Consider the following 57671-nt stretch of genomic DNA (forward strand, 5'->3'; position numbering starts at 1 on the left):
TTCGGAGATTCAAAAAGCTCATGCTTATCAGCTAGCTCAACTATTCTTCCCAAGTACATAACACCGATGCGATCACTAATATGCTTTACAACGCTTAAATCATGGGCAATGAACAAATACGTCAACTGGAATTGTTCCTGCAAATCTTGAAGCAGATTAATCACCTGAGATTGAATCGAAACATCCAGGGCAGATACCGGCTCATCGGCGACGATCAGCTTCGGGTTTAGCGCCAATGCACGAGCAATTCCGATTCTCTGGCGTTGTCCACCGCTGAATTCGTGAGCATACCTTTTGGCATGGTAGCTGCTTAAGCCGACGACATTCAGCAGCTCCTCCACACGACGGTCTTTTTCTTTTCCATGAGCAAGACCATGAATGTTTAGCGGTTCGGCTATAATTTCACCAACGGTTAAACGTGGATCTAGGGAGGCATAAGGGTCCTGAAATACGATTTGCAAATCTTTGCGCAGCTTCCTTAATTCGCCTGGATTCATGCCAACGAGATTTTTCCCCTCGTACAGCACCTCTCCTTCCGTAGGCTGAAGCAATTGCAGAATTGTTCTTCCCGTCGTCGATTTACCGCATCCGCTTTCTCCTACCAATCCAAGCGTTTCCCCTTTAAAAATCGTGAAATCCAGTCCGTCTACAGCTTTCACATGACTAACAGTTCGGCCAAAGATTCCTTTTTTAATCGGAAAATATTTTTTTAAGTTTTTCACTTCAACCAACGGTTGCTTCATCTTGAATCCCCCCTTGCTTGGTTGAATGGAGCCAGCAGCGGCTGAAGTGACCGGCTTCGACTTCTTCCAGCTGCGGCACTTTTTGTTTGCAGACAGCCATGGCAAACTCGCATCGAGGAGCAAAGCTGCAACCTTCTCGCAAGCTGCCTGGAATCGGTACGTTTCCTTTAATGGAATACAATCGTTTCTCATTCGAATCTAAGCTAGGAATCGATTTCATTAACCCTTGCGTGTACGGATGCATAGGGTTAGTGAAAAGTGAGATCACATCCCCCTCTTCAACCACTTTCCCACTGTACATGACAACAACGCGATCACACATTTCTGCTACAACACCCAGATCGTGGGTAATCATCATAATGGCCGTATTATGCTTTGCCTTAAGCTCCTTCATCAAATCCAAAATCTGCGCCTGGATCGTTACGTCGAGCGCCGTAGTCGGTTCGTCGGCAATTAAGAGCTTCGGATTGCAAGCCATCGCCATCGCGATCATGACCCGCTGTCTCATTCCTCCTGACAATTGATGCGGATACTCATCCACAAGTTGCTCCGGCCGGGGAATGCCTACAAGCTTAAGCATCTCAATCGCGCGCGCTCTCGCCTGCTTATTGTTATATTTCATATGAATTTGGACCGCTTCCCCGATCTGATTTCCAATTGTAAATACAGGATTCAGCGACGTCATCGGTTCCTGAAAAATCATGGCCATTTCATTCCCTCGAATAGCTCTGATTTCATTGTCTGAAAGCGCCAACAAATCTTTCCCGTTAAACTCAATCGAACCATCAACTACTTTCCCGGGGGTCAGTCTCATTGCAGTTAATGAAGTCACGCTCTTTCCGCATCCGGACTCTCCGACAATACCCACCGTTTCTCCCTCATGAATAACGATGTCTACTCCGTCCACTGCCGGCACAACGCCTTCATCGGAATAAAAATAAGTCTTGAGACCTTTGATCTCCAGTAGTTTTTTCATGATTGTATGTTCCTCCTGTCACAGCTTCATCTTCGGGTCCAAAGCGTCGCGCAAGCCGTCGCCCAGCATATTGAAAGCCAAAACCATAAACATGATAGCAAGTCCCGGGATGGTGCTAACATGAGGAGCCGATCTTAAATACTCCCTACCTGTGCTAAGCATAGCTCCCCATTCCGGCGTCGGCGGCTGAGCTCCCATGCCCAGAAAGCTGAGTCCGGAGGCAGTCAAGATAGCCGTTGCTATACGCATGGTAGACAGAACAATGATCGGCGCGATACTGTTTGGAATGACATGATTAAAAATTATAAATGCATGAGTGCCTCCCATCGCTTTGGCGGCCTCAATATATTCCTTGTTCTTCACGGCAATTACGGAGCTGCGTGAAATACGGGCAAACGTCGGAACCGAAAAAATGCCGATTGCAATCATGACGTTGATCATACCAGGACCTAACACGCTTACGATGGCTAATGCAAGCAAAAAGCTCGGAAATGCCATGAATATATCCATGACCCGGCTGATCAACATATCGATCTTTCCGCCAAAATAACCGGAGATTGTTCCTAAAGCGACGCCGAAAATGACGGATATCAGCACCCCCACAACACCGATCATCAAAGATATTTGCGCACCGTAAATAATTCTTGATAGAATATCCCGTCCGAACTCATCTGTGCCGAACGGATGGCTTAAGCTAGGTGATTCCAGCATCACCTGCATGTTTTGAGCAAAAGGATCATAGGGAGCAATCCAGCGCGCCAAGAGCGCGACGATGACAAAGATGCCAGCCATCCAAAGTCCAACCATTGCCCGCTTATTCTTTTTAAAACGGCTCACCATCATACTCCACGGCGAACGAGGGGCATAAACCTGCTGGGTCGAATGTTTCTGTAATTCTTGTCCAGCTGTTGCTTCTGACTGACTCATAAAGACGCTCCTTTTTTACTCGTATTTCACCCGAGGGTCTACTAAGCTGTAACAAAGGTCAACGACCAAATTCACTAAGACAAAGATCGTCGCAATAAACAGAACGCAGCCCTGAATCGCCGGATAGTCTCTAAACTGAATGGATTGAATCACAAAACGTCCCAGTCCGTTCATGGAGAATACCGTCTCCGCAAGAACCGCTCCCCCCAATAAATGACCGAATTCCAATCCAATGATCGTAATAATCGGAATTAATGCATTTTTCAACGTATGCTTATAGATTACTAGCTTTTCCTTAACGCCTTTCGCTCGCGCGGTACGAACAAAATCTTGATGAATGACTTCCAATATGCTGGAACGTGTCAGACGGGCCAGGATAGCCGAAGAAGATAAACCGATAGCGATCGAGGGAAGAATAAAATATTTAAAGCTATCATTTCCCCCGGAAGGAAGTATCTGCAAGTAATACGAAAAGATAAGAATCAGCATAAGTCCCAACCAGAATACAGGCATGGAAATTCCGAACAATGAGAACATCATCGAAGCGTTATCTCTGAAACTGTTCGGCTTTGTCGCTGAGAGAATACCGGCAAATAGTCCGACCAAAATCATAATGATAATAGCCATGACAGTAAGCATGATCGTCGTAGGGAAGCGTGTGAGGATTTCTTCTAGAATAGGCCGATCGGAGCGCAATGAAGTTCCAAGGTCACCTTTCACTAGATTAATCACATAGTTTCCATATTGTATATACAGTGGTTTATCTAAACCTAACCGCTCCCTAAGCAGCTGCACATCCTGTTCGCTGGCTTCATTACCGGCCTTCAACCGGGCCGGATCGCCTGGAACGGAGTGAATCAGAATAAACACAAGAATGGATACACCTATCAAGGTGGGGATGATCTGCAGTACACGCTTTATGATATAGCTTAACAATCTTGTGCCTCCTTGTAAAAATCGAGGGATGTGAATTTACATCCCCCGATTTTCCAAATTCTTATATTTTTTTTATTTCTTCACAGCCTCACGCAAAATAAGTCGTTCATTCGTCCAAGTATAGACGCCTTCCACATTTTTGCGAACTCCAGTAAGCTGCTTATTATCCAATACGAAAATCCATGGAGCTTGTTCTTTAATGATTTTCAAAGCGTCGTTATAGGTCTTCTTACGTTCATCTGGATTTGTAGTTTTCATACCTTTGTCAAGCAAAGCATCCGCTTCTGCATTCGAGAATCCGGAAAGGTTGCTGCTGCCTGTTGTTGTGAAAAGCGGTCTCGCTGCCCAATCCGCATCACCTGTAGAAGCACCCCAGCTATCCATGATGATATCGTAATTGTCTTTCTTAGGGTTCGTCGTAATGGTTTTATACGTTCCCCACTCATATTTCTTAAAATCTACCGATAATCCAACAGCTTGCAGATTGCCTTGAACAAACTCGGCGATTTGACGGTCCATCAAGTAACGGCCTTCCGGCGTCCAAAGCTGAATTTTTGTTCCTGGCGCCACACCCGCTTCGGCAAGCAGCTTCTTTGCTTTTTCAGGATCGTACGAATAAGCACCAACAGAGGAATATCCCCAAACCGACTCGGAGAATGCAGCTTCAGACACTTTGCCGTATCCGGACAGGATTTTTTTCACGATCGTTTCTTTATCGATGGCATAGTTCAAAGCTTGACGCACTTTCACATCGTTGAAAGGCGCCTTTGTTGTATTCATTACGAACTCAAGATTTCTAGAGCTCGGAGAGACAAGTACATTCACTTTGTCGTTCCCTTTTAGACGGTCTACATCGGTTGGAATTACTGGTGAAATCACATCGGCTTCACCTGTTTCCAGCATGATGGATCGTGCCGAATTTTCAGGTACCGGCTTAAATGTAATCGACTTTACTTTCGGCTTGCCTCCCCAGTAATTGGGATTGGGTTCAAATACAAGCTTCGTACCCGGAGTCCATTCTTTAAGAATAAAAGGACCTGCGCCAACCGGTGCTTTGCCGACTCCTTTACCTTTTTCCTGCAAACTTTTCGGACTATGAATAGCGCCGGCCGCTTGTGCTAAACAAGTTAAAGCCGGACCGAATGGGAACTTTAGATCAAAGCTGACTTGAAGCTCGCTGTCCACATTCACTTTATCGATGAACTCGGAGAAGAACGAATAGCGATTCAGCTTATTGTCTTTGTTCAGAACTCGGTCAAAGGTGATTTTAACAGCTTCCGCATTGAATGGAGTATCGTCTTGGAACTTAACTCCTTCACGAAGATTAAACGTTATTTTCTTTCCATCCGCGGATGTAGTCCACTCTTTAGCCAATTGAGGCACGATTTTACCCTCTTTATCCAAAGTGACCAGTTTGTCAAATACGAGTTCAGTCGCATTATTAGATAGCGCATCGCTGCTATCCTGCGGATCTAAAACGGTAGGCTCTGCGCCTAGGGCAACAACAAGATCTTTCGGCTCTACTGCAGCTTGAGTGTTGGTTCCGGAAGAATTCGTCGAGCTGCCGCAAGCGGAAAGAAACAACATGGTACACATAAACACAATAAATGAAATTTTCTTCAGAATAATTACCCCCTATTGTTTCGTTATTAATAGTTAACTTCATTACCTGATTTCCATTTTTCAAACTCATCGCGAACCTGGCGGAGCAAATTAGGGTCAGCACATAAATCGTAAGCGGTCATGGCCAGAGCTTTGGTAGCTTGGTTCAATCCCAGCATCCCCCCCTCTGAGCCGGCAGCATCGCGAAATTCAGGGGTATGTGGTCTGACGTCGCCAATCCTGAAGTAAGGATGTATGGTGGCAGTCACTTGTCCTACATTGCCTATATCTGAGGAACCTATTCCTCCATATTCTGGAGGGTTAGTTACCTCGAGACCCATTGAAATTAAGTTGTCTTTAAATAATCCGGATAAAAATTTATTATTGTTTCTCTCGGCATAGATGAGTCCTTCTTCTACTTCTAATCTTGCCCCGACAGCTTCCGTACAATGACGCACTGCCGAATAAATTTTATCTCTTACTACCTCCAACTCTTTTACCGTAGAAGCTCTAAACATAAATTTGGCTTCGCAATATTCAGGCACAATATTAGGGGCCTCTCCCCCTTTAGTTATAATTCCATGAATTCTAACATCCTGTTTAAAAAACTGACGCAAAGAGTTAATGGTAACATAAGAGTTTACTAATGCCTCTAATGCACTGATCCCTTTATCCGGCTCTGACGAGGCATGAGCTTGTTTTCCATAAAATTTTAAAGTTGTATCCACACACGCCAGTCCGCCGCGCATCACCATATTGCTTTGACGCGGATGACAAAGCATGACCGCATCCACGTGATCGAAGATGCCATGGTTAGTCATAATGATTTTACCGCCGCCGTCTTCCTCTGCTGGAGTTCCATAGACCTCAATTCTCCCCGGTAAATCCGGGAAAGCATCCTTTAAAGCTAAAGCAGCGCCAACAGCTGTCGTGCCAATAAGGTTATGGCCGCAGGCATGCCCGATCTCAGGCAAAGCATCGTATTCTGCGAGTAGGGCAATGGTTGGTCCATCCTTGCTACCCATCCACGAGGCTCTGAAAGCGGTTCCCAAACCGGCAATACCAATTTCCACCTCGAAACCTGCTTCCCTTAAAGGCTCCGTTAACCATTGAACGGCTTTATACTCGTTGAACGCTAGTTCCGGATTGGAATGAATTTTAAGAGCTAATTCTCGCAATTCATTGTCACGGACATCAACAGCTTGCTGAATTTGATTTTTAGCTAGTACTAACTCTTGGAACACTTTCTATCATCGCCTTTCGTTCATAACGCCTTATCTAGGGTTAAGTTTATTTTAAAGCACCTCTACCTTATAAGTAAAATTAATATTTTTTGAGTCTTGACCAAAAAAAATTTTATGACAAATTAAAAGGAACCAAACTGAACTGGTTCCCCGTAATTTTTTAAGTTAAATTTTTAATATAGGAGACGAAACGATTCACAACCGTATATTGCAAGGATGTTTCCCTGTACAACATCCAGGTGTCTCTCTTAATCGGTTCGCAGTTATTTCTCACTAAATGGATCTGATGCAAGCCATCCTCCGGTTTAACAAACATACTAGGAATAATGGCGTACCCCAATCCGTTCTTCACCATTTCCTTGCAGGTCTCGTAGGTATCTACTTGCATGGTTATATACGGAGGCACTTTAAATTTCTCATACCACCAATCCTCTATCGTGCGGCTCAAGGAAGAGTGCGATTGAATATAGCTTGAGGACGATTTTCCGGTAAGTTTTTGAACCTTATAATTAATTCTAGGTAGTTCAGGCAACTTATCCAACTCGATTTTCTCTTGAGAAATCACGCTAATGTACCCTTCATTGATCAGGTATTTTGCGTCAAACCAATGGAATTCTCCTCTAACAATCGCCAAGTGGATATCTTCAAGCTGCAGCAATTCAAATATTTCATTACTCAAACCTGTATGAACATTGATTTGCACATTAGGATTGGCATTAAGAAAGCTTCTTAATAGTGGAGGAAGATTATGAAGGCCAAAATAGCTGAAAACTCCGATTCTAAGATTCCCTGTTACCTCATTTCGCATGTTGACGAGATAATCTTTCGTATTTCTTAAATCTATAAGATTTTTTTTAGCGTAAGTGACTAAGTATTCACCTTCCGGTGTCAGCTTAACACCTTTTGCACTTTTCGTAATAATGGGGACCCCGAAATCTTTTTCTAGTTGCTGTAGTCGATAAGTAAGCGCCGGTTGCGTTATAAAAAGACGTTCCGCTGCTTTTGTCAAACTCTGCTCTTCCGATATGAATTGGAGCATCAAACAGTCTTTCTCGTTCATTTCTATTTTTCACCTCATTCATAATTGTTGAGCATTATCTCATAATTATAACCTACTATCAGTCGTGTTGTCCCGCGGCAACGTCATTCCATGACCTATAGACTTTGGTGCTACGTTAAATGTTCCTAGCTTTACCGCTACAAGGATACCTTCTGTATTATGTTTTGACGTTTCGTATGATTATTGTAAGATGAATTGTCGCAAAACGGTGTTTTTCTGCACAAAAAAACACGATACCAAGTTGGTTCGTGTTTAAATTTTCAACAATGTGATCCAAAGATGCCATTAAATTGTATACTACACTTCTTTTATAAATTGTTTTGTAATTTTCGAGCATGGGTTGAAACGGAACTATACATAAATACAATCATCAACAAACCCTTATGTGGCAAGGGCTTCACCCCCAAACAAAAAAAAGGAACCCAGCCAACGGGGCAGGTTCCTCTGTTTTTATATATGTTTCCGCGAATATCCTTAGATGCAAACAAAGCTCCTGACACCCTATAAAACAAGGCTTTTTGCAGCTGTTTCATTCTTTGCATCAAACTTCGAGTCACCCTTGATATCCTTACATTATTAATCGTTGCCGACCAAAAACCGACCAAAATAATTGATAAGTATCCTCGTTACTCACCGTTCGGAATTATAAGTCGCTTACTCTCTTTTGAATAAACTCAATTGCATAGTTTTAATTATTTTTCCTTAAATAATTCTTTCAAAATATTTTTCGCCTTAGATAAAGAGAGACTCTCCTGCTTCAATAGCAATTCTAAAATTTCCTTTGCTTCCTTCTCTCCTTCAGTCAGTTGCTCTAATTGGAAAGCGTAACTAAAAAACTGGTGAACTCCTACATTCAATGCATTTGCTATCTTTTCAAGGTTTTCGAGAGATATATTTTTTTCACCGCGTTCAATCCTACCTAAATATGTGTAATGAAAGCCTGCTTTTTCAGCTAAACTCTCTTGTGAAAATCCTTTTCCTTTTCGGATCTCCCTAATACGGTTCCCCACAAGTTTTTTTACATCGGTCATAGTTTCTACACCTCTTATGACGAGTGTAGATAATAGAGGATATTCAATGAATGATGCGTCGGGACGTATTTATATTTTTTTAAGACCAAATAGACATATTCGGTGTATGATAGTACTATCTTATCAGCATCACGACTACCAGAATGGTTGATAGCTTGATTGCCACTATAGTTCAATCGCTTCAGAGCAACTCAAAAGAATCTTGAGCCAATGGTTTATTACCAACAGTATTTTTTTTCGATGTTGTCGTGGAATAGATAGAGGGGGGTTATTTAATAGATGTTGTATACAAAAAAACCATCGGATATTGAAAGTGAAACAGGAAGAAAATTCAAGGATATTGCTAAAGAGATGTTGGATCAAGGATTATCTCCTACTGAAATAGCTAGAATTTTAAAACTCAAAACTTCTGACTATGTGATGAGACCATTCTTCAATGAGCGCTTCCGGCGTAAAGACAAAGCATTGTTTCCACAGCTTGTAGGCAAAACAAGGATTGATTTTGAAGAGGAAATTCCGAAATTAACTGGACTTCAATATCGTGATTACCTATATAATAAATACATTGAGGAAGGACACTCAATTGCCGTCTTACAATCGATGTTAGGCTTAAATCCAAGGACTATAAGTAAGCATTTAAAACATTTCGGAATGGAAAAAAGCCCACAACAAGCAAGAAAAGATGCTGTAAGGACAGGTTTGATTGACTATACTCAGATATTTTCCAAAATAAGACATACAAGGAACAAGTCAAATAGTTATTCAAATAAGCAGGAAATGGTACGTGATCTTTTTACAATTCATTTAACAGACCTAGTTATAAGTAATAATCTCCATGAATTTGAAGTTGTAGTTGGTTTTAATGATTGGGGAGTATTGAAAGACAAGGAAATCGATATACCAATTATCATCATTAATAACATCACCAATAAACATTATAAATTTTCTGTAGAGTTCCATGGAAAAGCATGGCATAAAGATAATGATAGAGCTGATATTGAAAAAGAAAATTACCTATCAAATCATAATTGGGAGCATTTTGTCTTATGGGACAAAGCTTCAATCCATAAAACGGAGAAAGAAGTAATAGATGTCGCCAAGAAAATCATTTCTAAACTAATACCAATAAAAAGCTAAAGCAGCCTATCACGGCTGCTTTTTTGTTTTGCTAATTGTATGTACTATTGGTTTTGGAAACAAATAAACACCGATCAGATCGACCAGTATTTGCTTTTATCCTGAAATGTTAACCGCTCTCCTAGATTGATAATTACAATCCAAATGGAAAGTTTTTATCATCAGCTCAAATCATAAAACCACTCATAGGCGTTCGCCCCCACATCAGCGGATTGTAGGTTACAGAGTGCTGCTACGTCTCTGTCTAACGCGGAAAAGTAAGTAAAGTGGATTAGATTTCGTTTAGCAACGGCAAAGTTTTAACATATATAATCCATATACTTACTTCTAGGCTGTTCACTATTCAACTCAACGTTTTTCGTTAATTGATAGTACTACTTCACCAGGATCCAGTCATACTGCAATACTATTATTTTCCCATTATTAACACATCTTAATAGATATTTTATTGATTTACATAGCATCATTCAAATTAATATCAATTCCTACCGCTTTGATTTCTCTGGCAAGCAGAAGTCTCCAAGCACCAGCGGGATCTATTTCAATATATGACACGCCTTGAAAATCAGTTGGTATTTCAAGCCCGGGTTTCACTAGTCCAACAACCCTATCTCTACCGATCAAACCCATGAAATACCCAAGCTCTAAAATTACGTTTTGCCTAGCACGAAGTTTAGACTGGTTTTGATGATCTTTAGGATGTCCAATATCGTCAGGCGTCAATAAAACAATGGCAAATGCGACATCATTTGCATCTCTCTCGAGTTTTTCTATAATCGTTTTTCCGCCATTAGGTTGCTCATGAAGGATGATTGCGTTTAAGCGTAACTTCTCGGTAAATCTCGCAACTGTTTCCTTCACCTCATTGTCGTGACCGTGAACGATAAACACTTTTTTCGAATCAAGGTGAACCTTAGGCTTCGCAGTATGATCCGCCTTTATTGATGGATGCTCAGGTTCCTTAAATATTACAAGTCTTTCATGGATGGATTCTAATTTAAGAACATAACTGCGCGTATCCGATTGGAAATCCTCGACTTTCTGATAAAAAGGAGTTTCTCCGAAAGAAACCATTCCTCTTCTGGCTGCCCAGTCAAACTCATTGGCAATCGAATCGTCATCAAATAGATGCTCTAATAAGCCCTTGGTAAAAGCCTTCCATTTGGATCTCACCTTCATTAGACTCAGTAAGAGAACTGACTGACGTAATTTCCTTATCCATGAGTTGGCGACCCTTTTCAAGTTGTGTTTCAATTTTTTCCGCTGCTTCGACTCGCGGCACGAGCAAGGTAGTATTTCTCTTTTCAACCGGTTGTGGCTTTTTTTTGCTGGTGGACATTCTTGTTGCCCCCTTCTTAAATTAATAGTCTTATAGAAAATTGTATCCCATAACTTATAACGAAGGCAATGAGAACATGCAGCTCCCCAATCATAGTGTTGAAATAATCTATTGCTTCTCTATTCTAATTACGCTAAAACAGCCCGTTACTTCAATTTCACCGCCCAAACATACGACCGACTTAAAATCAGAATCTTATTGATTCCCAGCCCCCATCACAGCGGCTTCTACGCGATCTTATGAGTTGAACTGAACTGCAGTGGCGAATAATAAATACAACCCGTAGAAGTCGACTAACGCGACTGAACGGGTTGTTAATTTCAATTCCAAATATTGTATCTTTCGCTACTATTAGTCCTTCGAAGGAAAATCCTTGGGCAATATTTCAGCAATTGATGTTGCTCGCATAAAATCATCTTTTTCTACGGCTATATTAATGAAGTTCCTCTTATACTTCAAATCTCCGCATACAATGTTACCGAATCCTCTACTCATTCCTATTCGACTGTTCGGGTCAATTCCAGCAAAATTTCCGTACCCAATTCTTCTACACATTCACAATCCATTGTAGTTTCGTAACATCCTCTACACAATAATTCCTCTGTTGTTTGTAGCCAATCATAATGCTTTCTCCATTTCACCATCTTCTTAATAAGCTCTTTCTAAACATTCATTTGTAAACGATCCCCCGTGTCATTTGAACTAAAGCAGGAAACTATTCAAGCAACTCACCGGGATAAGCTGAAACGTCCTCTCTACACCTAAGTTGTAGAAGAAGCTTTAGCATTTTTATCCGCAGCTAATTGTTCTCCACATAACATGCCATCAAAAACCTCTAATTTTCCAGACGTATAGCACTATACATAAAACTTCCACATTCAATGTTATCGAAGCTTTATGCTTCATTTATCTTCTATATCCCCATTCTTTATGATCCCAGTAAATTTCACATTGCCAGACTCACTGATTGTGAAATTCAATCTATCTCCTTCACTAATTTGAAGGTGATTTATCAAATCAATTGGTAATGTAATCTGTCCATCGCTTGTCATTCTTCCAGACAAATAAACTTTAGCCATTACTTAACCTCCAATTAGAATTAGCGTTATTGCCATCAGTTAATTCCAGCTATTTCAAGTCAGAATATAACAATCACTTTATCTTTCCCAATCTTCTTCTCTGCCGCGCTTAATTCCCTCAGATTCTTCCGGCGTTATAGAACCAATAGCGCTTCTCATAGCATCATAAGCAGCAGTCTTTACTTCTTGTTTTTTGTATTTCTCATCTACTGATTTTGCCCGCTTCTCTTTATCATCGTTAGGATTAGTCATACTACTCGTTACTCCCTCATTTGGCGTGTTCGTTCTTTTCATCACAGATGCTTTTTCTACCTTCGTGATAAGCGATATGTACAACAGCCATAAAACACATCAGAGCCATACTGAGCAAAAGCAAAAATCCATCTTGACTTCCGATCATATACTGCCTAAAACCTGTCATTAAGGATATTGTAACAAGTACAAACAGCACCCAATGCTTCCAATTCAGCAAATATTTCATGTTAACACGTCCAATTCGTCTGATACTACATAGATTACTATTAAATAACTGTATCAGAGAAGTATGTACTATTAGCAGCATGTATCAGTGATGCTAACCTCACGCTCAAAGACATATGCGCATTAGAAGTTATCAATTATTACGCTGTCCCTTGCTTTAACCCAGATTACAATTATCTTTAACGATTGTAAGACATGACGTATTTGATCCGTTAATTTTCTATGACCGTTGTTATCTGGCAAAGCAATAGCAACCCTAATCTCATTTCTTCCTCTATTGAAAATACTTGTTGCGTATGTTTTATTATACAATATTACCTGGCAGTAATGGCAATAAAAAACGCGGCAGATGTGCCGCGCTCTTATCAATCATAGTCATAGATACTGGGAAGAACCGTAATGACCTAAAAAATTAATGAGAATAATGTGCAGAAAGCATCAATAGATTCATTCGATTGATCTGAAAATCATTACCATAGAAGACTGACAATTCAAAACATTCAGCATTGGACTGTCTTATCTCCCCAATACCAGTAAATACTACATCACTTGTTTCACCGCAGTATCTTTTTATATGGTGAAACAGCCCAAGGTAGTTTTGGCTATTCGCTCGAAATGCTTCCTCAAATTTAACAAGAACGTCGGTATCATTCTCATTAACAATGATAGTCGCTGTCAAATCGTTATTCAAAATGATTTCTTTGATTTTACCCATAAGTAATCTTGTCGTACCGTTATCATTTGAAGTTATCATACCAGGTGTTCGCTTCGGACAAGTTGGTCCTCTTACTCCAAACTTTGAAGCTTCATCAGCCTTCATTCCTCCGACAAGAACTAAACGCGTACTCGGTCTACTCCCGCTTTCGATCGTCGTTGGATTAGTTCTACGGTGCGAGCGTTTTTCTTTCAGCTGTTCCTTCTCTTTATCAGTCATTGTGTATTGCTTAAAGGCATCCTGCAACCGTCTCTTCTTTTGTTCATCGGATAATTCAGCTGCAATCACACTAGTTGTATCTATCCCATGTCTACCCTTAATTCTGTCAAACTTATGTAAACAACCGTCGATGTGATCTTCATTATTCCAGGTTTTGAGGTAACTTCTAACACCTGAACTATAAATAACTCTTGCATTACAATTAGGGGTAGGGCAGTACAGCCACCCTTTCAAATTATTCATATAGAACTTGGAGTTAATTTCACCCTTCTTGTATTCCTTAACTAAACCATCTTTAACAAATACCGCTGATAAAATGGGCATTTCGCCACCTGCTTTCATTTATTAGACCATGAAAGAAAAGGTATGCATACCCCGATACTCCTCTACCCTCCTCAGTGGGAAGGAACAATACTAAAGAATTAACTAGACACCATTGCTCAAAATAAAAATATTGCAATTACCATGAGCAATATGCTATCATCAAAGTCGTAGCCCATGACATGTGATAAAGCAATGTATAGAAAATCACAATTCATCAGATGCGTCAACATCTGAATGAAAGTTATTAGCATTAATCCAATTGCATATCCTTTCTCTATCGACCTGCTATTATGATAGCATGGTCTATTTGTGATTGTCAACAATAATTTATCTGATTCGTCACCAGACGCGCAAAACATGCCCTTAGTTTGATTTCATGTTAAATATGATATATTCCACCTTCCGAAGTTCAGAAGCCTTAGAAGCAAATCTGAAGCTTCACATTGAACTCCCCCTCCCTTCATACCTCAAAATGAACATAACTAAAAATTTCGACGAGTCAATGATCCTATTCCTATTTTTATATCGTGTCGTCGGATGTGCTGCCGCCATATAGCATATTCGAAATCAAAGAACGAGTAGATACTAGCCCCGTCCTTCCCTAACAAAAAAGCACTACCATATGGTAGCGCCGGAATCATCATATTGATTGAATCGCCTTCCTTAAATCCTGCTCAGACGGCTCTACATATCTCATTGTCGTTTGAATCGAATCAATGCCCTGCAAGCCTTGCAACGTTCTGGATCGACACACCTGCATTACCCAAGCTTTTGCAAAACGTATGCCGCAAAGAATGAATTGAGTGCTACCCTCCTAACTTCTCGCCTTCGCTAATCGTTCCAGTAGCCCACATCGCTCTATATAGCATTCCATCATAAACGCTATTGCTCTAGTTGTCATTTGACCCGATCGCTCCGATACGTATAAAAAAGTACTTTCCTGATGAATTGACTTATCACTTTGCGCTCGGTAATTCAACCAAGTCCTAGTTGCCTTCTTTTACTCATTTTGTAGCGGTACAGTTCTATATTTGACCTTAACAGTCAAAAACCGTTGCTGTGCCTATTTTCATCTCAATGTTGTCAATCTTCATATTGCAAAATCCTTCATTTCTAAGCCAGTCATTATTAGGATGAATTTGTTAATTCAATCGCTGAGAAAGAATCTAGGGATCAACCTTACACTCACAAGATAAATTTGTAGTATGCCACGAGTTACTATTAAAATTAAATACTACCAATTGCGGTGAAGTTGAACTCTCATTTTTTATTGTCCAATCCTTACATTTAGTACAATACTTTCTGCCAATCATAGTTTTTTTAAAGTTAATATCAAATTCTACAGATGAATTATGTCCTCTAATCCATATAACATCATTTGTTTGATATTGGTTTTGCAATAATTCTGTATGAATTTTCTCGAATGCTTCTCTATTATTTTTAGAGCCATGATGTGGGACTGTAAAGAAAACACTCCTTTCACCTCTTAAATTTAAAGTACAAGAAGCCAGATCGGAGTCGGCACTAAATAACACATAAGGTCCTCTTCTAGTTTCCAATACAATACTTTGCTTATTACTTGGACTAAGAAAAGTTTTATAACTTTTGTCAGGAATATAATGAAATATGTCTTCATCGTTAATATTTCTCTTTATTACCAATTCCTCTTTATGACATAAAGGTCTAATGAAATAATCATTTAAATCTGAATCGTATCCATCTTGAAATCTGAACCATCGTATTAAAGCATTCTTTAAATAGGCAGCTTGCGCAATTGAACTAATAATGGTCATACTAAATAAGCTATTAATAAATTCATTAAATTCATCTTCATTTAAATCAAAATCATCAATAATTAATTTAAAATACTTCATTAAAGGAGATGAATTTTCATAATAAAATTTTATTTCCCTAATCCAATTTCCAATAATATTGACATGTGGATTATTCAATAATTTATTCAACCAACTCTTAACATTATCAGGATCGTAATTAATAATTTCCCCAGTATCATCCGATTTACATTTGTCTTGACGTTTGTTTTGAATATATTTAAAAACTTTATTAATAATTTGATCTATTGATAAATCTTGAATTTCTAATAATTCATCTAACCAAGTTGCAGGTAACCATACCTCGTCACAAGAAAGATCTGAACATTTCAAGAAATCTTCAATGCCTTCGGAATGGTCCGCATCAGCATGAGTGCATACAACATAATTGACATGCCTGAGTCTTGTTTTTTCTTTAAATTTCTGACTAAAATATGGATTTCCAAAGCAATTTCTTCCTCCATCCACCAAAATAGATTTATTTTCGTACTCATACAAAAATGCGTCTCCTTCATAAACATCAAATGCTGTAAATTTTACATTCATATTATTCTCTCCAGCAATAATAGTAGTTGTTTTAATAGTTTTTCACTTTAGAAGTGCAGCAAATTTTTTATGATTACCTTGAAATACCCATGAGTGCAAAACAAATCAACTCCATTAAAAGATTGACAAATCACGGATTTGCCATATATTTAGATTCAATTATCTTTAATATTTCTTTAACTTGTCTGATAAAACAAGTTGTACTTTCATACTGCCCTTCTTCAAAAAAATGTACATTGCCTGATTCATTGACCAAAAAGTCTACTACCTTGATTGCGTCTAATAGAATGTGCGGCAAGCCGCTGATCTCCAAAGAATATCCTTTTGGGGTAAAGTGAACAAATTCATTCCTGATTTCATTTAGTCTTGATATTGAATAATCAATTTGTTTACTAGAAATGAAACCCTTGCTGTTTGTAAAATGATTCATTCTATCCGTTTGTATCTTCTTATATAGGTCTAAAAAGAAGTCTAAATAAACAGTAGGATATGGTGTGTTAGCTTCATAAGCTGCCAACCATTCCTTAGCAGATTTACTTTTCATAACATTTAATGAATTACTACCTTTCAGTGCTACTACCATAAATGCTTGAAGTGAGTTATGTACTGCGATTATTGCCCATTTCCATTGATATATGTCTTCGTTTGCTTCACATATAAATTGATAAGATTTTTCTAGCGCTTTTAGTGCTTCATGTCTTTCATCTGTCCTCAAGAAGTTATTTATGCAAACCAATCCTCCAAACTTATTAATAAGCATAACTAATTGGTGGCTAAAACCACATATATTAGTTGGTAAAATCTATAATACCATTTCCGTTCTTCAATGTATTAATTTTTACAGTCTGTCTTCGGATGCGCTACCCCCTTGGAGCATTTTTGAAATCTAAGAAAGAGTAGATTCTACCCCCGCCCTCCCCATACAAAAAAGCACTACCGCATGGTAGCACTAGATCAGCTTATATTGATTGTATTGCCTTCCGCAGATCCTGTTCTGACGGTTCAACATATCTCATTGTCGTTTGAATCGAATCATGACCTGCAAGTCGCGCAACGTTCTGGATCGGTACACCTGCATTTACTAAGCTCTTACAGAACGTATGGCGCAGAGAATGAAACGAGAGTTGTCCAATTAACTTCTCACCCTTCTCAGAGCGCGCCAAAAGCCCACACCGTTCCAAATATCCATCCATCATAAACGCTATTGCTCTTGTTGTCATTTGACCTGATCGCTCTGATACGAATAGAAAGGAACTGTCCTGGGGCTGATGCTTTTCACTTTGAGAACGGTAATTCAACCAATTCCTAATAGCCTTCTTCAGTTCATTGTGCAGGGGTACAGTTCTATACTTACCACCCTTACCGTCTACCACTGCAATCGTACCTGTCTTCATATCAATATGGTCAATTTTCAAATCACTTATCTCTTCAATGCGAAGCCCAGCATATAACGCCGCCATTATTACGGCTTTGTCCCTAGCTTGCTTGAACTCGTTCTTCTCAGTTTCCAAAGCATAGATTAAACGATTTTGTTCCTGATCCGTCAACCACTTTGGAGCATATGATTGTTGCACCCGCTTCATCTTTACTTTTAAAGCCGGATTTACTTTCCCGTGTCCTTTTTCAAACGACCAGCCGAAGAAAGTCTTCAATACTGCTAGAGCTTTATTGACTGTGGCAGGTTTCTGCTCCAATGTGTTCATTAAATAAGAGCGGTAGTCCATAATTTGAATTGAAGTCACATCATTCGGAACAAGCAGATTCCCTTCTGTTTGCTCATACCATTTAAAGAACTTTTTTAACTCACTACCATATGAACGTATTGTCTTTTCACCCTTGTCCTCATTCTGTAACCATGCCTGAAATTCCGTATGATAGTTATGTATCTTGAACACCCTTTTCTATTTTGTATTATCAGATGAATTAACAATATCAGAATAAGGTATTATCAGATGAATTGCCAATGGTTTTCAGGGATATTCATCTGATAATATTATTTATCAGCAGTATTTTTTCAACAAAATAAACCGCTGATACAATGCAGCGGCGGCTGTCGTCGGTTTTCTCAAATACTAGTGGCGCAAGGTCAGATTATCTTATAAGGAATGATATAAACTTCCAAATCAAATAAAGAACAATAACAACTGCAGGAATATAGATTAAACGTTTTAATTTCTTTGATATAGGCAAGTGAGGTGTCGATAAACTTAACATGAAATATAAATTAAATAATACTTTTTTTGAAATTTGTAATGGGGAAGACCATTGTTCAGGATGGTCAACTAAATCAAGTACAATTAATAACGCTCCTGTTAATATTGGATAAATAATCATATTTGCAACTTTTTTATTTATAAACCTTTTACTTTCCAGAATACCAAAAATACAAATTATTAATATAAAAATAATGAATACAATGCCTACTTTATCCACCTATTTTAATGCCCCTTTTTTTGTACTATCAAAACAATTATGCAAAAATGCCAAGCATTTGATGAATTACTGCTATCAATTATTGCGCTTTTAAAACCCTATAAACACCTTTTGAGACTATGGTGATTAAAGAAATTATCTTACCAATGACATATCCCAATAATTTAAAGATACAGTCTATAATAATTTCAAATATTAGCCAACCAATGAATCGACCTAGAATACCAATAATAGTTTCCATCTTTTTTCACCAACTTAATTAGGGGGTTCTCATATAACAAGCGTATATTAATTATTGCATTATCAACTTTATACTTGCAATGTGAATTAATGGATCAAGTTGAACTTACGGATCGCCATCGCGGTGAATAAGAAAAAACGCTCATACGATGCAGCGTCGAAGTGTTTCTACTTCATTTTTGCACTCCAAGGCATATCAACTTCACCGAAGCCTTCTGCACCTTTAATCTGTTTCTGTTTTGCAAGCCCGACTTCATTGGCATAGTAATCCAGCATACCAAAAACAGTAAACCGATGAAACGCGGCATCGAATGACGGTTCATTACGCGCATCAGGTCTTATCGGTCTAAGAACGACTGATGCACTACCTGTTCCATATCCATGCTCGTTTACGGGTACATTAAACTTTATGCACTCATTAAACCCATCTGCTACCGTAATTACAGTAACTATACCCATCCTCTTTGATGGAAAACGTGGATCAATTGACGTATTAATGGTTACGATCCACTCACCTCTATTATCTGTTAAACCATTTGCTGCGATGTGACCATTTCGATCAATGATAATTAGACGGGCATTATGTATAGGCTTAAATGATTCATCACTAAAAGGTTTCTCCTTCGTTCCATATCCATCCAACACAGTAGAAACTTTGAAATTCATGGTTGCTTCAATCGTATCTATTGCCGTACTTGCTTGAACGCAATCAATTGAAGATACCAATAAAACAAGAGCAACCGCGATACATCTAATAAACCGAATAATCAATTTCATCACCCTCTGTCTTCAGTAGCTGAAACAGTACCGCTTCATTTGGATTATCAAGCTTCATATCAACTTTGTTCACCGTCAACGCTTGTACGCCATTTCTTTGGGGTCTAGCAACAATCACAACTTGATTACCACTTGTCAGCACATTTTCAATATTCGCTTGCATAACAACTACCATGATTTGACCGATAAATCTTTCCCTCTCCGCATCTTGAGGTTGAGCCTGAACATTCATCAACTCTTCGCTCAAACCAAGATTATGGACGAAATCATAATAATTAGATAGGGCGGCTGTCGGTGTAGTAAACAAACGATGTTGAGCGTAATGCAAACGGTGCGGTATATATGACCATCGACCCGAAGCACTACTATGCCAGTAAGATTTATAAACCGGACGCTCCCAATCGGGTTTATCAAGCAGCACTTTATACGGAAGCTTATTGCCGCTTCTGAGTATTTCTTGTGGCGGTTTTAGCTCTGACGGAAACGCTCGTTGACCAAAAGGTGGCTCAGCGATATCCTTTGGCAAATCCGGCTCTAATCGTTTAAGCCGTTCCGTTAACTTATTTGCATCTTGCGATTGGTCTGGATGTGCAAGAGTAACATCCGGTTGCAGAAACAGGGATATTGAAAGCAATAAAAGCAGCAGTCGTGACATTGAAATCTCCTTCCTAATTTTGGATACTTTTATTTTCCCTTTTATCCTGAGAAATAAACAAAAAGACGCTTTTCAGCGTCTATTGAAAACTATGTTTTATCAAATTTGTTACAAAATATCAATTGCAGTAATTCCAAATGCTATATCACGACCTGTATGTACTTGAAACTTAACTCTCTCGTAACTCAGCTTTCCATTATTGCTAAATGTTACTTTATAGATGATTTCTACGAACCTTTCATCTTTCAATGCTGTCGAGTCATACTTGTACTCGTATACATTGTCTAGGTGTCTTGACGTTGGATTAGCATTAGTGCTGCTAATAAATCCATTACGATCGCCATTAAGCATGACCGCTTTTATATAACCATCAACTTGTTTCTTTGCTATTTCAACTGGATCATTGGCGCTCTTATAAAAGCCATAAAACATAAAGACTAGACAAACAGCTACGATTCCGAGTGCAATTTTTACTACATTTTTTGCAATTTTAATACGCTGCGTTTTCTGAATCTCCATATGCTTCCTCCTTAAAAATTACATTTTAATTATTTAATTCTGGTTTACCCCTTACATCAATTACATTCCACTCTTCATTATCAGCGCGCTCTAACCATTAAAGCTTATATTTTAAACTTTGATTTATCATATTGTGCCTGAGATAACGTATGAGTGCCAACAAATTGTAGAGCTAAATCTTTACCATCGCGCTTACATGCTTCACATCTGCCTACGACACTGACTTTTGATTGCTCAATACTTATATGTCCAAATGCACATTGATATTTAAACACCAGAAGATCAGGATTTCTTTGAGCATTTTTATTTAATTGATTGATTCATTTTTGTTTCCAGCTACTTTTCTTTTTCCTCATTTCCTCGCCTGCCCGTTTATAATTAAAAATACCTTTTATAAAAAATTACTTTTACTTTAATTTATAACATTGAATCTACGCTTACTTTATAACTCTTGGAAGCAGAAATATCATCAGCCGTCATTGCCTTGAATGTTTTTGTATCTCCTGCGCCAATATTGTTGACTACGCCTTGTGCTGTCGCAATCAATTTTTTATTTTCATCATAAAAACTAACCATAATTGTAAATGTGTGCGCTTGTGTATCGCCATTTGTTGCTTCACCAGTAATATCATAAATTCCAAGACTGTTCTTCTGCATCATAACGTTGCCAAATGTGATTTTCTTTTCGGCTGAAATAGTTGGTACAATTGCTTGAGTCACAACGTTTGTACTTGTACTTGAAAGCGGCGACAAGCCTGACAGACCACCAAAGTTTAATGACTTTCCTTTTAAGGCTACAGCTATGGCAAAACCAATAATTAAGATAATGAAATTGAATTTTATGAATCCGCGTGATAAATTCCTGAGTGCCATATTTGTTTCTTTGTCTACCGCCCAACTTATCAGAAAAACGATGTTTAACACTGGAATGCAGAGAAGAATGAAAACACCAACCCAATCGTTAACCGTTAGATGCACTTTGTTTTTAAACAAGCTGCTATCTCCCCTTCCCTAAACTAAACAGCGTCTTCTAGCCAACTTTCTTCTATCATGTCCCTGCGAATCTTTTTATCGTTTATGACCATTTCCTTCATTGTGTTTAGAAGAACTCCAATGTGAGCGTTAATAGCAAATTCTTCATCCATTGGTATAGTCGAAATCGTTGTTCCATCTGTTAATTTAGCATGAAACTTCAATTTACGTTTCACCGTAACACCGTCCAGTACTAAAGATTAACTTCAAATAAATGAAATTATGAATATTTACGTATTCTTCTATAGTCGGTAAAATCCGCGCTACCTGCATGTCGTTTGGGAACAGCTCATTTCTACCGTCTTTATTTCTCCCCATAATGACAGGCGCATTGGATGTAATATTAAAGCGTGAATCTTGTAATCTTGTCTAAAACCCTGCATCCTCCAAGCCTATAAATCTTGACAAATGGATCAAGAGGATAATTATTTGTTAGTCATGTATTCTCTCCTTACCGCCTTTTGTTTCTTTTAGATGTTCAAACGTCTTTATTCGTTTTTTTATTTGAACATATATCTGATTACATCAGCAAACCTTATGTGTCTTGTTGCTGTAAATTCAAACCGTACAACTGCTTCATTACCCGAATATCTACCTCTATTTTCTCTAACACTCACATCCAAATTGGTAACAGCTATATTCTTGAAATTTAAACTTTCAACATTGATATTCGTTTCTTTTGAGCCTCTGTCTGGAATGCTATCGTGTTCTTCTGCCTTAGCCTGATAATTTAGAGTATCTTTTCTCCCCACAGAGATAGATATTTTATCGCCTCTCTTTAATTCCATGCCATTAACATAACCAATAAATCCCCAACTGTTTCCAACATGTTCATTGGATACAATCTCCACTTTCCTTAAAGAGATATCCATAATTATTGGGTCATCTGTAGAAAGGCTGGCTTCATCACTCGCCTTAGAATACCCTCCGCTAAGTACTAAAAAGAACAATGCAAGTATAATAAATATCACTGCAATAATTCCCCTATTTCTCTTTATATACTCAAGTTGCATTAATCACCTTCCTACTCCGAATGTTCAATATATATTACAACAAGATAATGAAAAGGAATTTCTACTCTTCAACAATAAAATCAATAAGACTGCCATTTACTACTTTTATGGTATCTGTATTCACTTCAATTTCTGCATATTTCCCGTCAACATTATGTGGATTTAGAGCTATTTGGGGTACTATTACTTCTTGTACATCAACAATTACGGATAGACCTTGGTATCTCAAATCACCCGTTAGAAGTCTATTAGACACTTCAGAATTGGGAGTTGTTTTCAAAATTAGTTGGAATCCTTCGGAGCTTTCTAATTTGGAAATCAAAATACCATCTTGTTGATATACATCATCTAGGTAACTGTTTTTAAAGAGTACAGTTTTATTTTTCAAAGCGCTTTGTATTTTAACAGTAAGTTGATCTTGGAAATTTTCTTCCCAGTTCATCATCGCATTATGCTTCAATCCTAACTCATCCTGTTTTTGCTTAATTATCTCATCTTTTTTGATTTGAGATTCTGAGATACTTGGAGTGTTATCAGTACAAGCAGAAGCAAAGATAATAATTAGAACCAGCACAAAATATCTAGATAATAATTTTAAAATAAGAGTCCCTCCAATTTCCCTGAAATGAAACATGCTTATTATTCAAAAATTCGTTCACTTTCTTTCATTTTTTCCTCAAGCTTTTGGCTAACAAATTTAGAAACTTCTGACTGTAATTGATTTGCAAGAACTTTAATATGATCCGTATAGCTTCCTGCATCATATTTATTATAATAAATATAACTATTAATTAGATTTTTTCTTATGATATAAAGCTCTTCATTATCTCCTAAAAGTGTTTTCAGAAAATCATTCCAAGACTTGTGTTGGCGTGTTGAATTACATTGTTTGCAGGAAGGAACAATATTCCCCCAAGCATGTAGTCCTCCATGGTCTTTATTCATAGGAATAAGATGATCCTTATCCCATTGTTTGTCCCGAAGTCCATCTCCGCAATAACAACATTGCCCATCAAAGTAATCTAGAATCATTTCGATATGAACTCTGTCATTAAAAGGTTGAAGACCTCGATTAATATCATAGTTTCTACCCATTTTTCTAAGAAAGGCTCTCACTGCTTGACTTGCTGCCTGTGCAGGTGAAGACATTAAAACCACCCCCATTAAATAGCCATTTTATTGCGCTCTCTTTATCTTACTTAAATAATATTCTTCAGTATTTATAAAGTCTCTTTTGCAAATGTGCTTGTAACCATATCGCAAATGACCGTAACTAAACACTTTTGAACAAATTGGACAAAGTACCTTAGTTGTCTTTAACATCTAATAGATATCTCCTTTTAAAACAGTCATTTTAACGATCACTTAACCATTATCTTCACTTTAGTTCCATCTGGATAATTCTCTAACTGATTACCTACCCATGATCCAGCTCCACGATTGTCAGAAGGGGTTATGTAGGCTATATCTGCACCAGTTCCACCTTCTGCACACATTGCCATTGGGAACTCATCCCTGTCTTTATTGGGCTTTGTAGGGATATTCTTTAATGATTCCTTGCGATTCTCTTCTGCACCTTTGCGATCAATTGTACACACTGGAGTTTCACCATGCTCAATAGCAGCTTTAATATGCGCGGCAGTTTCTGGAAAACGATCTGCTGGTAGTATTATAGTATATTGAGTTGAAGTGTCTTGGTTTTGTAAAGAAGAGTCTTGAGGGAATAAGCCTATTTTATAAAAGTAAGACAAGCTTATTAATAGAAGTACGACTATTGATAAATATATTAATTTCTTTTTCATAGAACCTACCTTGAAATGGATTATTTATAATTATTTATCAACTATTTAATATTATTATTCAGTCGGTAACGTATCCGTTATATACTTTCACTTAAATCACTCCACTTCTGTAGCGCACCATGCTCTAATCTAAATAACCTGTCTAGAATAAAACTGCAATTGCTGCCCTATACCTTTACCAAGAAGTGGCACGCTCCATTTTATGTCCTGTTCTATTAATCTAGGTATTATATGTGAGCGATAATTCATTCCAGCATAAAAGTCCACATTTTTTAGTCCCAAACTGATGATTTGATCCGCTACGTTCCTAGACCATATTTTCTTTTCAGTCGACTTCATTTTGTTAAGTGTAACGTCATAAGGCTCAATTACCTCGTCCTTGTTTAACAAACCATACTTCGCCGAGAGTATAAACCAATCGTCATACCCTTGAAGCTCGATATATTTAATAGCTTTGCTAAATAAGGCTGATTTAAGATACATTTCTCTTGCCGGACAAGTATACTCTTGTTTTAATTTCGTACAACTAATCAATGCATACATATTATTGCTCCCTTTCATACCCAAGCATTATAGCTTATAGTTGCAAGAAATGTGCTTTTATTTTTAGTGATTCCACTTTTCCATTGGCATACGCAACTTGTAAGCTTTCTTTGTCAAACTTACCATTTGATTTGTGAATTAACCTATGGTGGGTTGGGCAAACGATCAATATGTTCTCCGGCTTGTTGTTTTGTGTCAAAGAAAATTCCTCAATGTGGTGCGCTTCAACAACTGATTCCCCATATTCTTTGATGCTGTTAAATCCACATATCTGACAGCTATGATTACAGCGCTCTTTTAAATCATTGATGATTCTCTTATTGTATTTTCTAATCTTAATTAAGCCTTGCTTAACGTCTATTCCGGCATTGGAATCTAATTGATTAAGATATTCGTTGAACTGTTCATCAGACATTTCAAGGAGGCTATTTTCAAATTCCCTTTCACCTGTGCGCAAACGCTCTCTTTTAAATTGCTGTATGGCGGCTTTAGGTGGGTTTGCTGTAAGATACGTTACAACTTCATGTATCGCTTGTTCACTGTCACGATACCCTTCATCAAGCGAAACTATTTCAAAACCCAAGTTCTTAATATATGAATTTGCTGCTGAACTACCCTTCCCACCACTGAAATCGGTATATCCAGTAGCTTGACGAATAATCTCTTTAATAGGATAAATTTGATCTTGCCACAGAATAGCATACTTATGGTTTTTGTTATTTATCCAACGCTCCCAATTTGGTTCGTGCCTTATAACATCATCAAATTTTTTTAATGCATTTTCTACCTGCTCAACAGTTGCATAAGGGATAGTCATGGTGTTTACTCCTTACTTTGTAAGTCTCATACAACTGATTATAATCCTTGAATTTAATTAAGGATAGCTATTTGCAATCTTCTGGTTTCTTATCAGACAAGAATCCTCTGAAATAGTTCTCCTCAACTGATGTAAGTCCGTCCATTCAAAATATTCAATCTGGCAACATAACAAAAAAGCCGCATATACGATGTGGCGGCTCAATCAAACTTCTCTTTTATTGAATTAATGATCCCAGTAAGCTCACACTAACGAAAGAAAATGAGTGTCATTTTCTGAATCATCTTTTACCGAAAACCCGAATGAGCGATAAACAAATCAGCAACAATTTTATCAGTCTTTAACACAAGCATTTGAAAGTAATTTCTAGCTTCTGCAATAACTGAATCCATTAGCATTCGTCCTATTCCCGGCGTACACTTGGTGAGACATAAAGCCGACGAACACGACCAACTTCTATGTTATCTGAATGCGGGTCTTGATTCAATCCGCAAACTCCTACAATATCGCCGTTTTTAATGGCTAGAAAGAGTGCTTCCCCGTCCAAATCGAATTTATTTGTTCCAGTTTAGTTTCATACTCGGTTACCAACGTTGTCCTGATGCTATCGTTCTGTCCAGACGATATGACATTAGTCTCTTCGGTTGATCCCATAAAATAATAAAACCGCGATCTACGCGGCATTTAATGAGTTATTGTTCTTGTCACCCGACACCATCTTTTACTTCCCAACATCAAAAAGGCTTGGCAAACCAGATAAAACGAAATAACTTTTTATTCTAATAAAAGATACATCACATACCCAGTTTTATTTGCGGGTATTAAATTCACTTTTGCATATCTCCCTCGTTTATTGTTAGGGTCATTCGGCTCTGGCTCTACCTCTAAAACCTCTACTTCCGAACCCTCATCTAAAATTATTAAACTCCCTGATTGGACTAACTGTTTAATTCCTGCATTATTTTGACTTATAGCCATAGAAACCATAGTATCGTATGCTTTCTTATTCTGAGCAAGAAAGCCCCCACTTCCCATACTCGCTGTGGATCCCACAGTTATTTCTCGACGCTTTTGATCTGATTCATTACTACATGCAATACAAGCAAAAAAAATGAAAAACAAAATGACTGAGCTTTTTAATACTTTAGATTTAAGTATGTACATAGATGTCTACCCCCTAGAACTTCTTCAAACTGATTATAAGAAAAGGTGTTATCGGCACAATCTTGATCGAGCCGAGCAACTTATAGCGTCGATACTCATATGGTATTGAATTTAGGGTAATTGCAGAGGTGCATCACAATCGCATTTTTAACATCTACAAGCTTTTCATCGTCAGTCAGCCATAACTTATAAATATCAAAATCAGCAATGTTTGTATCCTGTAGAAATTGCACCAAAAGAGCTGTTGCAGTTTTCATTCAACTTATGTGCTTCCTTTAAACTACTGCCGCGGTTCTTTTTTAATCCCTGGAGCAACCCCTGCCTTAATCCACCATGCAGTCATATCCGGGCAATCAACTCCTACTATGCACGACTTAGGCATTATTCGATTTCTATTTTCTGTATATATGCGTAACCACTTGGCATATGTCGCTGAATTATAATAATTCTTTATCGTAATCATCACTCTATTGTATAGAGCTTGGTCGTATAGACTTTCATTCTGCTTCAACCAATCATAATATACCTGAACCACTTTATTCTTAGCATCGTTGTTTTCTAGTGCGTAAATTACGGCTTTTTCAATTAATGTTGCGTTCCCATCTGGAACAAATGGATCCGCTCCGGCTGCTAATAATATTGGGATAGATTCGGTATTACTGAATGCTTGTGCAAAACCGAGAGGAGTGTTTCCATTCGTTGTAACTGCATTAACATTAGCACCTTTGTCAATAAGAGTATTTATTATGTATATGGAATTAGAACCAGGCTTTTCAATTGCGTACATTAAAGCTGTAGTGTCTGTCATGTTAACTTTATTTATATCAGCTCCCTTGGCAATAAGATCTTGAATTAAGTTTAATTGACCGTTCTTTGCTGCAAGCATTAGCTTTGTATTGCCCTCAGCATCAGTAGCATTGATGCCGTCATTGGAATTGAACTGATATGACTTTAGATGATCTCTATAGGCTTCTTGTAATTCAGTATATTTTAGAGAACCCCAAACCGAAACCACATCGGGAATCTCTGGATGTCGAATCGCTATATTATTCGATACTGCATAATAGGTATCTTTACTAGGGACAAATTCATATAAGTAATATGAAGCCCCACTTAAATTTTTCTTTTTGTCCAGATGCCAAGACTTTGACGCAAAGGCAATCAGTACTTCATCGTTTTGATAGTGGTAGACATCATAGACGATGCAATCATTACAATATTGTTTAAGATCAGATTGATACTTCTCTTGATTAGGGTCTGGTTTTTCAGCCACAGTCGTAGACTTGAACGAGTCCAGAGTTGAACATCCCTCTGCTGCAGACAAAACCAAAGTAGCAAGCAAAACTCTTCCTAAAATTGACTTTTTATTCATTAGTAGCTCCTATGATGAGGAAATTCACTATTATATAAAATTGGAAACCGACGATTTATTCTATTGAGAGTTTGTTTTTTTACAATGGTTTTCGTATTGTACCAATAAGGTAAATTCAATAAAGTAAACATATACACCTTTATTTCACGACACTACATCTGTGCCAAAAATAGCGGGGAGTTTGTTTCAGCTTATCCCATTAACGAAATGGTACCACAAATGAAGTACTGATTTATCACATTTAGACGTTTATTTTTTCAAACTGCCCGTTTGTTGAATGAAATCCATGTTTTATTTAATTCAGTTGGTATTTTTCAGGAAGCACGTTTAGACCTTCTTTAGAAAGTAGATTATGATTCAACAAGTGCTTTGAAACAAGCATCATGTATTGTTCACATAAAGTAAAGTAATCTGTATGCTTCAAGTTTCTTTCAACTAACATCCGAATTTCTTGTTCTGCCCTTTTAATAAACAGTGCAACATCATCGTGTGATTCACTGATGAAAAGACAAATGGAGTTGTTTATGTATGAAATAAGTTTATGATAGACTGAATTTCTTTCAAGTCCAGTAAATGGAATTGTTTCTCGCTTATTCAGCACTTTAATTATGTTCATAATTTCTTCCTTCATAGATTTCACTCCACCATGCTTTATTTGGCTTTCTCGATGAAATGGTCATAAAGAAGACCACTTTTGTCATGTTCAGGCTCATTTGGTTCATACCAATCCTTATGCCCCTGATCTACCTCTATCCTAGTGCATTTGCCGAAAGCGCATCCGCAAGTACCTTTATCTAGCCAAAAAAAACAATATTTCTTTGGACATTGCATCAGCCATTTTCCTTTCAATGAAATTGCTCATTTATACCAAACGGAAATTCAAGTCCCTTCATTTCCAATTAACAATAATAGAAATTAAAATAATAATCATTAGAATGATTAAAAAAACTCCCATGACTTTTGTCATTAGTAAATCTGCATTTCGGGGTTCACGTACTTTGGTTGATGTTTGAAAACCATGTTTCCACACCCAATATGGATTTACGATAGCTAACACTCCATAAGAGATTATAGCACCAAAGAAAAGTATTAAAAATATTCTCGTTTCCATAGAACACCTACCGTAACCAAGGTAATATTTTCGATTCTAATGACTATAAAATCGTGCTTTCATTTGTTTATAGATATATCAAATCATCCGCTAAATTCCCTAATAATTTTTTATCGCTAACTGGAACAACTACAATAGCATCATGATTCCTTAATATTTCAATATACTTTTTGTTGTATTCGCCAACTATGTACTCCATCCAATCTTTGGTTTGCATCCATGGTACAGTATATAGCCTTTTACCATAAGCAAAACCAATTGCCATTGATGCCCTCCATACTTCACCACTTTGAAACTCTAATGGTCTGTGAATCCTTCCATGTCTTTCATTGTTTTCATGAACCCCAGATAAATCAAACATTTCAGCAATTTCATGTAGACTATATTTACATTGGCTTTGATTAATTCCTTGTTGTATTTGTTCCGCGACTGTTCTAATACCTAAGATTTTTCTTGTTAATTTGTTTGGGTATTGTTGTCTCTGAATAAAAGGATGTTCTGAAACACCTTCACCAACGTAACAAGATATATTACGCAACAAACTGGAAGTAGCAATTTGACCATTTACATGCAATGAACTTTGATAAGCATTATCCATCAATGGCTTACCTGCCAAAATGTATGATAAAGCCCATCCGCCTGAACCTAGATTACCAACAAGACCATATACTTTACCACACTTAAAGGTAGCTGTAAGATTGGTTATGGTGTCAACCATTCGCCAATAATTGAATAAAGTGCATGTAGCTTGGCAGTTGAGATTTGTTAAATTGATCTCTAATGATGATGCTCTCATTGGATATGCTCCTGTAATCAATCTTTCAAATAAAATCATTCTTTTAATTCAAGCTTTATCCTTTTCACAAGCCTTTCTCTCGTATCTCCAAGTCTGCCTTTTGCATACGTTATATCTTCTGGCTCTAACCATCCAAACCCATCACCTTCATAACGTGGAAATACGTGCATGTGATAATGACCAAGATCATTGAACTTGCCGCCGTTCTGGATCACGCTGATTCCATCCGGCTTAAAAACCGCTTTTAGCCCCTTGGAAATTTCCGCCGCTGAAACCATTATCGCTGTTACTGTTTCTAAATCCATTTCTTCAACGTCGAGAAAATGTTTCTTTGGCAATATCAAAGTATGTCCCTCGTTCAACGGTGAAATATCCAAGATGCATGTTACAAGATCATCTTCATGGACGATGTGTACTGACTCAACACCATTCGCTAATCGGCAACCCAAGCAATTATGATTCATGATAACTCTCCCATTGTTACTTTATTACCCCAGATTTTTCTGCATGTTTCCACTAGCTGGATAGATTTTTGATGCTTCTGATCGTGTCTGGCGCAACAAAAAACGGCATCGTGTGTAGATACCGTTGTCTTTTCTAATAGTAACCTATTTTTTACCACCGTTTGCCGAACCACCTTCAGTTATAATAGTCATATCAAGAGAGCCTGGCTTTGGTGGAGGGTTCTTAGAACCATTGGATGTTTGTGGATTATTTGTCATCATCACTCACCTCCTTTTTAACCTCAATTTTTTTAAATCTAATTGTATCAATGAGATCCTTCAATTCTTCAATTTGGATCTTTTGTATTTCTTTCTTTTCAACTGATAGAAAGTATGGGATTAAGGTAAACATACCTATCGTAACTGAGATTATCAAAACAATTCCAGTAATCCTTAACAAATTGGTTTTACGTGCATTTAACCGCCTATTTCTACTTGCAGCCATGCGATATATATCATATATATAAGAATCAACATCACTTTTAATTAAATCTTCTTTCGAGGGTCCTCCGATCTTTTTGAAATATTCTTCATAGTATTCATCATAATAACCAACACGCTGCATTGTGAAAAAATGTATCTTTCTAGGAGTGGGAACGTATCCGTATCGATAGTTGTAATACGCGCTAAATAGAAAAATAACTATAACAAGAAGTGATGTCAAATATAATCCAAACATTATATAAAAAAATACTGATGATAAGGTATTATCTTTTATATCCTCGAAATTGTTGATAAAATAAACTGCTAATCCTATAAGGAGAGTTAAAATTCCAATTGGAACTTGAATCCTACCATTGATTCTTTCTTTTTGTTCAAGTTCATAGTGGTACATTTCCTTAAATCTTTCAAAATTGTACTGATGAATAAAAATCACACTTCCTGAATTTGATAGTATTTCTTATGGTAAAAATTATATCATAAGTTGGGAAGTATTGGGATTTCATTTTATTTTGAGGAAATACTCATTACAACATCCCCCGCTATTCACTCTGCTAACAACGAAAACCCTTCCATCTTTTCAGTGGATAATGCTGTACCTAAAGATAACTATTACCACCTAAAGTGACTCCCCAAAATCCTGCGTCATGCCTCGACTCTGTAATTAAACTCAGCTGGATCAAGCTGAATACCATGTTTTTGTAATGCTGCTTCAACTTTACCAATCGACAGCATCTCCAGCTTCATTGATCCAAACAGCTCGTCAATAACCTTCTGCATCAGCTCATTTTGTGCAGCTGACCTAAACTCAAATATCAGAACATTCCTAACTTCATAAATATTCGATAGCGCTACTTTAGCCGTAGCTGTTTGAGTATCGAAGTCTTCTCGCCCCTGCACCCGATCTGCATCCGAGCGGAACACGTAGATAGCAAACTCTCCGCCATTAGCTTTATACAAAGCAGGAACAACGCCATTTAACGTATAGAAACTCTGTGAATTGTCCCAAGCTTCTAAGGTTGATCCTGCTTGCACAAAAGCTTCTTGGACATCAGTCATTGTTAGCACTTTGTTTGAAGGCTCTAATGCTAGCTCGTGTTTGTGACCTTTCCGCATATCTTGGTTTACAGATAATGCAAAGATCGCGAAAAAGAGCAACAACGCAATGTATTTCTTCATGGTTTTCCTCTTTTCATTTTGACATTTGAAACTGCTGAAATTATCAATAATTACTATAATCTCATCTCATGGACTTTACCTAAAAAAACGAAATCAGCTATTTCTACCGCTTTCTCTGGATCAGATTCAAAAGCAGTAGCTAAAAGCATATTTGTCGTTTGGTAAAATGAAAATCAATGCTAAACAAATCAATACGGCAACAACTAATAATCACTTTTTTAAGTTATTTCCCCTTTACAGGCGATTCCACATCTGCGGCTTCACCTTTATACCCAATCCCGTACAAGTCCCCTGTTTCTGCATCGTAAAGGTTAAAAACAATAGGATTTTTAGATGTACCTCGCTTCATCGGAACGTCACCGAACGTCTTTGATACAACTACAAATACCTGTCTATCTGGATGTATGAAGCCTGCTTGTCCAAGTTCGTCAGGGTAAACTCTGCGCACGTCTTTATGAAGAACCTTGGCTCTAACAATCGGAATTGAATCAACTTGTGTATGAACATTTTTACTTGAACAAACAAACTCATCCACATCCATTGTTTTCTTATTCGTATTGGCAGGTATGGTGTATTCATAGTTCACCGGCATCGAAGGAAAAGGGGGAATATCATCGAACTTATAGTCAAAGTATTTTTGAAAGTCAGTGGGTATTTGTTTTTGACGGTTAATGCAGTCATGCAATTCTTTTGCCGCTAACATTTTCCCGTTTGCTTTTCCCTTGTTCCAATCCTGATGCGCCGCTATCGCAAAGATAGCGAAGAAGAGCAGCAACGGTATATATTTCTTCATTCTTTAGCCTCCGGCATTTAATTATTATCATTGACGTTTGAAGTAGATACTTTGTTGCTGAGATAACGCCGATGATGATCTATCGGTTGCGAAAACTCCAGTGTCGATGAAAGTCTTACGCAGCATGGATTATAGGCTTAATAGTTCGTAAAAAGCAGATTTGTCATCGTTAAACATAACAAATCTGTGTCTAATGTAATGATTAACACCTTCTTAGAACGTATATGCTTTTGCCCTCAAAATTGCTCCGCAATTTATCGTGTTCCAAGAAAGCTAACGCTTTCTTGGGAAAAAGAACTCGAACACTTATCTTTTAAACTCTCCATATTATCCATATAAATAAGTAAGGAGTGGAGAGTTTATTTATTTTAGTTTGACAATAGTGGAATGTTTTATAAATATTAATCCTGCAATAACCAACTCCTGTATTCGAATATTATTTAAGTATCTGAAAAAATGCGCAGTTTCTTCTATTCCTGCCTTTGTTCGTATGTAACTTTTCTTGTATGTGCCGATTTCCAGATTTGTTATGACTTTAATCAATTTATCAACATTCTTATTTTCACTGTTTTCTTCCCTCTTTTTGCTGCCTGTGACCAGCGTAACATTTTGTTTACGGTGAATATTTGTTAATAGCTTTTCTAAAGCATTTATTATGTCCTCATCATTAATAACAACAAAGAAGTCACCTTGCGGTAATGGGTTACGCTGTACTCGTTTTAGGCATTGATATATCTCACTTAGAACATAACTTTCGCGAATTGCTTCAAATTCATCATTTCTGAATGAGTAGCTTGTCCGTCGTATCATCTCAGTATTTTGATACCCAAGTTCTTCTTTAGAATATTGCATCCAATGCAGAATATGATGCTCCATTCTAATGTTAGGAGTGCCGATAACCCAACATTTGCTGAATAGTCTGTAATCATTTTTCCCAACGAGATTACCAAAGTGGTCAATGCATATTTCTTCGCCGGAATATCTTTTAGATACCTCAGCACTTAAATCCATACCCCTCAAAATTTTCGCTATATCTTCTTCATAATCCATATGGACAACAATTAACGTCTTATCTGTTTCTGTAATGTGATGCTCCTTGATATGTGAGCTAATCTCATTAAGGTAATCAACTTTATATATTTTGATATTACTGGCGCTTGAATTGAACTTTAACCATGTTAAAGTCGAACCAATGTGACTAACTATTTTTGTTTGTCTGTCGAGCTTGATATTGGCGGCTACTCTGTATAAATGGTCAATTTCTCCATTTGCATCTAGGATTATATTGTTCTTTAACCCCCACAATTTGTACTTTCTGTCGTATCCACTAATTGCTCCATTGTTATAAATGCTTCTGGCACTTGATAAGACCTCAAGAGTTTTTATAAACTTCCTTACCATTTGCATTTCTTGCAATGAAAAACAGTGCTTGTTAGATTCAACAGCTTGTGTGAAAGCTTGCAGCAATCCGGCATTTACCTTAGGCTTACAAATTACACAGCGGTTGTTGTTACCCTTCGTATGTTTGAGATCAGTGATTAATTTAAACAATGGCGCAGTAATCTCTACAAGAAAGTTTAACAATGCCGTAGGTAAAATACCTTGTATCATTTTCACTGCTGCTTCATTAAACATAAAAATTGGTAAGTTCACCTTCTCGTCGATAATCAAAGTATGACGATTCTGTGAGAACAACAACCGTTGCTGCTCGTTCAAACATAAACTGATGTATCTTTCATGAGTAATGACGACAACGCGATATGTATTTAACGAATTTAGTTTACCTTCCCATTCAGAACGATTATCGCGGTGAATACCTATCACTTTGTTACCCATAATATCTTGAGCACCAAGAACCTTTGCCGTCTCTTCTACATCTTTTTTGAATCGTTTAACAATCAAAAAATTCCGGCGATTGTTATTTAATAAATCAAAAAGGTGACTTTTTATTATTCGGTTAGAAATGATTGATTTACCAATACTTGGTTCAAGGCTTAGGACACTAAATTTATTCTCACCTGTTTCGTAATACAATATTTTCCGTTCTAAGTGATCTACTTTGACAGCGTACTTTTGACCGTATGTTTGTTCGAATGGATCGGCTTTCACAAATGAATCGTCTCGATTTTCGCTCACTTAAACACCGCCCCAACATATGTCTAAAGCTATTTTGATTGGATAGCATTAGAATTAAACGTGGTAAATGATGGTATAGTGTTTTAACTTCTTAGTTTGCCCTACCTAGTGAAAGATAATGCTGTTTCTATATAAATAGTTGATACATGCGCTAATAAGCTAAGCTTAAAATACATTAAAAGACAACAAAAAAGCCTTCCGCTGGAACGCTTGGTTTAATACATATTTACCTTTCGCTAGGTATTCAAAAATTGATTAGACTTAAGGACATAAGTCCTCAAATCCTAACAATGACTAATAGAATTTCCGCAAATTGTTCTTGTAATGTTTTGTTTAGACTTTATTCTAATATGTTAATCCGATATATAATTTCAAATTCGTTGCGCCTCACCGTATCTTCAACTGCCTCGAATAGTCCAAACAACTCCTTTAGCAAATTGACATTTCCCTCTTCCTCGACCGCAAAAGAGAATAGATATCTTCGTTACATACTAAGCAGTCTGCCCTGCCACTATGTTCTTAAACTTGCCATCACCAGGACTTCCTATTATGTGCAACCTAGTGAAAGATAATACTGTTACCTTAATTTGGATGAGTAAAACCTTAACTCGGTTGTACAAAATAACCCCATAAAATTAATCGTATAAAGAAATCCTGTTTACAAGGCTTTCAGAGTTTGTAAATTCTATCTGAGATGGGAGACGTAAGGATGACTATTATTTTTCTAATTTAAGTAATTCAGAAACTTCAACATCTAACGCAATACAAATTATCTCAAGTGTATCAAGATAGACTCTGCTCCCTCTTTCAGAACATAAATCACTAATTGTGTTGGATCGTAGTCCAGTTTGCCTTGCTAATTCTCTTTGGGAGATATTCTTTTGTTCAAGTATCTCTTTAAGCTTTATTCGTATTGGCATTTTTAATGTCCTCCACCACTGTTAGTAACTCGAATGTAGCATCAACAAATGTATGATGCAATAAAAAAAGAGTTGTTTGCATCGTTAAAGCGATATAAAATTACAGTGCATCGCCATAGCGTTGCAAAGTATGACTAAAGTAGACAGATCAAGGGAAGGAGTGCATGAATTATTACTCAGAGTAAAGAAACATTAACAGTTGATGACATTAGGAGATATCTTAGAATAGGTCGAAGACAAGCTTACGAATTAGTAAATCAGGATGAACTCAAGTTCGCCGTAAAGCGCATAGGTAGATCAATACGAGTTGATAAAGAAGGATTCCTATTGTGGGTGAAAACGAAAAATTAGTGAATTAGAAATTGCCATTCGAGTTGCAGCCCCACAAACCTATACCGGAATAATAAACACTAAAGCATAATAGGAGGAATCAACATGACAGTTAAAAAAGACCCTAATGCTAAGAAGAATCCATACTATTACGTCTTTGAAGTAAGAGATAACCAAGGCAAACGAGTGACGTTTAAAAAGCGAGGATTTAGACTTAAGGGAGATGCAGAAGCGGCAGAAGTGGCTGCAAAAAATGAAGTTAATAAAGGAAATACAAGCAAGCCCACTAACTTGACTTTAGGAGCATACCTTTATGAATGGTTAAGTAACAGACGTGATCTAAGAGAAGTTACAAAAAAGGGTTACTCAACGCTAATTGAAAAGCATATTATACCTGAAATTGGACAAGTCAAAATCTTAAATATAACCGCAATGACAATCGAAAGTCTGTTAAGTGCAATTGAAGAAAAGGGATTATCCGAAAGCTTCAATAAGAATGTTTTTAAGGTTATTCATAAGGCGCTGTCAGATGCTGAGCGAAAGCAATTGCTTCCTCGTAATCCAGCAGCACTTGTATCAAAGCCTAAGGTTTCAAGAAAAGAAATGGCTCACTGGAGCCCCGACGAAGCCAGAGACTTCTTAGCCGCCATAACCAATCATAGACTAGCAATTATCTTTGTGCTTGCTCTGCATTGCGGAATGAGACAAGGCGAGATACTTGGGCTTAGAATGTCTGACATTGATCTTCCAAACAAGAAGATATACATTCGCAATATTTTAAACTTCAAAAGGGTGATTCAAAGTGGAACTAAAACAGCTGCTGGAACACGTTCTATTTCAATTTCACCACTTGTAGTTGAGGCAATCTGTAATCGGCTTCGTATCATAGAAGATGAGAAGCGAAATTCTGGTGATAAGTATATTGATGAAGGATTTCTCATCTGCACAAAGTATGGACGACCACTCCCTAAACATGATTGTCATAAACTTTGGAATCGTTTACTCCTTAAGACTGGAATGAGAAAAATTCGTTTCCACGATTTAAGACATACCTGCGCTTCACTTTTGCTTACATTAGGTGTACACCCAAAGATAGTTCAAGAAAGGCTCGGGCACACTTCGTATAAAATCACCATGGATTTGTACTCGCACTTAATGCCAAATATGCAATCCGATGCCTCTAACGCTTTAGAAAACCTCTTGAAATAACCTCTATTTCCCCTTCATTACCTATAATTACCGACCAAAAACCGACCAAAACACGGTTTTTCGGTGTTCTGCCCCTTCAAATCTTCAACAAACCCTTATGTATTAAGCATTTCATCCCAAACAAAAAAAAAGGAACCCAGCCAACGGGGCCGGGTTCTAAAAGTTTATATTAAAAAGGGGGTCTTGTTTATTATATTACCAAGTGAACATTATGGAACCATAACGGGAATATTTCATTTCTGTTACAAAAAAGAAAACGCTTTATTTTCTACACTATTATCTTCATTCTTGTCCTCTTGACCTCCCCTCAGCTCACTTTCAAATTCCTCCCACAAATTCAGTTGCACCTTTCACCCATGTGGCATATACTAAGAATAAATTAATTAGAATTATTCTAAATAAGGAGGAACCCTATGAGCGTCGAGTATGACTATCATCATCTCCACCATGTGAAAGAACAAAGTAAGTCAAGAAGAACCCTGTGGGTCACCCTCATCCTAACTGCTTTTTTTACGATTGTTGAAATTGTCGGTGGGGTGCTCTCAAATTCACTTGCTCTTTTATCCGATTCTGCCCATATGATTTCAGATGTCTTTGCGCTTGGTCTGAGCATGGTTGCCTTGCAGCTTGCTACGCGCCAGCCTAATGCCCGCTTCACCTTTGGATTCCTGCGCTTTGAGATTGTCGCTTCATTTCTGAACGGTTTAGCCCTTTGTATCATCGCGTTGGGCATTTTTATTGAAGGTATTCAACGTGTCATACACCCTCAACCGATACAATTGGGGCTCATGCTGGGCATTGCTTCGATAGGATTCGTTGTTAATCTCGTGCTAACGTTAGTTCTCCATAACAGCGTCAAGGAGGAAGACAATCTCAATGTGCAAAGCGCGCTCTGGCACTTTTTTGGCGATTTGCTCAGCTCGGTAGGTGTCATCCTTTCATCGATTGTCATTTACTATTCAGGTCTTCTCTGGTTCGATCCGCTGATTTCGATGGTGATTGGGGGCATTATTTTTACAGGTGGCAGCAAAATCATTCGAGAATCCTTCATGATCCTGATGGAATCCGTCCCCGAAAAATATAATCTAGACGAAATCCGCGATGTGATCGCGAAGGTAGAAGGTGTGGAAGATGTGCATGAGATGCATCTCTGGGCGGTTTCAACCGACCACTACTCACTGACCGCGCATGTGTTTATAAGCCCCAACATTCAGCCCTTCTGTGTGATTCTCGCGATCAATGAGACGTTGAAAACCAGGTACGGGATCGAGCATGCCACGATTCAAATCGAGCACGCGGGCATTAATCCACATGGCGAATATGGGAAGGACTTTCTGCGACAGCAAAAGCAACTAAAACAACAAAGCCATACAGGCGCCTGAGACCTGGCTAACCACTTCCAGCTTTCAAGTGCTGATGCAGCTCCCATATCTCTCCCCTTTCCCAAAAACTAAATAAAAACGGTTGATCACTTTTCCCCAAGTGATCAACCGTTTTTATTCATTCTGCGTCGATTTCCGCACAACCATTTCCATATCAATTAGCAGCTCGTGCCCTTGCGTCTGAGCCAGATAGGAGTCAAGCAGCTTCTCGCTCTCCTCATCCAGCGCCTCCCCCATCTGCCGCATCAAGAAAGCCGCGACTAAACTCGTTTGCAGCTCGACTGGCATCTCGAAGCTCGTAATGGAAGGAAAGCTCGCTTTCGCAAAATGCTCATTATCCATACCAATAAGCTGCACATCCTCAGGAACGCGAATACCGCGCTCATGACACTCGGCAATCAATTCCAACGCTAGCGCATCATTGAACGTGTAAATACCTATCGGTCGAAGCTCACCGCTCATGCGTAACGCCTCATCAAATGTGCCAGCCACGCCCAGCTCTCCAGCATCCAAAAGCGCATGCACTATTGTCTCCGCTTTATCGCCTAGTCCCGCTAGAAAACCTTCGATCCGCTGCTCATTCGCGCCCATCCCTTTACGTCTTCCCGCATAGAAAACTGCTTGGCAGCCGTGTGTCAGAAAGTATTGCACAGCTTCACTCGAAGCCTTTGCAAAATCCAAATTCACCGCCAGCTTCGCAATCTCACTCGGCCATCCCCAGCCATTAAAGATAACAAGCGGTGTCCCCTCACCTACCAACTGCTGGGTAGAGTGTATACTCATTGCCAAGCCATGTGACACCAATCCGTCCACCCGTCGTTGCAATAAGTGCTCAATATGCCGAATTTCAACCTCAGGATCCATACCTGCCGCTGAAAATACCGATAAATGATAACCATAGCTATGAAACTTCTGTTCCAGCTTCTCGGCAAATCTGCCATAATACCCGCCAAAATGCGGGAGAATCAGTCCCAACTCATTCGACCGACGTCGACTTAAATTCGTCGCCATGACGTTGCGGCGATACCCCAGCCGCACAACCGCTTCATCCACTTTACGAATGGTTTCCGGTGACATCGGTACCTTTCTACGGTTAATCACATTCGACACCGTCGCAATGGACACACCTGCCTCAGAGGCAACATCGACAATGGTAGCTTGTTTGTTTTTTTTCATCCCATGCCCTCATTCTTGAAATGCTTAAACTAATTGTAGCTAGAAGCCTGTTACTCGTCAAATTCCTACCTTCTTGATGCCCACCCAACCGAACTCGAAAAAAAACACCACTAGCAGAGCACTCTGCTAATGGTGTCCTTATCCCTTACTCGTCATGATGCCCAATCAACGAAATGATCTGCTTCTTCAGCTTCACGAAAGCTTCTGAATCCTTCACATCCTCCACCTGCCGCAGCCCGCGCGGTATGACAATCTCACTGCGGATCGTGCCTGGATGCGCCTGCATCACATACACCCTTTGTGAAAGGAAGATCGCCTCCTCAATGTCATGGGTAATGAAGACAACTGTTGTTTTCTCTTTCTCCCAAATTCGCAGCAGCAATTCCTGCATGGAATTTTTCGTTTGTGGATCAAGAGCGCCGAACGGTTCATCCATGAGCAGCACATCCGGATTATTCGCTAAAGCACGAGCGATCGCAACCCGCTGCTTCATCCCGCCCGAAAGCTCCTTCGGCAGTGATTTAGCAAATTTTTGCAAACCGACAAGCTCCATGAAATGATCGGATATCGCTCTCTTTTCGAACAGAGGAACTCCCTTCAGCGTCAAGCCGAATTCGATATTCTCTCGTACGGATAACCATGGGAACAACGTATAACTCTGGAAGACCATGCCTCTATCCGCACCAGGACCGTCAATCTCATGACCGTTGATACTTAAATCTCCCATTGTCAGGGGCTCTAAACCCGCAATGATGCGTAATAACGAAGACTTCCCGCAGCCCGAAGGGCCGACAAAGCTGACGAACTCATGCGCATCTACATGAAAGGATACACGATCCAAAGCAACGAATTGTGATTTCTTCGTACTGTACACCTTTGTCACATCGACAGCATCGATTTTACGCACACCTGAACTTTTCCCATCAGAAGGTACGTTATATGCCAAGTTCAATGCTTCCATACCTAACGCCCTCCTTCCAGCCATGGGAAAAATCGCTTATGACAATAGGCAAATGTACGATCTGTCAGCAAACCCAACAAACCAATCGCAATAATCCCTACAAAAATCTGATCTGTATTGAGGAATCGCTGCGCCTTCATAATGGAAAATCCAAGGCCACTGCTTGCCGCAACTAATTCCGCTACAACCAGATACGTCCATGCCCACCCAATGATTAAGCGCAGTGTGTTCATCAAATCAGGCAGCAGTGCGGGAATCAGCACCTTTTCTATCACTTGCCACCGTTTTGCACCAAGCGTATAAGAGGTTTGCAATAGATCATTGGATACCGACCGTGTATTGTCTGCAACCATCAGCATCAGCTGGAAGAAACAACCCAAGAAGATTACGAGAACCTTTGCCCATTCGCCAATCCCCGCCCAAACCATGATTAAAGGAATGAACGCTGTCGCAGGCATATATCTAATAAATTCTGTAGGAGGTACAAGCAACGCCTCTGCAAAACGATACGTCCCCGCCAAAATCCCAAGTGGAATCCCGATTAAGCAAGCGAGCAAGAATCCGCCTCCGACCCGGAAAATACTAATCCAAACATTATGCCAGAACACGGGGTTCTGGAGTTGAATCCCAAACTGCCGCAGCACTTGATCTGGTGTTGGGAGGAAGGTGCGATTTACGAACTCGCCGTAACTCATCACGCTCCAGAACAACAACACGATCGCAACGATAAGCACTACACCAGACATGTAGGATTTGCGGCTTATTTCGCCTCGTATGGCAAATAACGATGACTTGCGTCTTTTTTTCATCAGCGTTTCCATCTGCAGACCTCCTGTTCAGCCTTTATTTCTTGCGTTCCTTCATGACTTCCTCCACAAAGTGGCCATCCAGGAAGGTTTCTGCTTTCGGTATGGTGGTCAGCATATCCAGGCCTTTTAAGAATTCGGCTGTTTTCCCAGAAGTAAAGGCAAGTGATTCGTAGGAATCCGCTTTTGCAAAAGCTTTGATATTATCCTCAAGTTGGAAAATTTTCACGCTGTCCACGCCAGCCTTGTATTCATCTACCGGCGTCTCAGCCGCTTTGGCCATAATTTTCAAGGATTCCTCTGGGTTCGCTTTCCAGTAGTCCAGCGCATCGAACCAGGCGTTAATGATCTTTTTCACGTCGTCAGGGCGATTCTTCGTAATTTCTTCCTTAAATACGAGCAAATCTGGAATCAATCCCGGAGTATCCTTGGATGAGAATAATAGCTTTCCTTTTCCCTCTTGAATCGCCTTGCTTAGGAAAGGTTCCCATAGTACCGCAGCATCCAGGTTACCTGAGATGAACGCCGGCCCAGCATCATTCACCGTCATATTTGTATAGGAGACGTCTTTTTCTGCTAACCCAGCTTTTTCAAGAGCTGTCAGCATGAGAAGATGATCGACAGTTCCAAGCTCTGTTGCTACTTTCTTGCCTTTCAAATCATTCAGGGAATTGATACTTGGCTTCACGACAACGCCGTCGCCGCCATTGGAATTATCATTGACCAGCACGGCTTTGAGCTTAATGCCTTTACTTGCCGGAGCCAGCGTATCACTTAGTGTTTGACTGTTTGCATCCACTTTACCTGAAGCTAGTGCGGATAAGGAGTCACTGTACACTGGGAACCAGACTAGATCCACGTTCACACCATTTTTCTCAAAAAATCCCTTTTCCTTCACAAGGTACCATACGAACCAACCCGGCCATGGGCTTAACGCCAATTTGATCGGCTCATTGCTGTCTCCAGCTTTTGTACTTGCTTCTTTGCTTCCACAACCACTAATTACTGTAAAAGTTAATAATAGCGACAACATCAGAAATATTGTTTTTTGTCTCATTCCCCGAACTCCCTCTCTGTTTAAAATGATTAGGAAAAAGCCCGGAATGATATCATATCCTGATATCCTCCCGGGCTTTTATCCCTCCGTGTGCACGATGAAGCTCATCGTGTGTCTTCTCTTGGACCTGACCAACAACCAACACTTCTGTTGCGGAACCCTAGAAAACAAGTTTGCTATGCAGTTGTTTCTTCGTTGTCTTACTTTTGTCTATATCATACTTAGATTGTTCATTCATGTCAATATATATAACACAAATAAATAATTGGTTGTCAAAATGAGTAAATACGTAATATTATATAACATATAAAACAACTAAACGGAGGTGTCGCGATGTATTCGATTCATTTCCACATTCACATGTTAGATAATAAGCACAAACAACCAGCCGCGGCGATTATTCCAATTGAAGTATCATCACCACTCTATGCGGATCTCCATACTTTCAATTCATCAAGCCAGCACCCTCACTTGATTCCCCCAATTTATGAGCATGATGCATCTGAACCAACTCACTGCCCCGCATCTCACTAACCTCTACGATTGATGAAGACGACCTGAGACTCTGACTCAGGTCATTTTGTTGTTCCGAGACTTGAATCTCGGCGGGGATATCCGCGCCACCTTACTTTCTAGGCGCATTCAACCGAAATAAGCACGCCAAACGTTCTTATTCCCTCTCAAAGCGGCATCCCACGCCGAATAAGACCTCCGCGAGTTCTTATCCGCCGCTTATCGGTACTTTCTGCTCGCCGCGCCACCGGCTATTCGCCACCTCCCAAAAAAAAATAGCCCAGCACCCCAAAGGGTGCCAGGCTTATCTAATTGTCAGCGTTTCTCTTACACGCCTAACCATTTCTTAAACAGGTGCTTCGTCGTGTCCGCATTCAATGCCGCAATGGACGTCGTAAGCGGAATACCCTTCGGACAGGAGCGTACGCAGTTCTGTGAGTTCCCACAGCCTTCGATACCGCCATCTGTCATCAGCGTATCCAAACGCTCGTCTTTGTTCATTTCACCCGTCGGGTGAGCATTGAACAGACGAACTTGGGAAAGCGCGGAAGGCCCGATAAACGAGTTCTTGTCATTCACATTCGGACAAGCTTCCAAACACACGCCGCATGTCATACATTTGGACAACTCATAGGCCCATTGACGCTTCGACTCAGCCATACGCGGTCCAGGACCAAGATCGTATGTTCCGTCGATAGGAACCCATGCTTTAACCTTCTTCAATGCGTTGAACATACGTCCACGATCGATTACAAGGTCACGCATAACTGGGAATGTGCTCATTGGAGCTACACGAATAGGCTGTTCCAGCTTATCCACAAGCGCGGAACAAGCTTGACGCGGCTTCCCGTTGATCACCATGGAGCAGGCGCCACATACTTCTTCCAGACAGTTGGATTCCCAACATACCGGTGTCGTTTTGTCGCCTTTAGCATTCTTCGGATTACGTTGAACTTCCATCAAACCGCTGATTACGTTCATGTTCGCGCGGTAAGGAATTTCAAACTCCTCTGTATACGGTTTAGAATCAGGACTCTCTTGACGAGTCACGATAAACTTCACGGTTTTTTGTGCGCTTAGTGTCTCCGCCATGATCAGGATCCCTCCTTTTTCTTCTCCGTGGAGTAGTCACGTTTACGAGGTTTAATCAACGATACATCAATCTCGTCATACGAAATCTTAGGACCATCTGGCGTCCAATCCGCGATTGTCGTTTTCATGAAGTTATCATCGTCACGTTCAGGGAATTCAGGCTTGTAGTGCGCACCACGACTCTCATCACGCATCAAGGCACCAACCGTCATCGCTTCAGCAAGCTCGAACATGTTCCAAAGCTGGCGTGTGAACGCAACCCCTTGGTTGTTCCAACGCGCAGTATCAGTAATGTTGATGTTGTTGTAACGCTCTTTCAAATCCTTGATTTTACCAATCGTTTCATTCAAACGATCGTTGTAACGCACAACGGTCATATTGGCATTCATCATGTCGCCAAGCTCTTTATGAAGTACGTACGCATTTTCCGTACCGTTATTCATTTTGAGCAAGCTCTCATAACGATCCGTATGACGCTTCTTCTCACGGTCAAATACGATGGAAGACGTATCATCCGCATGCTTGGATAAACCGCGAATGTACTCAACCGCTTTAGGACCGGAAACCATACCGTCATAGATCGCGGAAACGAGGGAGTTCGCGCCCAAACGGTTTGCACCGTGATGCTGATACTCACACTCACCTGCTGCGAATAGACCAGGAATGTTCGTCATCATGTTATAGTCAACCCACATGCCGCCCATGGAATAATGAACCGCCGGGAAAATCTTCATTGGGATTTTACGCGGGTCGTCGCCCATGAATTTCTCGTAAATTTCCATAATCCCGCCAAGCTTAATATCAAGCTCTTTCGGGTCTTTATGAGAAAGATCCAAGTAAACCATGTTCTCGCCGTTAATACCAAGCTTCTGATCAATACACACGGAGAAGATCTCACGTGTTGCAATATCACGAGGCACAAGGTTACCGTAGGCAGGGTATTTCTCTTCAAGGAAGTACCATGGCTTACCGTCTTTGTATGTCCAAATACGTCCGCCCTCACCACGAGCAGATTCGGACATCAAGCGGAGCTTGTCGTCTCCCGGAATCGCAGTCGGGTGAATTTGAATCATCTCACCATTCGCATATTTAACACCTTGTTGATAAACCGCACTTGCTGCAGTACCTGTGTTAATAACGGAATTCGTTGTTTTCCCGAAAATGATACCAGGACCACCTGTTGCCAAGATAACCGCATCAGCTGGGAACGTTTGAATTTCCATGCTGCGCAAATCTTGTGCGGCGATACCACGGCATACGCCTTCGTCATCCAGAACCGAACCAAGGAATTCCCAGTGCTCGAATTTCGTTACGAGACCTGCTGTTTCCCAACGACGTACTTGCTCATCCAATGCATACAGAAGCTGTTGACCTGTCGTAGCACCAGCAAACGCTGTACGGTGATATTTCGTACCACCGAAACGACGGAAATCAAGCAAACCTTCTGGTGTACGGTTAAACATAACGCCCATACGGTCCATCAAGTGAATGATTCCTGGAGCCGCGTCGCATAATGCTTTAACTGGAGGTTGATTCGCTAAGAAATCTCCCCCGTATACTGTATCGTCAAAGTGCTCCCATGTGGAGTCACCTTCACCCTTCGTATTCACCGCACCGTTAATGCCGCCTTGCGCACATACGGAGTGGGAACGTTTCACAGGAACTAAGGAGAACAATTGTACATGTACTCCGGCTTCTGCTGCTTTAATTGTCGCCATGAGTCCCGCAAGGCCTCCGCCGACGACGATGATTTTTGAATTAGCCACTTCTGTTCACCCTCCCTTATTTCCCCGTATGCACTTCTACTGGAACCGAAAATTGTGTATCTGTAAAAGCAGTTAATGACATGATAAACATCACTGTCATGATAACGAACAAGCCCATTGTAATGATTGTTGAAAAGCGTTGCGCACGCGGTCCAATTGTAATCCCCCAACTAACTAGGAACGACCACAAGCCATTACAGAAATGGAACGTTGCAGAAACAATCCCAATCAGATAGAACGTAAATACAACAGGATTCGTCGCAATATCATGCATCGTATTGCCGAGAGCTTCATGCGCCACGTTGCCTAAGGCAACCTGAATGCGAGTCTCGAATAGATGCCAGGCAATGAACAAGAATGTAAGTACCCCTGTCACACGTTGCAGCATAAACATCGTATTACGGAAATACCCGTAGCTTGATACGTTATTACGTGATTGGTACGCTACATAAAGTCCATAAACGGCATGGTAAAGAAGTGGAAGCCAGATCCCCACGATTTCCAATAACAATCGTAACGGCAAACCGTTCAACCAGTTAATTTGATCCAGGAAAGCTTCAGGTCCTTTGGTAGCTTCATAGTTAGTGAGCAAATGCTCAATAAGGAAGAAGCCCACTGGAATGACGCCTAGTAGCGAGTGGATCTTTCGAAAGTAATACGAATTACTCATAATGTAACCAATTCCCCCCTCAACAAAATTCAAACACAACTAACATTCGACAAGTTTTGACATAAACAAGCCACATATCATTGTACTCTCGCCGCAAACGAGCGTCAACCCATAATCATCCACGCCTATTTTGCCAATTCAATCAATGATTATACACAAAGGTTCACGAAATATAGCTAATTTGTGACATGTACATCGTACCTCTTTCATGCTTATAATGGAAGTGCCGTTTTTTTATATCTACTTATAACTATTTCACATATAGAGGGCAGGTAAACGTATGGAGCTTTTAGATGTTTTTGCCATCGTCGTCGAACAAGTCAGCCTGAATAAAGCTTCGCAATTGTTAAACATTTCACAGCCTGCGCTTTCGCGTAAAATAATGAAGTTGGAAGATGAGTTGGGTGTGGAGCTTTTTGTGCGGAAAGGAAAAAGATTGGAGTTAACCAAAGCGGGGCAAATTTGTTATGATCACGCCTTAGAGAAGCGTCATCTTGAGCGAAAATTCAAGCAAACTCTTCATAGTTATAAAGCCGCTGGCAGCCCTTCATCACTTACAATTGGAGCTTCACTAACCACTCTTCAAGCTACGCTGCCTGATCTGATCACGGATTACTTGCAGGACTATCCTCTGACCGATATCAAGCTGCTAACCGGCAAAACACATGAGATCGTCTCCTTGGTCAAAGACAATAAAGTGGATATCGGCATCGTGGCCTCGCAAATTAACGCGACAAGCCTTCACTGTGAGCCTTTATTCGATGATCATCTCTGCCTAGTGCTCCCATCGGGACATCCCTTTATCGATCGAGCGGAGATTACGATGAATGATTTGAATGAACTACCTATGATTCTCTTTTCAAAAGGTACTTGGTACCGCATTCTGATGGACGAGCTATTTAACCGGTTCACAATATTTCCTAATGTACAAATGGAGATTGATTCCTTCGAAGCGATTATTCGCCTCGTTTCCACCTGTAAAACAGCGACCTTATTACCCAAATCCTACTTACGTGAAGATTTAATTCAGAATAATGAACTAATTCTAAGACAACTCCACGAATTGGAACAAACGAAACGAACGACCTCGCTCATCTACTCAGATCACTCTGCTGATAATGCAGAATCCATGAAATTCGTCGCGCAAGCGATCAAATACTTTGCCAAACACCACATCACCTAATCCGCTACATGCGGACGAATTTATAACCGACACCCCAAACGGTCCGAATCCACTTCGGCTCTTTGGGGTTATCCTCAATCTTTTTACGCAGATTTGCGATATGTACATCAATAGCCCTATCTGTAACAAATGAATCGAAACCTCGAACCGTTTGCAATAAATCTTCGCGACTATACACGCGGCCGGGATTGTTGATGAAGCATTTCATAATTTCAAATTCCGAATAGGTCGTCTCCACAATCTCGCCATAAACGCACATGGACCGCGTGTTCTGATTCAATGTTATTTTGTCCTGCTTGTCCATGACAGTCGCAATAACTGTCGACTTGAGCACGTTCTCTGCTTGCGCTTCTTGAAGTTTCGACTGCTGCTTGGGCTGTTGATTCATCGCTTGGTACATCTGTGCCCGGCGAATAAGCGCATGAGCTCTTGCGATCAATTCATGCATACTAAATGGCTTGCACAAGAAATCATCAGCGCCCGCTCCCAAGGCATTAACTCGTTCAACGATTTTATTTTTCATCGAGACAATCATGATAGGCACACTAGAGGTTTCACGAACCTGACGACAAATGGTTAATCCATCCATATCTGGCAGCACCCAATCTAACAAAATAAGATCTGGTTGAAATTGGGCAATTGCCGCAATCCCCCCGATCCCATTCTCCTCTCGGATCACGCGAAACCCTTCTTCCTTCAAATACATTGTGACCATATTACCGATCATCGCATCATCTTCGATCATTAGTACCTTGTACATGCTGCGTCCACCTTCATTTGAAAATTCGCTTATTGCAGGACATGGAATGAGTAGAGATCAGCCGATAACTTGACTTTCAAATTCATTAATCTGGTTGTTGGTTCCGATGATAACCATAATGTCGTTTTCGTTCACGACGTCACCTGCCTGCGGCGCAATGATAACCCCAGTTTGCTTATTAATCGCCACAACACTGCAGCCGTACTTGGCCCGCGGGTCCAACTGCTGAATCGAATAACCGCACAAGCGTTTTGGTACCGAAAGCTCAACGATCGTATAGTCTTTGGAAATTTCAATATAATCCAACAAATTAGGAGTTACTAACTGGTGTGCTACACGAATCCCCATGTCTCGCTCTGGATACACGACCCGATCAACACCTAATTTCGTCAAAACCTTTCCATGCAGCTCCGATAACGCTTTGGCAACGACCTGATTAACCCCTAAGTCTTTCAACACGATCGCTGTCAAAATGCTAGATTGAATATCATCCCCAATGGCGATAACCGCGCAATCAAAATTGCGAATTCCCAGTGATTTCAACACATCTTCATCAGTCGCATCCGCGACAACCGCATGTGTCAGCTGATCGCTCATTTCGTTTACGACTTCCTCATCAAGATCAATCCCTAGCACTTCATGACCAAGTTTCATGAGCTCTTTGGAAAGGCTTGACCCAAATCGCCCAAGTCCTACTACTACGTATTGATTCTTCTTCATCTTCTAAACCCCTATCCAATCGTAATTTTCCCCTCAGGGTATCTAAATAATTCTTTTTCCTGCTTCGGCTGTAAAGCGTAGGCAAGTGTAATTGTCCCTAATCGTCCAGCAAACATCGTTATACAGATAAGCACTTTCCCAATTGTTGTTAATTCTGGCGTCAATCCCATCGATAGACCCACTGTTCCGAATGCGGATGTGACTTCAAACAATATTTTGATAAATGATGAATCTTGTATCGTGGATAAGATCATCGTAACGATAATAACCAAGAATAAAGCCATCATGGTTAACGTAATTGCTTTGAGAATACGATCTTTCGCCAAGCGGTAACGATAGATAACGATATCTTCTTTTCCACGAATCATCGTGATAATCGCACTAATCAGAATTGTAAAAGTAGTTGTCTTAATACCGCCACCGGTTGAACCTGGAGAAGCCCCGATAAACATAAGGATGATGAGCAGAAATTGGGAGGCTTGATGAAGCCCACCAATGTCCAGAGTGTTAGCCCCTGCCGTCCGGGCTGAAACAGATTGAAAAAAAGATCCTAATATTTTCGCGCCAAAATCTAAGGAACCTAGGGTTCTGATATTTGTAAATTCGAATATAAAAATACCAAGCGCACCTACTAGAAGGAGTAAACCGCTCATGCTTAGAACGACCTTCGAGTGAAGAGATAGCTTCTTCTTATTGCGAAATTCCATCAGATCGGAGATGACAATGAATCCAATCCCTCCAAGGATAATCAGCATCATCGCTACAAAATTAACGACAAAATCGCCAACATATCCGGTCAGAGAAACGAAAGGCGCATCCACGGTACCAAACAAATCAAAGCCTGCATTATTAAACATGGAGACAGCATGCCAGATGCCGTAATAGAGGCCTGTTGGAAAGCCATAGTCAAACGAAAACCGAATTGTAAAGATAATAGCAGCAACGGCTTCGATGGATAAGGAATAAATGATAACTTTGCGGATCAAACGAACAATGCCTTCCATACTGCCTTGATTGAATGCTTCCTGTAAGACGAGCCGTTCTTTTAAAGTAATTTTTTTACGAAAAGCAAAAGCAACTAATGTCGCCATCGTCATAAAGCCAAGTCCGCCAACTTGAATCAAAGACACGATTACGATCTGCCCAAACATCGTAAAAGCACTTCCCGTATCCACCACAACAAGCCCTGTTACACAGGTTGCAGAGACAGCCGTGAAAAAGGCATCAATAAAAGGAAGCGAATGTCCTGTCGCAGAAGCGAATGGCAGCGTCAAGAGACCCGCTCCTATGAAAATGATAACAGCGAAGCCAAGAACCAATATTTGAGGCGGTGTTAATTGCCATATATTCAATTTTTTATTCATGGTAGCTCATGTTGCCTCCCAGGTATGTAAGAAAATAATCGGGCTCCAAACTGTAACGATAGAGTTCCCCGTTATCATGTAGAAATTCCGCCAATAAGTAATTGATAGGTATTATATAATTGTTTCCGAATCTTTACCAGTAAATTGGCTTTCTTTTTAATCTATGATAACGTTATGAAATAGTTAAGAATCGCGAATTCAGAAGGGAACTGACTATGCTAAGGCTGAAATCCAATCGTTTTCTCCTCCTATTGGCTTGTATCGGCTTGCTCCTTTATTTTGGTATCTCGGCGTTGTACGGACTGCGTGATGAGGAAACTCAAACATCCGACATTCCCACGATTACCAAGCAGCAAGCAGCTGAAAGTGCGTCAGAATTTATTCGACAGCGCTACGAGCTCCGCAATCCGCAAACCTATGTTGTCTATCAATCGAAAAAAGAACGAAACGGTTACTTTCAAAAGGAACATTTACTAGAAGCTTATACGAAGCAATATGGGGGACGGTTTCCCATCGACTATTATCAAGTCACTGTCAAGGATTCATCAACACAACGACAGTTTGAAGTCGATGTGAATTACACGAACTCAAAGATCTTTGGCTGGCATGAAAATCTAGCCTTCTCTACCACTAGGAAGTCGCCGATTAGTCAGACCAAGGCAGATACGCTAGCGAAGCTAGAGCTGCGCCAGATGGGCTTTGATCCAGAGGACTTCAGTCCAGTAGAGCCGATAAGCGATGATTCCAACGAAGAACAAACTACGCTTCACTATGAAAAACGCACGAATCCGATCGGTGAAGCCAAGCTTCACGTTCGAGCCAATTTCGATGAAGCGAACCTCACAGGTTTTAATGTCAGCTTTCAGCTGCCCTCGTCTCACCTGGATTGGTTAACGAAACAAGATGAATCTGCTTCTCTCATGACTTGGATTTCGATGAGCTTCACCTTGCTTATGACACTCACTGCAATTGTTTTTGCTATTATATATCGGAAACATATGAAATTTAGTAGAGGCCTATTATTAACCACCATTTTCTTAGTGATTTATATCCTGAACAATGTGAATATGTATCCTGCTTTCCGAGCCATGAGCGGTGATACGAATAGTGATTTGGCCATATGGTTCACTATTGTTTTTATGAGTGTAGTTACTGTCCTTCTAGGCATATCGCTTTATCTCTCTTTGGTCGCTGGCGTTGGACTTTGGAACTCCATCGGTCAACGCAAATGGCCAGCATGGAAAGATGGCATGTTCGGTCGTGAGGTGTACGATGGCATGGGACGCGGTTATTTGCTCGCACTATTCATCCTCGGCATCCAGCAGGTATTATTTTACACAGGCGAAGTGAAATTCGATGTGTGGTCCGTCAACGATCCCTCGGATTCCGTGCTGAACATGCTCGAGCCCAAATTGTTCCCACTCATGGCATGGGTTGCGGCTATCTCCGAGGAGGCGACCTTCCGACTGCTAGGTATTATCTTGTTCAAAAAGCTGTTCCGCAATAACTTCATTGCGATCTTACTCCCTAGTGTGATCTGGGCAGCTAGCCATACGCAGTATCCGATCTACCCCGTATACACACGACTCATCGAGGTCACTATTATCGGCATCATTCTTGGTTATGTATTCCTGAAATATGGGTTCATTACCGCCATATTCGCTCATGCGTGTATGGATAGCATATTGATGGGACTGTCTCTCTTCTATATGGGGCACTTTGACGATCTTCTCGCAGGCATGGTGTACCTCCTACTACCTGGACTAGTCGGTCTTGGATTAGCTTGGTTGCATGGAAAAAGGCGAAAGCCCCCTATTCCTGGGGAGCCGCCGCCTCGCCTTGAAGTGCTTTGATAATTTCGCTCGCTAATTTTTCACCAATTCCGAGAGGCTTGAAGTCAGTGACTTCGGCCTCTTTTATTTTGCGCACGGAGCCAAAATGCTTCAGCAACGCTTTGCGGCGCTTCTCACCGACGCCCGGAATGGCGTCGAGCTGCGAAACGACCATCGATTTCGCTCGCGTTTCTCGATGGAACGTGATGGCGAATCGGTGGACTTCGTCTTGAATCCGCTGCAGCAAATAAAACTCCTGACTGTCCCTAGGCAGCGGAACAATTTCGGCAGGATCCCCGATCATCAGCTGGGCTGTTTTATGCTTGGCATCCTTCACCAGCCCGCAAATCGGAATATATAAGCCCAATTCATTCTCAAGAACGTCAATCGCAGCAGAAATCTGCCCTTTCCCACCATCGACGACAATCAAATCAGGCATCGTGAGATTGTCCTTCAACACTCGTTCATAACGACGCCGAATCACTTCTCGCATCGTTTCATAATCATCAGGTCCGACGACCGTTTTCACCTTATATTTACGGTATTCCTTGCGATCTGGCTTACCATCTACGAAAACAACCATAGCTGATACTGGATTCGTCCCTTGGATGTTCGAGTTATCGAACGCCTCAATTCGGCGAATCGTGCCGATCCCGAGCCACTCTCCGAGATTCTCGACCGCCTTCGTTGTACGACGTTCATCGCGCTCGACAAGTCGGAATTTCTCATCCAATGCATTCACTGCGTTGTCTCTGGCCATATCGACCATTTGCTTCTTCAATCCCCGTTGCGGCATATGCACCTTCACCTTGAGCCAACCCTCCAAGGCTTCGCGAATCTCCTTCTCGTCACCCTCGGTGCGCCTCACCACATCTTCCGAAGCCTCTTGCTGCGCATCTGGCCCAGGCATCGTGGGCAAGAAGATCTCCTTCGGCAATGCTGGATTATCGCTGTACACCTGTGTGACATACGTCATGAAATCGTTGTACTCATCGCCGTAGTAAGGGAAGAGCGAGACGTGCCGTTCGATTAGCTTACCTTGGCGCATGTACTGAATGTGCACAGCCATCCAGCCTTTGTCGACGGCGTAGCCGAACACATCGCGGTCAAGCGCATCGGCCGTCGTAATCTTCTGCTTCTCCATGAGCGCGTCGATGCTCATGATATGATCGCGCAGCTCCTTCGCGCGCTCGAAGTTCAGTTCTTCCGCTGCCGCCAACATCTTGGTCGTCAGCTCTTCTTTAATAACGTCGTGTCCCCCATTCAGGAAACGACTGATTTCTTGCACCATCCGCTCGTTCGTTTCCGCGGATACCTCTAAAGCGCAGGGCGCAAGACATTGACCCATGTGATAGTATAGGCATACTTTATCGGGCATGGTCTTGCACTTGCGCAGCGGATATAACCGGTCCAGCAGCTTCTTCGTCTGCTGTGCCGCGAAGGCATTCGGATAAGGACCGAAGTACTTCCCCTTATCCTTGTACACCCGCCGCGTGACTTCCAGACGCGGCTGCTCTTCGTGCGTAATTTTGATGTACGGAAATGTCTTATCATCCTTGAGAAGCACGTTATATCGCGGATGATGCTGCTTAATCAGATTACACTCGAGGATGAGTGCCTCCATGTTGGACGAGGTTATGATATATTCAAAGTCGCGAATTTCGCTGACTAGCTTTTGCGTTTTGGCACTGTGGCTCCCTGTGAAATAGGAACGCACACGATTTTTCAATACCTTTGCCTTACCTACATAAATAATGGTGCCTTGATGGTTCTTCATAATATAGCAGCCCGGCTTATCCGGGAGTAAAGATAGCTTGTGCCTGATCGTTTCCAGGCTCTGTTCGCGGACGTCAGCGTCCTCTTGCTCAAAATCAGTCATAACTCCAATCTCCTTTCAGAAAAAATCAGTACATAGAAAAAAGCTCTTTCTCAGCATAGCAGAAAAAGAGCTTTTTCTCACGAACAATTGTTTGTTTCTAGTTTGAAACAGCTAAGACTTATTGGTGACGGGAAACAACGTTTTTCAATGCGTCTTTGGATTGGAAGCCAACCACTTTATCAACAGGCTGTCCGTCTTTGAAAACGATCAGTGTTGGAATACTCATTACGCCAAAGCGAGCAGCAGATTCCGGATTGTCATCTACGTTAACTTTTGCGATTTTCAAAGATTCTACTTCTTTATCCAGCTCTTCCAATACAGGAGCGATCATTTTACAAGGTCCGCACCAAGGTGCCCAGAAGTCTACAAGTACTGTACCTTCTCCTTCAACTTCTTCTTTAAAACTGTTGTCAGAAACATTCACGATTGCCATGATAGTTCCTCCTTCTAAGAATGAATTTGATTTATAAGGTGAAAAGTAAGATTAAGTTAGCCACTTAACTTGCTTCGCATCACGTCAACATGTAAAGTATACCACACTCATATGCCTTTTCAACCAAGCCATTAGTTAGTAAAAAGAGCATACTTTGGTCTACTTCGAGGGTAATTCTACTGGCAAGCCTTGGCGTCGCTGCTCTTCAATATAGGCGATTCGATCCTTCAAATTAGCTTGAAGCAGCTGCAGCATCTCCATTTGCTTCTCGATTTCTTGAAGCTTCTCCGTGTATAGTGGGAGCAAATCATCGCACTGGGACTCCTGATTCTTCATCACACAGTTGAGAAAGCTCTCAATCTGTTCGGTCGTAAAGCCGAGGCTCAAATAAAATTGAATCGTCTTCACACGATCAACAACCATTTGATTGTAGACTCGATAGCCATTTTCTTCGCGATGTGTTGCGATCAGCCCTTTGGTTTCATAGTAGCGCAAGGACCGAATACTTGCTCCGGTAAGCTTGGATAACTCACTAATCCGCATGGACTTCACTTCTTTCCTGTTCTACATGCATCGAGGGATGTCTATAATATAAACCATAACACTAATGTCAGAGTCAAGAGCTATTTTACCCAATCTGATCTCATTTGAGTTTGTTTGCATAATTGTCACTTTTGATTAGCTTTACAACTTTCGACGAATTTGGGTATACTAGGCTTACAAATAAGAATGTCGGACGTTAGGGGGTAACCACATGAGCAATCAACACCCTGAGCATCACGTGTACGAAGAACCGCGTAATGATTTCATGGACGTAGGTATTGGCTTTGGCGCATTCTTTGGCGTATTGTTCGTCATTGCAGTCATTGCTACCGTCATCCAAGTGATGAAATAGGTTAAACAACAATAAAAGCTGTACAGTAAGGGGCTATTTCAACCCCAGCTGTACAGCTTTTCTTATTTCCCTCGTTTGTTCGTTCCCGTTACCTCAACCACATCTACGAATGGTCGTATCCGGTCCATAATCCGTTGTCCTTTATATTCCTCGTCACCATCTTTGTTCGTGAAGCTGAAATGCTTCTCCAAACCAGATAACGCGTAATTGGAGGTGAAAAAGGTTGGTTTGCGGTTCATCCGATGATTCACGATCGCGCCAATCACATGATCTCTCAGCCAAGGATTCAGATTCTCTGCCCCAATATCATCAAAGACTAACAAGTCCGTTTCCTTCAAAAGATCAATCGTCTCTTTCAGCTTATAAGGTTCTTGGAACATGCCCTTCAAGTCCTCGGCAAAGTCAGGCATATAGACAATCGCCCCCGTCATACCAACCTTTGCGAGTTGATGCAGCATGTAGCCCATCAAGAACGTCTTCCCCGTACCGAACGAACCCGATAAGTATAACCCGCGAGTCTGAAGCCCTTCTTCAATGGTCAAGCTTACATAGTCATTGATCTGCATAACGGCTTTCGCCCGATCAAGATCGGTCTCCAAGATATCGCCAAAAGAGAAGCTTCGTGAAATCATGCGCGGATCAACGTGAAAAGTGCGGATACGGCTGCTAATAGCATCCTGCTGCCCTTTGGCAATGAACTTTTTACAGGCAACCTTTTCTTCATGAATAAAAGCAGTTTGACCCTCCACGGACTCAGCCGTAAGAATCGTATAATGACCGGTCATATCATTCGGACAGTTCTCCAGACCAGGGCAATTCGAGCAAATTTTAAATTCAGAAACATGCTGATACAGCTTGTTCATATTGATTTTAATCGCATAATCATCGACAAAAGGATACTTCTGACGAAACTTTGCAATCAATGGGTCAGCGAGAACCCCTTGAATTTTCGCTTCTGCTTTTCTTTTCCATTCCGTATCCGGTAATGATTTGAGTAAATGCGACAAAGATTCCATCATGTTCGGCACCTCCTAACAATTCCATCGTTCTAATCCTGAGATCCACGGCTAAGCCTAGCTCTTACGGTTAAATCGCTCATCCAGCTTCTGTGCCATGCGTCTGGCAGCCTCTAACTCCTCTGCAGACAGCCTCGTAGAGGCCGTTGTTCCCGTATCTGGCAGTACAATGGGGATATGAGGCTTCTGTG

The 57671-nt window shown here is 40.3% G+C and carries 65 protein-coding genes and 1 riboswitch (2 of these 66 cut by a window edge); of the genes, 7 read left to right on the forward strand and 58 right to left on the reverse strand.

Annotated elements, in window-relative coordinates:
- From AC58QC_RS17895 to AC58QC_RS17935, 9 genes are all read right to left on the reverse strand, one after another.
- Positions 1–743, reverse strand: the 5' portion of a protein-coding gene (locus tag AC58QC_RS17895) for an ABC transporter ATP-binding protein (RefSeq protein WP_497416485.1). Its footprint begins 223 nt before the window's first position; the window shows 743 of its 966 coding nt (coding positions 1–743); its start codon is at positions 741–743; the stop codon falls past the left edge of the window.
- The gene (locus AC58QC_RS17900) at positions 724–1722 is read right to left on the reverse strand and encodes an ABC transporter ATP-binding protein (RefSeq protein WP_497416687.1); all 999 of its coding nucleotides are present in this window, start codon (positions 1720–1722) and stop codon (positions 724–726) included. Before AC58QC_RS17900 ends, AC58QC_RS17895 begins: the two co-directional genes overlap by 20 nt.
- A gap of 15 nt (positions 1723–1737) precedes the next feature.
- Positions 1738–2646 carry a nickel transporter permease gene (gene nikC, locus AC58QC_RS17905; protein ID WP_497416486.1) on the reverse strand — a complete coding sequence of 303 codons (909 nt, stop codon included), beginning with the start codon at positions 2644–2646 and terminating at the stop codon, positions 1738–1740.
- A gap of 15 nt (positions 2647–2661) precedes the next feature.
- The gene (gene nikB / locus AC58QC_RS17910; RefSeq protein ID WP_497416487.1) at positions 2662–3582 is read right to left on the reverse strand and encodes a nickel ABC transporter permease; all 921 of its coding nucleotides are present in this window, start codon (positions 3580–3582) and stop codon (positions 2662–2664) included.
- A gap of 72 nt (positions 3583–3654) precedes the next feature.
- Entirely contained in the window at positions 3655–5169 is a 1515-nt protein-coding gene (locus AC58QC_RS17915; protein WP_497416488.1) for a glutathione ABC transporter substrate-binding protein, read from the reverse strand.
- 62 nt (positions 5170–5231) lie between these two features.
- Positions 5232–6428 (reverse strand): M20 family metallopeptidase, encoded by a 1197-nt coding sequence (locus AC58QC_RS17920; protein WP_497416489.1) that lies wholly within the window; start codon positions 6426–6428, stop codon positions 5232–5234.
- A gap of 160 nt (positions 6429–6588) precedes the next feature.
- A complete protein-coding gene (locus tag AC58QC_RS17925; RefSeq protein WP_497416490.1) occupies positions 6589–7488 on the reverse strand; it encodes a LysR family transcriptional regulator in 900 nt (299 codons plus the stop codon).
- A gap of 308 nt (positions 7489–7796) precedes the next feature.
- Complete coding sequence (locus AC58QC_RS17930) at positions 7797–8030, reverse strand: hypothetical protein (RefSeq protein ID WP_497416491.1); 234 nt, start codon at positions 8028–8030, stop codon at positions 7797–7799.
- Between the two features lie 150 nt (positions 8031–8180).
- Positions 8181–8519 carry a helix-turn-helix domain-containing protein gene (locus AC58QC_RS17935; protein ID WP_497416492.1) on the reverse strand — a complete coding sequence of 113 codons (339 nt, stop codon included), beginning with the start codon at positions 8517–8519 and terminating at the stop codon, positions 8181–8183.
- Between the two features lie 279 nt (positions 8520–8798).
- On the opposite strand from AC58QC_RS17935, the gene AC58QC_RS17940 reads away from it, so the two are divergent.
- Positions 8799–9656 (forward strand): hypothetical protein, encoded by an 858-nt coding sequence (locus tag AC58QC_RS17940; protein ID WP_497416493.1) that lies wholly within the window; start codon positions 8799–8801, stop codon positions 9654–9656.
- A 453-nt stretch (positions 9657–10109) separates the two neighbouring features.
- On the opposite strand, the gene AC58QC_RS17945 is transcribed toward AC58QC_RS17940, so the two are convergent.
- The 34 genes from AC58QC_RS17945 to AC58QC_RS18110 form a co-directional block, all read right to left on the reverse strand.
- Positions 10110–10730 carry a TIR domain-containing protein gene (locus tag AC58QC_RS17945; RefSeq protein ID WP_497416494.1) on the reverse strand — a complete coding sequence of 207 codons (621 nt, stop codon included), beginning with the start codon at positions 10728–10730 and terminating at the stop codon, positions 10110–10112.
- Between the two features lie 46 nt (positions 10731–10776).
- Positions 10777–10995: a hypothetical protein gene (locus AC58QC_RS17950; protein WP_497416495.1), complete on the reverse strand. Its 219-nt coding sequence runs from the start codon at positions 10993–10995 to the stop codon at positions 10777–10779.
- Between the two features lie 902 nt (positions 10996–11897).
- Entirely contained in the window at positions 11898–12074 is a 177-nt protein-coding gene (locus AC58QC_RS17955) for an AbrB/MazE/SpoVT family DNA-binding domain-containing protein (protein WP_497416496.1), read from the reverse strand.
- 78 nt (positions 12075–12152) lie between these two features.
- On the reverse strand, positions 12153–12326 hold the full coding sequence (locus tag AC58QC_RS17960; RefSeq protein WP_497416497.1) for a hypothetical protein: 174 nt from the start codon (positions 12324–12326) through the stop codon (positions 12153–12155).
- A gap of 16 nt (positions 12327–12342) precedes the next feature.
- Positions 12343–12555: a hypothetical protein gene (locus AC58QC_RS17965; protein ID WP_497416498.1), complete on the reverse strand. Its 213-nt coding sequence runs from the start codon at positions 12553–12555 to the stop codon at positions 12343–12345.
- A gap of 411 nt (positions 12556–12966) precedes the next feature.
- Positions 12967–13812, reverse strand: a complete 846-nt coding sequence (locus tag AC58QC_RS17970) for a hypothetical protein (RefSeq protein ID WP_497416499.1) — start codon at positions 13810–13812, stop codon at positions 12967–12969.
- Positions 13813–14978: 1166 nt separating this feature from the next.
- On the reverse strand, positions 14979–16190 hold the full coding sequence (locus AC58QC_RS17975; RefSeq protein WP_497416500.1) for an MBL fold metallo-hydrolase: 1212 nt from the start codon (positions 16188–16190) through the stop codon (positions 14979–14981).
- Positions 16191–16320: 130 nt separating this feature from the next.
- Complete coding sequence (locus tag AC58QC_RS17980; protein ID WP_497416501.1) at positions 16321–16926, reverse strand: hypothetical protein; 606 nt, start codon at positions 16924–16926, stop codon at positions 16321–16323.
- Positions 16927–17149: 223 nt separating this feature from the next.
- On the reverse strand, positions 17150–18085 hold the full coding sequence (locus AC58QC_RS17985; RefSeq protein ID WP_497416502.1) for a tyrosine-type recombinase/integrase: 936 nt from the start codon (positions 18083–18085) through the stop codon (positions 17150–17152).
- Positions 18086–18281: 196 nt separating this feature from the next.
- The gene (locus AC58QC_RS17990) at positions 18282–18623 is read right to left on the reverse strand and encodes a hypothetical protein (RefSeq protein ID WP_497416503.1); all 342 of its coding nucleotides are present in this window, start codon (positions 18621–18623) and stop codon (positions 18282–18284) included.
- A 408-nt stretch (positions 18624–19031) separates the two neighbouring features.
- Positions 19032–19640, reverse strand: a complete 609-nt coding sequence (locus AC58QC_RS17995; RefSeq protein WP_497416504.1) for a hypothetical protein — start codon at positions 19638–19640, stop codon at positions 19032–19034.
- Positions 19615–20295, reverse strand: coding sequence for a hypothetical protein (locus AC58QC_RS18000; RefSeq protein ID WP_497416505.1), 681 nt, complete (start codon positions 20293–20295; stop codon positions 19615–19617). Before AC58QC_RS18000 ends, AC58QC_RS17995 begins: the two co-directional genes overlap by 26 nt.
- A 108-nt stretch (positions 20296–20403) precedes the next feature.
- Positions 20404–20814 (reverse strand): hypothetical protein, encoded by a 411-nt coding sequence (locus AC58QC_RS18005; protein ID WP_497416506.1) that lies wholly within the window; start codon positions 20812–20814, stop codon positions 20404–20406.
- 417 nt (positions 20815–21231) lie between these two features.
- Positions 21232–21807, reverse strand: coding sequence for an FxLYD domain-containing protein (locus AC58QC_RS18010; protein ID WP_497416507.1), 576 nt, complete (start codon positions 21805–21807; stop codon positions 21232–21234).
- 23 nt (positions 21808–21830) lie between these two features.
- A complete protein-coding gene (locus AC58QC_RS18015; protein WP_497416508.1) occupies positions 21831–22022 on the reverse strand; it encodes a hypothetical protein in 192 nt (63 codons plus the stop codon).
- 324 nt (positions 22023–22346) lie between these two features.
- Positions 22347–22859, reverse strand: a complete 513-nt coding sequence (locus tag AC58QC_RS18020) for a hypothetical protein (RefSeq protein WP_497416509.1) — start codon at positions 22857–22859, stop codon at positions 22347–22349.
- Between the two features lie 61 nt (positions 22860–22920).
- Positions 22921–23493 carry a hypothetical protein gene (locus tag AC58QC_RS18025; protein WP_497416510.1) on the reverse strand — a complete coding sequence of 191 codons (573 nt, stop codon included), beginning with the start codon at positions 23491–23493 and terminating at the stop codon, positions 22921–22923.
- A 5-nt stretch (positions 23494–23498) separates the two neighbouring features.
- Positions 23499–24008, reverse strand: coding sequence for an HNH endonuclease (locus AC58QC_RS18030; RefSeq protein WP_497416511.1), 510 nt, complete (start codon positions 24006–24008; stop codon positions 23499–23501).
- 212 nt (positions 24009–24220) lie between these two features.
- Positions 24221–24661: a NucA/NucB deoxyribonuclease domain-containing protein gene (locus AC58QC_RS18035; protein WP_497416512.1), complete on the reverse strand. Its 441-nt coding sequence runs from the start codon at positions 24659–24661 to the stop codon at positions 24221–24223.
- Positions 24662–24790: 129 nt separating this feature from the next.
- Positions 24791–25204 (reverse strand): DUF6884 domain-containing protein, encoded by a 414-nt coding sequence (locus AC58QC_RS18040; RefSeq protein ID WP_497416513.1) that lies wholly within the window; start codon positions 25202–25204, stop codon positions 24791–24793.
- A gap of 34 nt (positions 25205–25238) precedes the next feature.
- The gene (locus AC58QC_RS18045) at positions 25239–26021 is read right to left on the reverse strand and encodes an HNH endonuclease (RefSeq protein ID WP_497416514.1); all 783 of its coding nucleotides are present in this window, start codon (positions 26019–26021) and stop codon (positions 25239–25241) included.
- A 403-nt stretch (positions 26022–26424) separates the two neighbouring features.
- Positions 26425–26568 (reverse strand): GNAT family N-acetyltransferase, encoded by a 144-nt coding sequence (locus AC58QC_RS18050; RefSeq protein ID WP_497416515.1) that lies wholly within the window; start codon positions 26566–26568, stop codon positions 26425–26427.
- 227 nt (positions 26569–26795) lie between these two features.
- Positions 26796–27185, reverse strand: coding sequence for a hypothetical protein (locus tag AC58QC_RS18055; protein ID WP_497416516.1), 390 nt, complete (start codon positions 27183–27185; stop codon positions 26796–26798).
- A gap of 95 nt (positions 27186–27280) precedes the next feature.
- Entirely contained in the window at positions 27281–27442 is a 162-nt protein-coding gene (locus AC58QC_RS18060; RefSeq protein ID WP_497416517.1) for a hypothetical protein, read from the reverse strand.
- Between the two features lie 23 nt (positions 27443–27465).
- Positions 27466–28557: an ankyrin repeat domain-containing protein gene (locus AC58QC_RS18065; protein ID WP_497416518.1), complete on the reverse strand. Its 1092-nt coding sequence runs from the start codon at positions 28555–28557 to the stop codon at positions 27466–27468.
- Positions 28558–28852: 295 nt separating this feature from the next.
- Positions 28853–29188, reverse strand: coding sequence for a hypothetical protein (locus AC58QC_RS18070; protein WP_497416519.1), 336 nt, complete (start codon positions 29186–29188; stop codon positions 28853–28855).
- A 258-nt stretch (positions 29189–29446) separates the two neighbouring features.
- Positions 29447–29668: a DUF6199 family natural product biosynthesis protein gene (locus AC58QC_RS18075; RefSeq protein WP_497416520.1), complete on the reverse strand. Its 222-nt coding sequence runs from the start codon at positions 29666–29668 to the stop codon at positions 29447–29449.
- A gap of 67 nt (positions 29669–29735) precedes the next feature.
- Positions 29736–30464, reverse strand: coding sequence for a hypothetical protein (locus tag AC58QC_RS18080; protein ID WP_497416521.1), 729 nt, complete (start codon positions 30462–30464; stop codon positions 29736–29738).
- 35 nt (positions 30465–30499) lie between these two features.
- Positions 30500–30928: an HIT family protein gene (locus AC58QC_RS18085; RefSeq protein ID WP_497416522.1), complete on the reverse strand. Its 429-nt coding sequence runs from the start codon at positions 30926–30928 to the stop codon at positions 30500–30502.
- A gap of 247 nt (positions 30929–31175) precedes the next feature.
- Positions 31176–31802 carry a hypothetical protein gene (locus tag AC58QC_RS18090; RefSeq protein ID WP_497416523.1) on the reverse strand — a complete coding sequence of 209 codons (627 nt, stop codon included), beginning with the start codon at positions 31800–31802 and terminating at the stop codon, positions 31176–31178.
- Between the two features lie 251 nt (positions 31803–32053).
- Positions 32054–32587 carry a hypothetical protein gene (locus AC58QC_RS18095; RefSeq protein WP_497416524.1) on the reverse strand — a complete coding sequence of 178 codons (534 nt, stop codon included), beginning with the start codon at positions 32585–32587 and terminating at the stop codon, positions 32054–32056.
- 223 nt (positions 32588–32810) lie between these two features.
- Positions 32811–33380, reverse strand: a complete 570-nt coding sequence (locus AC58QC_RS18100; protein WP_497416525.1) for a hypothetical protein — start codon at positions 33378–33380, stop codon at positions 32811–32813.
- Positions 33381–33743: 363 nt separating this feature from the next.
- Positions 33744–35516 (reverse strand): hypothetical protein, encoded by a 1773-nt coding sequence (locus AC58QC_RS18105; protein ID WP_497416526.1) that lies wholly within the window; start codon positions 35514–35516, stop codon positions 33744–33746.
- A 716-nt stretch (positions 35517–36232) separates the two neighbouring features.
- Complete coding sequence (locus AC58QC_RS18110) at positions 36233–36436, reverse strand: helix-turn-helix domain-containing protein (protein ID WP_497416527.1); 204 nt, start codon at positions 36434–36436, stop codon at positions 36233–36235.
- A 171-nt stretch (positions 36437–36607) separates the two neighbouring features.
- On the opposite strand from AC58QC_RS18110, the gene AC58QC_RS18115 reads away from it, so the two are divergent.
- From AC58QC_RS18115 to AC58QC_RS18125, 3 genes are all read left to right on the forward strand, one after another.
- Complete coding sequence (locus AC58QC_RS18115) at positions 36608–36787, forward strand: helix-turn-helix domain-containing protein (protein WP_497416688.1); 180 nt, start codon at positions 36608–36610, stop codon at positions 36785–36787.
- An 84-nt stretch (positions 36788–36871) separates the two neighbouring features.
- Entirely contained in the window at positions 36872–37975 is a 1104-nt protein-coding gene (locus tag AC58QC_RS18120; protein WP_497416528.1) for a site-specific integrase, read from the forward strand.
- 413 nt (positions 37976–38388) lie between these two features.
- On the forward strand, positions 38389–39357 hold the full coding sequence (locus tag AC58QC_RS18125; protein WP_497416529.1) for a cation diffusion facilitator family transporter: 969 nt from the start codon (positions 38389–38391) through the stop codon (positions 39355–39357).
- Between the two features lie 114 nt (positions 39358–39471).
- On the opposite strand, the gene AC58QC_RS18130 is transcribed toward AC58QC_RS18125, so the two are convergent.
- The 7 genes from AC58QC_RS18130 to AC58QC_RS18160 all read right to left on the reverse strand — a co-directional run bounded on the left by AC58QC_RS18130 (position 39472) and on the right by AC58QC_RS18160 (position 47401).
- On the reverse strand, positions 39472–40533 hold the full coding sequence (locus tag AC58QC_RS18130) for a LacI family DNA-binding transcriptional regulator (RefSeq protein WP_497416530.1): 1062 nt from the start codon (positions 40531–40533) through the stop codon (positions 39472–39474).
- Positions 40534–40678: 145 nt separating this feature from the next.
- Positions 40679–41494, reverse strand: coding sequence for an ABC transporter ATP-binding protein (locus tag AC58QC_RS18135; RefSeq protein ID WP_497416531.1), 816 nt, complete (start codon positions 41492–41494; stop codon positions 40679–40681).
- A 2-nt stretch (positions 41495–41496) separates the two neighbouring features.
- Entirely contained in the window at positions 41497–42315 is an 819-nt protein-coding gene (locus AC58QC_RS18140) for an ABC transporter permease (RefSeq protein ID WP_497416532.1), read from the reverse strand.
- 22 nt (positions 42316–42337) lie between these two features.
- On the reverse strand, positions 42338–43357 hold the full coding sequence (locus tag AC58QC_RS18145) for an ABC transporter substrate-binding protein (protein WP_497416533.1): 1020 nt from the start codon (positions 43355–43357) through the stop codon (positions 42338–42340).
- A 65-nt stretch (positions 43358–43422) separates the two neighbouring features.
- Positions 43423–43532, reverse strand: a riboswitch (guanidine-I (ykkC/yxkD leader).
- 665 nt (positions 43533–44197) lie between these two features.
- A complete protein-coding gene (gene sdhB / locus AC58QC_RS18150) occupies positions 44198–44962 on the reverse strand; it encodes a succinate dehydrogenase iron-sulfur subunit (RefSeq protein WP_497343115.1) in 765 nt (254 codons plus the stop codon).
- 2 nt (positions 44963–44964) lie between these two features.
- Positions 44965–46728 carry a succinate dehydrogenase flavoprotein subunit gene (gene sdhA, locus AC58QC_RS18155; protein ID WP_497416534.1) on the reverse strand — a complete coding sequence of 588 codons (1764 nt, stop codon included), beginning with the start codon at positions 46726–46728 and terminating at the stop codon, positions 44965–44967.
- 16 nt (positions 46729–46744) lie between these two features.
- Positions 46745–47401 carry a succinate dehydrogenase cytochrome b558 subunit gene (locus tag AC58QC_RS18160; protein ID WP_497416689.1) on the reverse strand — a complete coding sequence of 219 codons (657 nt, stop codon included), beginning with the start codon at positions 47399–47401 and terminating at the stop codon, positions 46745–46747.
- Between the two features lie 277 nt (positions 47402–47678).
- On the opposite strand from AC58QC_RS18160, the gene AC58QC_RS18165 reads away from it, so the two are divergent.
- Positions 47679–48581 carry a LysR family transcriptional regulator gene (locus tag AC58QC_RS18165; RefSeq protein ID WP_497416535.1) on the forward strand — a complete coding sequence of 301 codons (903 nt, stop codon included), beginning with the start codon at positions 47679–47681 and terminating at the stop codon, positions 48579–48581.
- Positions 48582–48585: 4 nt separating this feature from the next.
- Here the strand turns inward: AC58QC_RS18165 and AC58QC_RS18170 are convergent, their stop codons facing one another.
- The 3 genes from AC58QC_RS18170 to AC58QC_RS18180 are packed head-to-tail and all read right to left on the reverse strand — an operon-like array spanning position 48586 to position 51425.
- Positions 48586–49341: a response regulator transcription factor gene (locus AC58QC_RS18170; protein WP_497416536.1), complete on the reverse strand. Its 756-nt coding sequence runs from the start codon at positions 49339–49341 to the stop codon at positions 48586–48588.
- A 57-nt stretch (positions 49342–49398) separates the two neighbouring features.
- Positions 49399–50061 (reverse strand): potassium channel family protein, encoded by a 663-nt coding sequence (locus tag AC58QC_RS18175; protein ID WP_497416537.1) that lies wholly within the window; start codon positions 50059–50061, stop codon positions 49399–49401.
- Positions 50062–50072: 11 nt separating this feature from the next.
- Positions 50073–51425, reverse strand: a complete 1353-nt coding sequence (locus AC58QC_RS18180) for a TrkH family potassium uptake protein (protein WP_497416538.1) — start codon at positions 51423–51425, stop codon at positions 50073–50075.
- 215 nt (positions 51426–51640) lie between these two features.
- On the opposite strand from AC58QC_RS18180, the gene AC58QC_RS18185 reads away from it, so the two are divergent.
- Complete coding sequence (locus AC58QC_RS18185; RefSeq protein ID WP_497416539.1) at positions 51641–53278, forward strand: CPBP family intramembrane glutamic endopeptidase; 1638 nt, start codon at positions 51641–51643, stop codon at positions 53276–53278.
- Here the strand turns inward: AC58QC_RS18185 and uvrC are convergent.
- The 3 genes from uvrC to AC58QC_RS18200 form a co-directional block, all read right to left on the reverse strand.
- Entirely contained in the window at positions 53238–55136 is a 1899-nt protein-coding gene (gene uvrC, locus AC58QC_RS18190; RefSeq protein WP_497416540.1) for an excinuclease ABC subunit UvrC, read from the reverse strand. The two genes, AC58QC_RS18185 and uvrC, sit on opposite strands and share 41 nt — an antisense overlap.
- Before the next feature lie 118 nt (positions 55137–55254).
- Positions 55255–55569, reverse strand: coding sequence for a thioredoxin (gene trxA, locus AC58QC_RS18195; RefSeq protein ID WP_477591056.1), 315 nt, complete (start codon positions 55567–55569; stop codon positions 55255–55257).
- Positions 55570–55728: 159 nt separating this feature from the next.
- On the reverse strand, positions 55729–56112 hold the full coding sequence (locus AC58QC_RS18200; protein ID WP_497416541.1) for a MerR family transcriptional regulator: 384 nt from the start codon (positions 56110–56112) through the stop codon (positions 55729–55731).
- 211 nt (positions 56113–56323) lie between these two features.
- Between AC58QC_RS18200 and AC58QC_RS18205 the strand changes: the two genes are divergently transcribed.
- Complete coding sequence (locus AC58QC_RS18205; RefSeq protein WP_477591058.1) at positions 56324–56464, forward strand: YqzM family protein; 141 nt, start codon at positions 56324–56326, stop codon at positions 56462–56464.
- Between the two features lie 62 nt (positions 56465–56526).
- Here the strand turns inward: AC58QC_RS18205 and dnaI are convergent, their stop codons facing one another.
- Both dnaI and AC58QC_RS18215 read right to left on the reverse strand, forming a co-directional pair.
- Positions 56527–57480: a primosomal protein DnaI gene (gene dnaI / locus AC58QC_RS18210; protein WP_497416690.1), complete on the reverse strand. Its 954-nt coding sequence runs from the start codon at positions 57478–57480 to the stop codon at positions 56527–56529.
- A 57-nt stretch (positions 57481–57537) separates the two neighbouring features.
- On the reverse strand, positions 57538–57671 hold the final stretch of the coding sequence (locus tag AC58QC_RS18215; RefSeq protein ID WP_497416542.1) for a replication initiation and membrane attachment family protein. Its footprint extends 1360 nt past the window's final position; only the last 134 of its 1494 coding nucleotides appear in the window; its start codon lies off the right edge, out of view — the gene reads right to left on this strand; it ends in the stop codon at positions 57538–57540.

The sequence above is a fragment of the Paenibacillus sp. J22P51 genome (assembly GCF_059692215.1).

Bases quoted from the DNA above. Each gene is read 5' to 3' on its own strand.
- nikC (WP_497416486.1), bottom strand. From the start codon at position 2,646: ATGAGTCAGTCAGAAGCAACAGCTGGACAAGAATTACAGAAACATTCG.
- AC58QC_RS17915 (WP_497416488.1), bottom strand. From the start codon at position 5,169: ATGTTGTTTCTTTCCGCTTGCGGCAGCTCGACGAATTCTTCCGGAACC.
- AC58QC_RS17925 (WP_497416490.1), bottom strand. From the start codon at position 7,488: ATGAACGAGAAAGACTGTTTGATGCTCCAATTCATATCGGAAGAGCAG.
- AC58QC_RS17930 (WP_497416491.1), bottom strand. From the start codon at position 8,030: ATGCAAAGAATGAAACAGCTGCAAAAAGCCTTGTTTTATAGGGTGTCA.
- AC58QC_RS17935 (WP_497416492.1), bottom strand. From the start codon at position 8,519: ATGACCGATGTAAAAAAACTTGTGGGGAACCGTATTAGGGAGATCCGA.
- AC58QC_RS17940 (WP_497416493.1), top strand. From the start codon at position 8,799: ATGTTGTATACAAAAAAACCATCGGATATTGAAAGTGAAACAGGAAGA.
- AC58QC_RS17945 (WP_497416494.1), bottom strand. From the start codon at position 10,730: ATGGTTTCTTTCGGAGAAACTCCTTTTTATCAGAAAGTCGAGGATTTC.
- AC58QC_RS17950 (WP_497416495.1), bottom strand. From the start codon at position 10,995: ATGTCCACCAGCAAAAAAAAGCCACAACCGGTTGAAAAGAGAAATACT.
- AC58QC_RS17955 (WP_497416496.1), bottom strand. From the start codon at position 12,074: ATGGCTAAAGTTTATTTGTCTGGAAGAATGACAAGCGATGGACAGATT.
- AC58QC_RS17960 (WP_497416497.1), bottom strand. From the start codon at position 12,326: ATGACTAATCCTAACGATGATAAAGAGAAGCGGGCAAAATCAGTAGAT.
- AC58QC_RS17965 (WP_497416498.1), bottom strand. From the start codon at position 12,555: ATGAAATATTTGCTGAATTGGAAGCATTGGGTGCTGTTTGTACTTGTT.
- AC58QC_RS17970 (WP_497416499.1), bottom strand. From the start codon at position 13,812: ATGCCCATTTTATCAGCGGTATTTGTTAAAGATGGTTTAGTTAAGGAA.
- AC58QC_RS17975 (WP_497416500.1), bottom strand. From the start codon at position 16,190: ATGAATGTAAAATTTACAGCATTTGATGTTTATGAAGGAGACGCATTT.
- AC58QC_RS17995 (WP_497416504.1), bottom strand. From the start codon at position 19,640: ATGAAATTGATTATTCGGTTTATTAGATGTATCGCGGTTGCTCTTGTT.
- AC58QC_RS18000 (WP_497416505.1), bottom strand. From the start codon at position 20,295: ATGTCACGACTGCTGCTTTTATTGCTTTCAATATCCCTGTTTCTGCAA.
- AC58QC_RS18005 (WP_497416506.1), bottom strand. From the start codon at position 20,814: ATGGAGATTCAGAAAACGCAGCGTATTAAAATTGCAAAAAATGTAGTA.
- AC58QC_RS18020 (WP_497416509.1), bottom strand. From the start codon at position 22,859: ATGCAACTTGAGTATATAAAGAGAAATAGGGGAATTATTGCAGTGATA.
- AC58QC_RS18025 (WP_497416510.1), bottom strand. From the start codon at position 23,493: ATGTTTCATTTCAGGGAAATTGGAGGGACTCTTATTTTAAAATTATTA.
- AC58QC_RS18030 (WP_497416511.1), bottom strand. From the start codon at position 24,008: ATGTCTTCACCTGCACAGGCAGCAAGTCAAGCAGTGAGAGCCTTTCTT.
- AC58QC_RS18035 (WP_497416512.1), bottom strand. From the start codon at position 24,661: ATGAAAAAGAAATTAATATATTTATCAATAGTCGTACTTCTATTAATA.
- AC58QC_RS18040 (WP_497416513.1), bottom strand. From the start codon at position 25,204: ATGTATGCATTGATTAGTTGTACGAAATTAAAACAAGAGTATACTTGT.
- AC58QC_RS18045 (WP_497416514.1), bottom strand. From the start codon at position 26,021: ATGACTATCCCTTATGCAACTGTTGAGCAGGTAGAAAATGCATTAAAA.
- AC58QC_RS18055 (WP_497416516.1), bottom strand. From the start codon at position 27,185: ATGTACATACTTAAATCTAAAGTATTAAAAAGCTCAGTCATTTTGTTT.
- AC58QC_RS18060 (WP_497416517.1), bottom strand. From the start codon at position 27,442: ATGAAAACTGCAACAGCTCTTTTGGTGCAATTTCTACAGGATACAAAC.
- AC58QC_RS18065 (WP_497416518.1), bottom strand. From the start codon at position 28,557: ATGAATAAAAAGTCAATTTTAGGAAGAGTTTTGCTTGCTACTTTGGTT.
- AC58QC_RS18070 (WP_497416519.1), bottom strand. From the start codon at position 29,188: ATGAAGGAAGAAATTATGAACATAATTAAAGTGCTGAATAAGCGAGAA.
- AC58QC_RS18075 (WP_497416520.1), bottom strand. From the start codon at position 29,668: ATGGAAACGAGAATATTTTTAATACTTTTCTTTGGTGCTATAATCTCT.
- AC58QC_RS18080 (WP_497416521.1), bottom strand. From the start codon at position 30,464: ATGAGAGCATCATCATTAGAGATCAATTTAACAAATCTCAACTGCCAA.
- AC58QC_RS18085 (WP_497416522.1), bottom strand. From the start codon at position 30,928: ATGAATCATAATTGCTTGGGTTGCCGATTAGCGAATGGTGTTGAGTCA.
- AC58QC_RS18090 (WP_497416523.1), bottom strand. From the start codon at position 31,802: ATGTACCACTATGAACTTGAACAAAAAGAAAGAATCAATGGTAGGATT.
- AC58QC_RS18095 (WP_497416524.1), bottom strand. From the start codon at position 32,587: ATGAAGAAATACATTGCGTTGTTGCTCTTTTTCGCGATCTTTGCATTA.
- AC58QC_RS18100 (WP_497416525.1), bottom strand. From the start codon at position 33,380: ATGAAGAAATATATACCGTTGCTGCTCTTCTTCGCTATCTTTGCGATA.
- AC58QC_RS18110 (WP_497416527.1), bottom strand. From the start codon at position 36,436: ATGCCAATACGAATAAAGCTTAAAGAGATACTTGAACAAAAGAATATC.
- AC58QC_RS18120 (WP_497416528.1), top strand. From the start codon at position 36,872: ATGACAGTTAAAAAAGACCCTAATGCTAAGAAGAATCCATACTATTAC.
- AC58QC_RS18125 (WP_497416529.1), top strand. From the start codon at position 38,389: ATGAGCGTCGAGTATGACTATCATCATCTCCACCATGTGAAAGAACAA.
- AC58QC_RS18130 (WP_497416530.1), bottom strand. From the start codon at position 40,533: ATGAAAAAAAACAAACAAGCTACCATTGTCGATGTTGCCTCTGAGGCA.
- AC58QC_RS18135 (WP_497416531.1), bottom strand. From the start codon at position 41,494: ATGGAAGCATTGAACTTGGCATATAACGTACCTTCTGATGGGAAAAGT.
- AC58QC_RS18140 (WP_497416532.1), bottom strand. From the start codon at position 42,315: ATGGAAACGCTGATGAAAAAAAGACGCAAGTCATCGTTATTTGCCATA.
- AC58QC_RS18145 (WP_497416533.1), bottom strand. From the start codon at position 43,357: ATGAGACAAAAAACAATATTTCTGATGTTGTCGCTATTATTAACTTTT.
- sdhB (WP_497343115.1), bottom strand. From the start codon at position 44,962: ATGGCGGAGACACTAAGCGCACAAAAAACCGTGAAGTTTATCGTGACT.
- AC58QC_RS18165 (WP_497416535.1), top strand. From the start codon at position 47,679: ATGGAGCTTTTAGATGTTTTTGCCATCGTCGTCGAACAAGTCAGCCTG.
- AC58QC_RS18170 (WP_497416536.1), bottom strand. From the start codon at position 49,341: ATGTACAAGGTACTAATGATCGAAGATGATGCGATGATCGGTAATATG.
- AC58QC_RS18175 (WP_497416537.1), bottom strand. From the start codon at position 50,061: ATGAAGAAGAATCAATACGTAGTAGTAGGACTTGGGCGATTTGGGTCA.
- AC58QC_RS18180 (WP_497416538.1), bottom strand. From the start codon at position 51,425: ATGAATAAAAAATTGAATATATGGCAATTAACACCGCCTCAAATATTG.
- AC58QC_RS18185 (WP_497416539.1), top strand. From the start codon at position 51,641: ATGCTAAGGCTGAAATCCAATCGTTTTCTCCTCCTATTGGCTTGTATC.
- uvrC (WP_497416540.1), bottom strand. From the start codon at position 55,136: ATGACTGATTTTGAGCAAGAGGACGCTGACGTCCGCGAACAGAGCCTG.
- trxA (WP_477591056.1), bottom strand. From the start codon at position 55,569: ATGGCAATCGTGAATGTTTCTGACAACAGTTTTAAAGAAGAAGTTGAA.
- AC58QC_RS18200 (WP_497416541.1), bottom strand. From the start codon at position 56,112: ATGCGGATTAGTGAGTTATCCAAGCTTACCGGAGCAAGTATTCGGTCC.
- AC58QC_RS18205 (WP_477591058.1), top strand. From the start codon at position 56,324: ATGAGCAATCAACACCCTGAGCATCACGTGTACGAAGAACCGCGTAAT.
- dnaI (WP_497416690.1), bottom strand. From the start codon at position 57,480: ATGGAATCTTTGTCGCATTTACTCAAATCATTACCGGATACGGAATGG.